The organism is Natrinema sp. SYSU A 869, assembly GCF_019879105.1.
Lineage (GTDB): Archaea > Halobacteriota > Halobacteria > Halobacteriales > Natrialbaceae > Natrinema.
Genome location: NZ_CP082248.1, coordinates 461,372 through 515,779 on the forward strand (window position 1 = coordinate 461,372; position 54,408 = coordinate 515,779).

The window sequence follows — 54,408 nt, forward strand, 5'->3', positions numbered from 1 at the left end:
ATATCGATGTTCGGGAGACAGAGGCGATAATGATTATCTCTGCGCTCCAGCCTGCACTCGCTGTTGGGAGAGAACACGACCCGTTCTTCGAGCACCTGTTTCCAGATGTCTCCGACCAGATGGACCTTCCCGATCTCGACGGAGCAGACGGTGCCCCAGCGAAGTCAGAGCCGAACGAGTGAGTACGTTCGATGGGTCACACAAATCCACTGTCCGCTGAGAACGATGTCCTTGTCGATACGAACATCTTCTTCGCAATCGGTCACCCTGCCAATCACCAATACGCACGACTCCGGAGTGCTGTCCGTAACGCTGGCATTGTGATGAAACTTTCTCAACGTGTTATCGGTGAACTCGGCGGTTCAGATACAGAGCGCGTACGGTCAGCCATCAAGGAAGGATGTGCCGAAATCATCGATGCACCGCCCCAACAGATGGTGACGCTGTCGCAGCCAGCGATATCGCTATGCGAACCATCGCGACTAAAACTGATCGACCTGAGCATGAAGTCGAAAAGACAGATATGATTCTCGCAGGGCTAGCTACCCAATACGTCAGAGACCGCTCAACAGGGGGTGTGATCGTACTCACTGATGATAAGCCAGCCAAGTTGGGGATCAAAAATGCCGTCACTGCGCAGGGCTATGCCGACGCAATCTCCGTCTATGGGTTAGCAGATATCATCGGTGACGGTTCTGGTGATTCGATGCGACTGATCTGAGTCCGGTTGAGATGATTTATAATATTTATTTTATCACTTGATCTCGGAATGCTTATCCGCAAATATACAGAAATAGTACTATGCACGATCTGACTGGTTTCCAGCGTGACCTGCTGTACACGATCGCTGGACAGGACGAGCCACACGGACTCGCAATCAAAGAGGAACTCGAGGACTATTACGAGAAAGAGATCCATCACGGGCGGCTCTATCCGAACCTGGATGAGATCGTTGACAAGGGTCTCGTCGAGAAAGGCGAACTCGACCGCCGAACGAATTACTACACGATCACCGCTCGTGGCCGCCGCGAACTCGAGGCTCGACGGGAGTGGGAAGACCAATACGTCGGCGAGTTACTCTCGGAATCAGAGTAACGGAGCGAGTAGAATCATTCGAGTGGTGTGCTGCCAGTCGTGAAGCTAATCTTCTGATTCGAGTCCAGTGTGAGATAGATAGGACAGTATACACATTGCAGACTCAGTGAAGGAGCGGGGGTAGGGGTTATCACTTCAATTCGCTCAAGCAGGCACTCTGGTTTGCTTGACTAGATTGAACTTCCTCTTTCTGAGCCAGATCGTACTGTCTTAACCAACACTCGGGAAAAGACCGTTGTTCTGTTGGTTAATCCGTATGGCGCCATAAAGGAACTACCAGTTGCGTATGCTTACGACTCGTTGTGAGTGAATAACAAACACCGTATTAATTGGATGGTCGTGATATGGACGACCTCACGGGGTTTCAACGAGACCTCTTGTACGTGATCGCTGGCGCTGACCGCCCATCCGGGCAGGATGTCAAAGACGAAATTGAGCAGTATTATACTAACGAAATCAATCACGGACGGCTGTATCCGAATCTCGATACTATTGTTACCAAAGAACTCGTTGAAAAAGGCCAACTCGATAGAAGAACCAACTATTACGCGCTTACAGAAGATGGCGAGCAAGCCATCACGGACCGACAAGAATGGAAAGCCCAGTATATTGACTAACTGTTGGAGAGGCAGTATTCCTCCGCTATCTCGAGTAGCAACCTAAACACTGGCAGGCAAACAGAGCGATGACTGTTCACACTCGACGATCGCAAGGACCGCTCGGACCGAGTGATACTGCCTTCAACTCAATCACCCAGTTGGCCGTCTTCCGTCAGGGTTGGCTGGCTGCCCGTGACGTCGACGAGAAGGGCAAGTGATGCAGCAGACGCTCGCTGGCTGTGCCTTCTGCGACGCCCCGCCCGGCACCGAGGCTGACGAGGCGCATACCTAGGGGCAAGACAACCGAGTCACCCACCCGATCTGTGTCGACTGTGCCGTCCAGACGCGGCCGGACCCGACGAGTACAACCACCACGCCTGCGACGGACGTGGACTCGTCGTCGACGCGCTCACGGCGTCACCGGCGTTTCACGCCGGCTTCCAGCGGGACCTTTGGTCCTGCCCGGCCTGCCACCTACTGGATGTGCGACCTCGAGGAATACCGCGTCTCCGACACGCGGTCTGGATAGTTGATGACCAATCAGGCTAGGAAACCCGATCCTGTATTCTAGCTCATATCTGATTCAGACGATGCATCGATGGAACTGAGACGAGGACTCATTCCGGTATTTCGTATCGGTTGGAGAGTATCCCTATCCACGATAGAGAACGTATCCAATAAGGTGCATCACATGGGCTCAACGCACAGACTCCGGTATTCCCCGCCGTCAGATCGTTGTCGAAAGACGCCCAATGCGATCATCGGTTCCTTCGACAGCGCCTTTCTCCTTGAGACGACTCAGGATATCCTGTAGTTCAGCCGTGGAGTAATCGAGTTCTTGCCGCAGGGTGGGTATCGATTTCGGTTCGTCGAGGGCGTGAAGCACTTCGAGTTCCTCGTAGACGCGCTCTGTGATCTCCGCGACGGAGTCATGTAACGGTGTCCTCACATTATGTTGTTCGGTGAGATCAGTCAACGCCTCGTTCACGTAGGTCACGAACAGCTCTTGCTCCAGTAGTTCTATCTGTGCAGCGAGTTCTGCTTCAACAATGTCGAAATCGAGGCCAGTCTGCATCAGCGAAAACATATCCTCGATATCGTCCACCCGTCCGGCGACCGCTTTGAACAGGAAGATATCTTCTGGGCTCACGAGTTCGACCACAAGATTCCCCGGGTCGAGATACCGCTCGCTCCGCTTGCGAATCCCTTCGGAGAGAACCAGTTTTCGATCACCTGCTGATTGAAGATGTCGATCCGACACCCGTCATCGTTCTTGAGGATTCGCTGGGCACCGAGTTCTTCGTATGCTTCGTCTGGTTCTCGAACGATATCGTATCCCAACTCGAGCAGTACTGCCTGGAGCTTGCCCAGATCTGCGCCGGACGCGACGATGAGATCGATATCTTTGGTCGTGTCCTTGAGCCCACGGAACGCCATCGAACCGCCGCCGATCAGGAAGACGGTAAGCGGTTCGTCTAGCTGCTGGCCGATATGTTCGAGTTCCGGCCAAATATACGAACTGTTGAACCGCGCCCTCATACTGTTACCCCGTAGTCCTCAGCCAGTTCCTGAAAGTCCTCCCACTCGGGAAGTCGAGACGTCCGCTGCTCACCGCTCGTGTCGAGATACGTACAAAGATCCTCGACGAGTTCGTTGACGTCGTACGTGACGGCCTGGGCACGTAGACAGACTTGAGCTCTCTAACTCGATTATATCACTGCTCGAATGTCGGTTCATCGAGCTCAGAACGATCATAGTCAGATGCACTGATGACCGGGATGTCGAACTCCTCTTTTCGAACGTCATCGTCGGTTACAGCAAATACGAGGTCGATACTCTCTGGCATCTCCCATCCAACCTGTGAATTCAGACTCGTCGAGGTAGCCTACGACGATTTTCTCTCAACTGCTTTCCTCCGGTACTATTGGAGTGTCCTTCGTCTGTTCGAACTCATCTCGAATGAGTTGGCGGAACTCAACTAAGTCATCCTCTTGAAGCCGGTTCGGCTATTTGTCCTCAAATTCAAACTGTCGTTAAGAGGATTAAATTTATTTATGCACATAATATAGGTAGAAGTATGGGAGAGAAAAAACGAACGGTCTCCTCAGTAGATGACCTCAACCCGGTCATAGATACCGACCTCCATCTGACGGAACAGCAGGACGACATCCTACCATATCTTGAAGAGCCGTTCAACAAGCTCCTCAACGTCAACAATCAGGGGAAACGGGGACAAGTAGAGGGCGGCTACCTAAGCCAGTTGTACCCTTCAGCAGGCCATCTCACTCCGACCGATACCGGTCGAGCCGAGACCGACGACGTTCGGGGCCCCGAGGACGTTGAACGCGCGATGGAACTCCTCAACCTCGACGACGCCATCCTCACGCCTGGCCTGAATCTCCGCCTCGGGTTGGTCCACCACGACGAACTCGCGGCAGGGTTCATGACCGCCTATAATAACTGGTTGCTCGATACTATCCTCGACGAGGGGTACCACGGCTCGATGGTCGTCACACCCCAGAAGCCCGAGAAATCAGCCGAGGAAATCGACCGACTGGGTAATGAATCCCAAATAAAGGCCATCATGATTCCCGGCGGTGGCGTCCATCCGCCGCTAGGTCGCGAGCAGTATTTCCCCATCTACGAAGCCGCCGAGGATGCCGGACTCCCGGTGATGATCCATAATGCCGCGACCGGCATCGTCGGTAACTACCCCATCCAGTGGCGCGGCACGAAACGCTACATCGAGGTCCACGTCCCCTACCACTCCGCCGAGCAGATGTGGCACTTATCAACTATGCTCACGAACGGTGTCCCGGTCCGGTTCCCTGACCTTGACTTCGTCATTCAGGAGTCGGGAATCGGCTGGATTCCGTACTTCATGCGGCGTTACGACAACGAGTACGGCAAGAAGCAGAACGACGCGCCGCTGCTAGAGAAGCGCCCAAGCGACTACATACGCGACCACTTCTTCTTTACCAGCCAACCGACCGAAGGCATCGATGATCCTGAGTATCTCTGTCACACCATTCGGATGTTCGACGGTGCTGAGAACCTCATGTTCTCGACCGACTATCCCCACTACGACTTTGACTACACCGACACACTGCTGAGTTCGCTCCGCACCGAGTTCGACGACGACGAGATACAGAACATCTACGGCCGGACCGCTTCAAATGTATTCGACCTATGAGCGGGAAACAAAAACACTTTGTTACGACCGCAGACGAACTCGACGAAGGCGAACACGTTATTGTGGACGTCAAGGAGCTCGAGATAGCGGTATTCAACCTCAACGGGGAGTACCACGGTCTCCTTAATTACTGCACTCATCAAGGCGGCCCTGCCTGCGAGGGGCGACTAACCGGAGAACTCGTTGAAGACGAAGATGGCGAACTCAGCTACGAGCGCGACGGTGAGTTCGTCTGCTGTCCGTGGCACGGCTGGGAGTTTGATATCAAGTCGGGCCATAACCTCGCACGACCCGACGAGTACCGAGTACCTACCTACGAGGTCGTTGAGGAGGGCGGCGATCTCTATGTGACTCTCTAATCGTGATAATGTCCCGAGACACGTCCATCGCCGTCGAAGCTATCGCGCACCGGAATCCCGGAGAGGACGACGACCCCTACGGTGACATCGAGATGTCCTCGCTTCCCGACTGGTGGGCGGATGCGGTCAAGGAGTTTGAGTCTCATGACCTCCGGGCTTACCGGCCGCCACGGTTCGCTGATGGGACGCTCAAGCGCGCCGTCGTTAAGAAGCTAGAGACCAAACTCGGAGTTTCCATCCGCTTCGTCGGCCGGAACGCCTCGTATCGAGACGACTGGGAGGTACAAATCGACGGCGAGAAGGTGATAACCATCGGCCGACACCGGAGTCCAGACGGCTACACAGTGTTCGAGATTGGGATCGACAAGTTCGTCGACCAAGTTACCGAGGCACTCGAAGAGTAATGATAGATGATATCCCCGGCTCTACGTTTATTGAGGGCGAGGACGTCCGACTAAAGACCGTTGAGGAGAGCGATCTCGACTTCTTGCGGGACAATATTAACGACCGCCAGATTCGACGGGCAATGCTCGGCAACGGCCCGACCAACACTGAGCAGTTGCGTGACGATCACACCGAGGAACGCGACTACCAGTTCGTTATTGCTACCTCGGACGCCCGTGTCGGGTACATCTCGCTCCATGACGTGAGTTACACGCACGGCACGGCCGCCATCAGCTACTGGATCGACCCTGACCAGCGGGGAAGGGCCACGCGACCGAGGGTATCCGGCTACTGGTTCAGTACGCATTCGAGCAGTTACGACTCCATAAGGTCCGGGCCGATGTGCGGGAGTTCAACGATCCCTCGCGTCGCGTCCTCGAAAAATTGGATTCGAGCACGAGGGGGTGCTCCGGGAGAGTCGGTTCGTGGACGGTGAGTATTGGCACCGCCACCGATACGGCTTCCTCAGCCACGAATGGGACGCCTCTCTGGTCGAGCGCCGAGACGTTTCGACTACCGAGGACTGAGGTGACTCACCTGATTAGCCCAGCACCCAACTTATCGTTCTGAACGATGCCGCCGTCGCGCTGGAGGGACTTCTTCGCGTTAGTGAGTTTCGAGACGTTCCGGAGGTTATCCTTGGCGAAGTTCGCGAACGCGTCGTTGTACTCCACGTTGTCTGCGAGCAGTATCGCGTTGGGTTCCATCCCTTCGGCGGCAGCATCGAATTCAAACGCCATGTGGTCGGCGTCGTGGTTCGAGTCATGGAGGAACAGATCTATCGTGGTCTCGGCTGCGACTTCGGGTAGAATTTCGCGGGCGTCGCCAATTCTGAGGTCCCAGTACGATTGTAAGTCATCGGGCACCGTCCAGCCTGGGGTAGGGTCCTCGACGTCACTCGGCAGAATTTCGGGGTCCTTAATGTCGATGGAGACCAGCGTCCCCTCCCCGTTCACGTTGAGTGCTCGAAGCAAGTACGCTGAACTCAGGCCGTCGAAGACACCGGTTTCAACCACTGTCTCAGGCGTCCGGAGGCGGACGAGAACGTAGAGCACGTCCCGCCAGTTAGGTCCGAGTTCGTCGGGTCTGACATTAGTCTCAGTCAATCCAGCCTCGATGGCGTCGTGGAACGTCTCGTCGGTTCGAATCTCACTATACAGCCTCCGAATACGGTCGGAATCGGCATCGAGCAACGACGTGACAAACTTGGTGCACTCCTCTTCGTCTATCTCGCGCTCGAAATTGTAGAAACAGTCCGAGTATGGACTATCGTTATCCATGGTATTTAATCGTTCATAGAATGTCTTAATCTTTTGCAATGAAGATGTGTGAGATAGTCCGGAGCTATCGGTCGATTCGGTACTCTTCGACGTTGGACTCGTCGACGGTTACACCGAGGCCCGGCTTCTCAGGCACTGGTAGCGTCCCATCCGACAAGTCGAACGGCTCTTCAATAATATGCTCGTCCCAAGCGTAGTAGACACTGTCCGGCGGCAGGTTAATAGCTGGCGTAGTGGCGACGAGATGGGCCAGCGCTGCGGACTTTATGCCGAGGTCGAACGCGCAGTGGTGAGACAGAGAAATTCCGGCGTCGTCGGCGATGCCCGCAAGTCGCTTGGCGGCCTGCAGTCCGCCCGCGGGAACCATATCGATGACGCCCGCGTCGATGGCGTCTTGCTTAATGAGTTCGAGCAGATTGTGTCGGAAGTACATGTCCTCGTTGGCGGCGATAGGTGTCCGGAGCCGCTCACGCAAGCGCTTGAATGACCCGAAGTTGTCGATACGAATCGGCTGTTCGAGGTACTGGAGGTAGATACCCTCGTCTTCGAGCGAGGCAGCGACCCTGACGGCCTCCTCGGTGGTCCATCCCTCGTTGGGGTCAAGTCGGAACTCTAGTTGGCCGTTGACCTCGTCGTGCATAGCCACGATGCGCTCGACGTCCTGTCGCCAGTCGCGGCCTGCCTTGGTCTTGAGCACGTCGAACCCGTGTTCGAGAGCCTTACGGGCGTGATCGCGGGACTCCTCGGGTTCAAGTACGCCGAGACAAAACGAGACATCGACCTCCTCGCGGACCTTCCCACCGAGGAGCCTATAGAGGGCTGTTCGAGGTACTGGCCCCACGCATCCCACATCGCCATCTCGACACCACCGAGAAAGGGATCGATGTCGAAGTACTGGAACGAGTCGAACCGCTCGGGGAGCGACTCGACAGCTGAGACGGGCTCACCGGCGAGTTTGTCCGCAATATCAGTCTCGATGACTGCCTTTGTAGAGTTGGTCGAGAGGGTCGAGCGCATCTCACCCCACCCGGTGATGTCGCCATCGGTGTCAAGTCGGATGAGTACTCGCTCCATGTCGTAGAACTCGGTGTACGTCGTCACGTAGGGTGCGATGCCGAGGGGTTCCGAGAGGGGGCGTATGTCCAGCCTAACCGGTATCGCTTCGATTTCCGTTATTGTGAGCATTCTTTTCCTAATATTTCCTGGAATTGCTTTAATTTATTGGTGTATAATTAAATGACACTGCCGGTGTGTATTTAGCAGTTGTCTCCGCCGGCTTTGCTCCTCCAACCCTGGCTGCCGTTTCGCTCGCGAGTTCACTGCTGGTCTCGACGATGAGATTTTATAGAGACCCCTATAACATACTTCTGGACAGTAGAACGGCCGCAACACCACAGACGAGTGCAACAAGCACGTTCTCAGTTCGCCACATCACTAGAAGCACGACGGCAGCAGCACCCCATTCCGCAGGACCAGCACTAGTCAATTCAGGGCCAAGAATGGAGATGATAATCGTACCGGGTAACACCTCAAGTCCAGCTTCAGTCCGGTCTGAGACATTAATACGGCCCAGAAGCCATAGTCCACCTGCCTTTGTCGCATAGGTAGCTACACTCATCCCGATGATAACAGCAATAACTAACGGGTCAAGTTGGAGTCTACCCATCAAAGCGAATCACCTCAACGAGACTACCGGCCACTCCTCCAAAAAGAATGTACCAACGTCCTGGTAAAAACTGCGCACTGAGAACAGCAATACCGAAGGAGGCTATCCAGGGCAGCAAACTCGACTTTCCCTCCCAGAGCCCAACGGCAATTGCAATAAAGACCGCTGTAAGAATGAAATCAAGTCCGTACTGTGACGGTTCCCCTATCACACCTCCGGCTATCGCTCCGATAACTGTCGCGATGATCCAGAACGACCAGATGGCGAGCCCGCTGCCAAGGAGATATGCACCCTGATGACTCCCAGATTTGAGCTTTCCCATGGTAAGCGCCCAATTCTCGTCTGCCGTGAAGAAGACACTTCCATACGCTTTCGCCGGAGAGAGCTGGCTGAACCAGGGACGTAACGCTGCACCCATTAGCACGTAACGTAGATTGACGATGAACGTCGTACCAATAACGGCAAGTATTGGAATTGGAGTTTCCCATAGCTCAATTGCGATTAACTGAGCTGCTCCTGCGAGAACGGTTGCGCTCATGAACGCTGCTTCGGCAACACTTAATCCGGCTTGGTGAGCAAGCACTCCAAAGACAATGCCATATCCAGCCACGCCGAGGGCAATTGGCACACACCCGATAAAACCATCTCGCACACCACCAAGTGAAAATTCCACAGTAGGTCCTTCTGATTCCTCTGAGCGGTGTGCTGGATCAGCATCTTCAGCGCTCATTCTTTCCCTCCCATAACGTATTCAACTGGTCTTTAGTCGAAACCAACACAGTTACAGCTCAGGTACGAGACCACCTAATGGTTCGGAGAAATTCATTTCTCCTCAACAGGCACTTCCTCGTGGTCGAAGATCAAATCTTCAGATAGAACCCTCTGTATGAATGTTTCACCACGATTCGTCAGCGTGTATTCTCCATCCTGGGTACAAATGAGGTGGTCTAGCTTGCGGAGGTGATAGTTGAATTGACCCTTATCGTCGACTGATATCGATTCTTGAAGTCCTGTATAAGAGATTGGTTCGGATTGCCCATGGAGTGAGACGAGAATTTCCAGCCGGGTCGTATTCGATAGGATTTCAAATACGCTGGTTGCGTGCTTAATCTCTGAGGTCTCGAGAGATTTACGAGGACGCTGAGTCTCATCTCTGTAACGATCATCAGGCCAGAGCCAACCAGGTATCGCCATCATTGGATTGTTCTGTGCAACCCTTATAAATTATACTCACAGTTTAATAGATTAGAGTACTGCATTAGCTAACGGACCAGTTCCCAAATCTATGCGCTGACCCCAGGGTGTATTCAGCAGGTAGTTAGTGATGAGACAGCCGCTAAGTTAGCAACCGACTGAACGGCTACTTTACGTCTGAGAGAATGACTAATGAGTGCTCAACAGATCCGAACGGGGTTCGGTAAGTTAATTTGACCCCACAAGCAAGCGAACCGAGTTCGTGAACGTTTCGTGTCGTTCGCAACTCCTCATGGGGACTCTTAGACGTTGCCGAGATGTAATAAAGTAGGCACCCGCTCGGTCTACTCACCGATCGCCAACAGCGAAGTGTATGAACACACCGACCGCGCCAGCAATGAACAACGCGACGAGCCCCTCGTCAAACTCGTACGGTCGGCGGCGATTCCCGTAGCCTATTAAGAATTGGGGGAGTATTCCTAGGTCGTGTTTAGTTTGTAGCATTCTGCCAGACAGCGAAGGCTTGGAGCCACGATTCTGCGGTTGATGGTCTAACGTGACTAAAGCAGTTTGAGAACGAAGAGGTACGTCGTTTTATCTCTCTAAAGATACGTTCGACAGTGTTCCGATTTCCATGTTTTTCGTATCGAAATCTTCTGTACCCAATCATGAATAGCCTTACGTGATCGCTCGACACTAAACTTCTCGAGTTCTCGAACGATATTTGAAAGCGATAATTCGACAAGGTGGAGTCGAATATCGAGCTCCATCAGCTGACGCGGTGTCCGTTCTCGCTCCACAAAACTCAAATCGATCCAGTCGCTACAACCGTTGAGGCGGTCGGTTTTTGCCATAGACCAGCACAAAATCGTCCCGCCTCACTTTTCACGCTTAACTAAACACAGCCCTCAAGTCTTACCAAACATCCATGGTCTATCTGGACCGATTGTTTAGTAAGGTCGATGACATCTCAACCAGAACCACCGGATTCGCTTCCGAAATATATCGCAGATAGTGTCCCAAAGCAAAACGACGCAACTCTTCGCGCACTCGGGAATTGGGTCGACGAACTGCTCGCATATCGGCAAGACGTTGACGCTGAAGAGATCATAACAGGGGGCAGTAAATCGATCGAAACTATAGAAGAATCAAGTGATGGAACGGTTGTGATCAAGAAAGTGAGTTGCGGGAAAGAGAACTGTAAGTGTCAACGCGGACAGTTGCATGGCCCATACAAATATATCGTTCGTCGAAAGGGTGAAAAACTCGATTGGGACTACAGAGGACCAGTTAACGAATGAGAGAAGGAAAGACACCCACCCCACGTTTCCGTCGTAACTGGAGGTCAGTGAAGGGGGTGAGACTGAGATCGAGGGGGCCACACCCCCCCCGCGTTTCCGTCGTTTCTCCACGACGGCGTAGGGGGAGACTAAGGCTAGCAGCGCACACCTACCAATAATATTGGATTATAAACTATCTAGGGGTGAACTGATCTCTGCTACACATATATTAAAGTAGTATAGGTGAGAAACTCTCATTAAGTATACTTCGTCCAAGGAGGGGGCGAAGTACTTCGCCCCCTCAAGTGAAACGAACCTCTCCAGCCAATCCTTTAGACGGCTATCTATGGGCGGTTATGCCATTCTCGTCTTGGTTCTCTTGTCGTGGACATCTTCTTCAACTCCCCTTCCCTATTGATCTGTGAGTACGACGGAAACGTGGGGTGTGGGTACGGAATTCGAGATCGTGGCCACGCCGCCGTCTCCGGCTTTCTTGGCTCACGTCGGAAACGTGGGGTGGTGGGTCAGTCCGCTACGACAGTTCACTGGTGGGCCCGAATGAACTCAACGTGGTGTCTTCCAGCGCTGCGAGTTCTCGCCGAATCTCTGTTCGGTCCCATCCAAGCGGTGACAGTACACTCTTGACAGCTCGTCAGAGCTGTGTCTTGTAGTATAAGGCGTCGTAGGTCTCGAAATCTTCGTGGGCGAGAGCGACGAGGTCCCGCGAGGATTTCTCGTCGTCGACGACCACATACTCGATATCCTATCCAGGGTGGACAGCGAGGTCCTGGTCGCGAGCCCGTTCAAGCACCGCCACGTTCTGCGTGTTCTGGCTGTAGCCTTCAAGTGGCTTGGACACGCGATTCCGTTCGACGAGCCACTCTACAGCAATGTCTCCAGCATGAAGTGCTTCGGCCGCTCTCTCGAGGCGACCGAGCACCGCGTCTAGGGACTGCGTTGCATCGAGGCAGTCCAGACACTTCTGCTGAACGTCCTTAATGAATGGTAGGGTTGACCGCTGGCGAGGTTCGATGCCTCTGACTTTGAACTCGTTGTCGCCAGCCGCTTTGCCAAAGGGCACTGTCTAGTTACGCAATTCTGGCATAGAACGGCGTTTCAGCGGCTGTTATGGCTTCAGTGCTGATCCCAGTGATTGTTTCACCTCGTGAGATATGTGCTGAGGTAGCCGAATTTCTGCCGTTTGTAGAATAGAGTCCCGTTATATCAGATTCTCCATGTGGTTTTACAGTCGACATCGCAACGCCACCGTCTTCGAGTCTTGCGGTTTTTCGTATCTAGACAGTGCCAGTTCGAGCATGGAATTTAAAGATGATTAGGCCTCTGATGGAAGTCTATCGTTGATTGCGTCCACGATGAGCTCTAAGTCGAGGTCAGCACCGTGAACCCCCTTATCCCAGATGGTCTCGCCGTCGGCGGTCACAATGAATACACCTCCATGGCCGGGGATCAGGGTGACGCTGTCCAGCTCTTGTCCAAATTCGTTCAGGAGTCGGGTCTGCGTTTCAATTGCGGGGTCAAGTAATCCACAGGGTACGCAGTATTCGATTTCAACTGAGGTCATGCCTATGCTCTTCTCAGGGCGGAATCACCGTAAAGTTAAGACAAGGGTTTGCTGACCAGGTTAACGTAGGCTAACCGATTTCTCATCAGTCAGCGGTTGTGGGTGATTCTCCGCTCGTCGACGATAGTTCACGATTCAGCACCCAGCCGAGCACGCCACCGTAGACGAGGTGTAGAACGAACGTGGCAACGGCTATCTCCGGCGTGATCGCCGTCCCGAATAGTCCCCAACCGAGGAACGGCAGGAACGTGACTTGCATCAACGCCCAAAGGCCGATACCGAGAGCGAGTCCATTCCGGATTGTCACGGGGCGAGCAATCCGTGCGAGGACAGCGCCGAATACGCCCCCATAGCCGAGATGGAGTCCGATCGCGAGTGCCATCAGCATCGGCTTCGGAAGATCGCTGCCGAAGAGTTGTGCGACCACCGCTTTCGGAATCGGCTGTGACATCGGGGATTTCCCCGAAACTACTGCGAGGAACATGAGAATGGACATCGCAATCGTCGCGACGACACCGTAGCCGAATCCCGCTCTCAGTTTGTGTTGTGCCACACCCGAAGAGACCGTGAGCAACTAAATAAGGCTAAGACAAGGTCGGACTGACGGAGTCAACTATCCAGACTACGTGAGGAGGACCTAACCGAGTAGTCGATCAGCAGGCTGCCAGACGGCGCCCACATCAGTCTTCAGGACGAGGAATGCGAGCGCTCCGAACAGCACGCTGAGGTTCTTCCAGTCCGGTCCGACGTACAGTATCGCGACGAGCATCACCGGAATGAGTGACACAGCCGCGAGACGCTTACCGACGCCAGCCAGCAGCAGGAAAACCGCTCCGACTTCGATGATGCCTGCAATGATGACCATCAGTTGAGGGGCGGGTATCCCGACCGCATCGAAGAATGAAACCGAATTCTCGTGGGTGACGAACTTGCTCAGCGCTGGTTTCGCGACGAGTGCGACAAGAACGAGACGAAGACCGATGTGAACCCACTCCGGGATTGACTGCTGCAGTGACTGAATACGATCGACAGAGGCGTCTTCCATACTGAGAGGTATCCAAGACCTCGGATAAGTGTAAGCGAAGCTGATACTGATGTAGTACTGTTAGCTAAGTGGCTGTGGATCACCTACCGACTCAGGAACGCTGACTTAGTAGCGGTATACTAATAGCTCCACATCCAGTACCGCTAGCAACGAATGAGCAGAGCAACCGAAGAAGAGGAGTGCGTTGCATCCTGGTGTGCTGACGACGACTGGTGTACGGTGACGTGTACAGCCCATCTCATCGGGAAGAAATGGCATCCGGTTATTGTGCACCGACTACTCGAACATGGCCCGCTCGGGTTCAATGCGCTCAAAGACGAAATCGAGTCGATATCCAGTACCGTCCTCTCGAACAGCCTCGAGGATTTGGAAGACAACGGACTCGTGAACCGAGCGATCGTGAGCGAAAAGCCGTTCCGGGTCGAGTACTCCCTGACTGAACAGGGTTCCTCACTCGAACCCGTAATCAACGCGATGGACGCCTGGGGAGAGGAGCATCTCCAAGAGACATCTTGTAACTGAAATCGATTCTCCCCCTGTAGTGTGTCCGGCGGAGGACCGCTCCGGGAAGCGAAATCCTATGAGTTGTATGAGAGAGCGCTTGCTGCTCGAGCGGTGGGCCCATCTGCACCGCCCGGTTGTTCCCGGTAGATCCTGCTGCTGTGAGCGCAGCTGCTAGTCGCAGCCACGATCCAACTCGGTGGTGACTGAGTAATCGCTGGGGGTCCGGCGGCCAGAACAGTACGCTGCCAAGTGGGTCGTCGGGATCACCGTATCGCTCTGGCGGGAGGATTGTCTCGAGAAATGCGTCGGCGTCGCCGCTCTCTCCCCGGCCCCGCCGGTCAGGAACGATAAGTGTGAAGTCGTCGGTGAGGTGCGGGCGGAGGGTATCCCAAGTCCGGCGAGTCCCCGATCCACCGTGGAGGAGTATCAGTGGCGGACCCGACCCCTCTCGTTCGTAGGCGATCTTTGTTCCGTCTGTGTCGGTGACTGTTTGCGTGGGCTACGGCGCTAAAACGTGGCATCCACTAAACAGTTCCGAACGCCCATTCGATCGCGACGGCGGCGACCTCGCCAGGCACGTGGAAACTGGCACTAGTAACGACTTCGACGCTGGACTTCCTGTCACGGATTGTGGCACAATTTCGGAAGATGATTTTGATGCGTGCCTTTCTTCCGCGTCATATTGGATTGGCTTGTTGTGCGTCATTCAGAGGGTCACCAAAACTGCTCACAGACGTAGAGTTTCAACGGGGCCGTCTGTTTCTGATGATTTGTCTGATAAGCCGTGCTTCTGCCTTCTGCAGATGGTTCGAGGCAGTGCTCGTTGCACAGTCGAGAATCTCGGCTACGTCTGCGACACTCCCGGTCCGGGGATATTCATAGTACCCGACCTCCACCGCCTCACGCTGCCGGGCCGTGAGATCGACAGCAGGGACGCCTGGGCGAGCATCGTACTCGCCGACCTCAGACACCTCTGCAGTGATTTCGTCAGGCAACCTGTCGAGAATTCCTGCTAGATCTTCAGGCTCGCCGACGACGTCGAAGTCTACCCTCCCGTTGGGCCGATAGGCGAGTGGGGGCACAACAACCACTGACGGCTGTTGAAAGGCTGTCCGGAAGCGCTTGAAGATTTCCTTCTCACGCTCCCGACCGTATGCGTAGAACGAGCTGTCGTCAACGGATGTAATATCGAAGTCGATCGCCCCCTCGGCACCAGCAATGTGCTGTTCGTATCGTTCTCGATCGCCGATAAGATAAAATAGCGTATAGATGATGTCGCCCTCGCCCAGCAAGTTCCACGTGACGAGCCAACTGCGCTCGAGAGTCTCAGAATCCGTCAGGAGCCGCTGCATCGGATGCTGGACCTCCCGCTCGTACTGCAGCGACAGATGGAGGTATTTCATGGCTAGTGCAGCGGCCGCCTTGCTTTTAAATACACTAGGACATCCGACAACGATTGAATACGATTTGAGCCACAAACCGCTACTGATGGCAGTCACAGAAACGCTCACGGACACAGATGCATCGTTACTTGGTTCGCACGGGCTCGAATCCTCCTACCGCGAAATTAACGACTTGCAGTTACACGTCGTGGCCGCCGGCGACCCTGACGATCCATTGGTCGTCCTCCTGCATGGCCATCCCGATTTCTGGTACGGCTGGCGCAATCAGATCGGGCCGCTCGTCGACGCCGGCTTCCGTGTGGCCGTCCCGGACCAGCGGGGCTGTAATCTGAGCGACGCCCCCGATGGTATTGATGCCTATCGGCTCTCGAATCTCGCAGCTGACGTCTGCGAACTGATCCTCAGTGAGGGTCAGAAGTCGGCCCACATCGTTGGGCACGACTTTGGTGGCTTTGTCGCTTGGAACGTCGCCCTCCGACACTCATCGATGGTCGATCGCCTCGGGCACGTCCGCGACCGAGGCCGCGTCCACGCACGAACACAAGTGTTCCTCTCGCTGTGTCTTAGACTCGTCGTCGCAATCACCAATTATGAGCGAGGAGATAACTCAGGACGGGAGATGCTCAAGGTATGAGGAGAATTCTATGACACGCTCCTAATACAAATATTGAGCCGTTAGCAGTGAGTTCTTAGACGACTCTCGAAACGAGACGGATGGTTAGCATCCGTCTCCGAACGTCCCATTGAGAGCCATTGAGTGATTGGCATAGTAGGAGTAGAGATTTTGCGGTGCTACGTATCTGCCGCCGTAGTACCCAGCAGGGCCGTTCGATTCGATAAGATTGGTTTCGTGATCCGTTGTGAATCTCAAATCTCGTCGATCATAGATGAGATCGCCATCGAGCCAGTACTGGATGACGCCATCGGGATTTGCCACGCCATCGTCGACCGTGTTCACACAGATGTAATACTCGAATTCATACCACCGGCCTGGAACGATCTCTGGTTGTCGTACGGTGTAGGGATTACTATCGATTAGAAAGTCGTGATCTTGGTTTTGATCCATGTGGTAGGTATATGAGAGCAGATGGAACGGACCATCCGGATCAGCTTCTCGAGTACTGACATAGAGTCGATTACTCCACCCATTAGTACCATCAGGGACCCCACCACCGGCGCTCCCCTCACCGAGGGCCATTGCGCAGTTCCAGATCCGACTTTGTGTTCGGTCTTCCATCGCCCAGTTCGTGTTCAAAGCGAGACTGACACGGCCGTTGAGTTCGATTAATCCATCACCGAAATCGTAGTGCGTACTCAGCCCCCAATGCTGGTCTTCACGAGTTCGTAGCTGGAGAGCGGTATCTCCGTTGTATGTTGGACTAGAAACGATTTCGAGGTTGTCGCGCTCACCGTTCGACATCCAATACATATCCTCCCAGTTGTCGTACTCGCCGTAATCGAGATGAACGACGTCGTCCGGCCGGTTACAGCCTCCTCCAGATGCACTGTCTACTTCTGGCGCTGCCGTCCCCTTTCCTATTCCTGCCACTCCAATCAAACTACTCATGCCCAAGAGACTGCCTGTACGTATCACCCGACGTCGAGACATACCAGCATCACGTGTCTTCTCAGCTACATCAGTTCTATGACCTTTCGGGACTGTCCCAGTAGCATGGTTCTCTTTCATTCGCGTTGGTGGTGAGAGGATCTCATGTGATAGTATTATACTAACTATAGAAAATAATGGTGTTTCTTACTAGGAGTATCCTTAATTATCCTGTTCATATGACTGTCACGCGAAAACGTGCGTCACAGTCCTTGTTGCGGCCAGCAACAAGACCGTCCAGGGCATCTCGAACCTCGTTCTCCCGGCCAAAAGCGAGCGTGTCTTGAACAAGTTCCTCACCGAGTACGACTGGGACAAAGACCAGCTCAACAAATAACGTCTTGAGCTTCTCCAGCAGGCGAACGACACGAAGTGGAGTCGTGATGGTGTCGTCACGCACAAAACCAGCGAGAAGATACCTAATGCCGGGAAATTCTACGGCCACACTGTTCCTGGCTATCTCTGGGGCCAGAATTTGATTTACGCCCTCTACGCCGACGAGCTAGCGGGCGAGGTAAGTGTAGTTCGGCGATTTCGCACTGTCTTCAACCATGCCCGAACGGTCATCTCGAACGCCGAAAATCACCTTCAGCTTGCCGCGACGTACACTCAGGTCGAGTGTCTCCGTTCCATACTTCGAGCGGCCTACGAGCGCGGCGTCCGAATCCATTTGTCCCTGTTCGTTCCTCCTGATGAGACACCGCCAGCTTCCGAGAAGCTTCAGGGGATCTGTCACGAGGTTCGACGACGGACGCTCCCAGGCCCATTTCTCCTATTGGCGGACCGGCAGCAAGCGTGTTACGCGACTCGCGGCCGCCAGACGAACGAATACGGTGTCATCGTCGACGACTACGCGACAGCCTACGCGTTCCACTGGTACTTCCTCACTCGACTACGCGAGGTCTATGACATCATCCACGATGCTCGCAGTTCTGACGCCCCGTTCACGTTCGTCGAAATAACCGACTGCGTGCGCGGCATCGAATCCCCGCTCGATGCCGGCACGACGGTCCGGGGCCACGTAATCGGGACGTCGAGAGCGGACGGACGGCGGGTCTCACTCTCTGGTGAGTTCGTCGCCGTCGAGTACACAGGTGCACGCGACGAGACACCGCCGACGTTCCTTGAACTCGCAGCGAAGGCCACCGCCGTCTTCGAAGCCAATGACACCCAATACACCGTCGGAGGGCCTGGTGCGGCCATCGAGGATATCAGGGCTGACCCATCATCATCGAAGAACTCTCCGAGCTGATGGATATCCGTCCCGCCTAGTCTGAGCCTACTGCTGGGGATGTTCTCCCTCTTATGGGGAGCATGAACGTAAGTGTCGCGATGACGGCGGCAACGCCGATCGCCGGGAGGAAGGCGATTCGGAGTGAGGTGGCATCCGCTAGTAGCCCGATTGCGACTGGGCCGGCCGCGAAGCCAGCGTAACTCGAGGTCGAGACGGCAGCGATGGCTGATTCCGACGACCGTTCGAGGTCGGCTTGGCCGACGAGACTGAGATTGACTGGGGCAACGCCGCCGATCCCGAAGCCGAGGATCCCGAAGCCGAGAAGCGCGACGGGTGGGATCGGGACGAGCGTAACGATGACTCCGAGGGCGGCGATAGCTACCGTCAGCCGAATGAATCGCCGAGGACCGATCATATCGACGGCGCGGTCAGCGGCGAACCGACCGAGCGTCATCGTCAGCGCGAATGCGGCGAATCCGAGTGCTGCGACCGCCGGGCGTGCACCAGCCGCCCCCTTCAAGAAGACGGCACTCCAGTCGTTCGCGATCCCCTCGATCAGCAGGGCGCAGAACCCGATGAGGCAGAAGCCGAGTATCTCTCTGGAGGGGAGTGCGAGTTCGGTATTCGTGTCATCGGTGTCGGTTTCTTCCGGAGGGAGGAGCCACACGCTCGCGGTGAGACCGATACCGAGGAAGGCCGCAGCGAGGATGAGGAAGTGAATATCTGCTGATAATCCGAGGCTGGTAAAGAGGGCACCGACGAGCGAACCGAGGAGTGCACCGGCGCTGTAGAGCGCATGGAAGCCGCCCATAATCTGCCGGGGATATATCTGTTCGATGTGAAGGGCTTGCGTGTTTGCGGCGACGTCGAGGAGACCCTTTCCGAATCCGAAACCGACCAGAATGACGAATAGAGAGTACAGGCCCCTGAGAGGGAGATGACTGGGAGGAAGAGGCAGTAGGTGATGATCGCGAGGCGGATAACCACCTTGGCACTGTAGCGGGCGACGAGAACACCACTGGTGATGAGCCCCAGAACACTTCCAACAGCGAGTCCAAGGAGCGCGATACCGATGTCTGTCTTACTGAGGTGGAGGAGCGTCTCGATTGCTGGAATTCGGACTGCCCACGTCGCGAAGACCGCACCGAGGATGACGAACGCGATACCGTTCGCGACCCGTGCTGTCCGGACTGTACGTGGGACGTCTTCAGAGGATTGAAAGATATTCGACAGTCGATTGTTCACAGCAAGTACGGAATGATCTACTCCCATATAACAGTCTTTTGATATTGTTGCAACGGGTGTTGTAACAATCATGGACTCCAATCATAGATCCGGATGTCGCGCCACTTAGCGTGATAACTCCCGGGAGTACAGACTCGATACCCGTCGGCGCTATTTTCCATCATCATCACATATAGACGATGTACGTCGCACTGAGAACTAACAGATGATGGAACGGTACGCACTGTAGTCAGCACGACTTCATCAATATTTTGGAATCTGGTATATGTGGCAGCGGTAGGTCCGTACTTATAGTAAGTAGTATTTTCACGAGGTTAGCCATCTAAAGAAAGGATTTCAACAGAGCCGTCTACACTGGTATCAACCTGACCAGAGACGGATTAGGGCTCCTTAAATGATGTTCATATCCTAACTATGACTGTAGTACAAAAGGAGAGACTTTTGGATACCTCCGCGCCATCGTCACTATCTCGACTATCCCTTGTTAGCCCTTATATCCGCCAATATCGGGATTATAATCGGATTTGTTCAGGGGAAATCAAGCGTTCAAGTCAGTCATCTGGAAGATGTTCAGGGGAAAACTGCAGTACGGAAGCAGTGTTCAGGGCAAATCTAAGCTCAAAACCAACTAGTATAGAACGGGTTGCACCCGTTGGACAGGGTAGCGAACAGCCTACCGAGTTATGGCAGCACTGTCTAGATAAGAGAAACCGCGATATGGGAAGGTGATGAAGTGACGGTATCGGCTGTAAAATCACCATATTGGATCTGATATAGGGGACCTTGTTCCACGAGGAGCGACAATTCGGCTGCTTCAGCAAATTTCTCATAAGCAGTGACAGTCTCAGATCTCACCGGTAATGCTGTAGCAGGATCTGAAACACTTCTATACGTCGGGATCGAGTAACTAGACAGTGCCGTTATGGCGTATTTATCAATATCGTGATAATGAGTGCACGATGTCTAGATGGATGCTCATTACGAGAGGAATCGATGATGTCTAAGATTGTTGCTTCGGTGCTTCCCGAGAATTTATGTGAGCGTGACCAGTGGGTGTGCTGGAAAGAAGAATCTCGAGATGGGAAACCGACGAAGATACCGGTGATACCGGGCAGTGGTGAGTTCGCGTCATCGACGGACTCAGAGACATGGGCTTCGTTCGAGACAGCACTCGAGTACACCGACACGGGGAACGCCGATGGCGTGGGCTTCGTCTTTACTGACGACGATCCCATCGTCGGCGTGGATCTGGATGATTGTCGAGACCCAGAAAGCGGCGACGTCGACGATGTAGCGTTGGATATCATCGAGCGACTTGACTCCTATACGGAGATCTCTCCGTCGGGCACTGGTTTTCATGTGCTCATCGAAGGAGAACTCTCAAATGGGCGGAACCGCCGTGGCAGTATCGAACTATACGACACTGCTCGGTTTTCACCGTTACCGGCGACCACCTCGAGGACACCCCACTTCGTGTTGCACGTCGGCAGGATGCTCTGGTAGCGATCCATCGTGAGTATGTCCAAGACTCTGTCGCTGACTCCGACTCCGGACCCAAATCTGGTGGGGGCCAGAATACCGGTGAGAAGCAGGCAACGACAGTCAGTGCAGTCGACACTGACGTCGACCTCGAGGACGAGGACCTGCTCAAGCGAGCGCGAAACGCATCGAACGGCGAGAAGTTCGAGCGGTTGTGGCGTGGCTCGACTGCTGGCTACGAGAGTCAGTCAGAAGCGGACATGGCGCTGTGCTGTCTACTGGCGTTCTGGACTGGTGGAGACCAGCAGCAGATGGATCGGCTCTTCCCCAATCGGGGCTGCTCCGCGACAAGTGGGATGAAGTCCACTACGCCGATGGCTCTATGTATGGTGAAAAGACCATCGAGCGAGCGATTGTGAACACCTCTGAGTTCTACGACCCAGACACTCGAGATACATCGACCGAACCCGCACCTACAAGGAGCGAGTCGTCGACCGCCGCCAGCCGTGACGAATCAGAGCAGAATCGGAATCATGCGTATCTGGCTGAGAAGAATCGACTGTTGACTGACCGTGTCGACGAACTTGAGGACACGCTTGAGCAGAAGAACGAGCGTATCGATCACCTCGAGGCAACGGTCGAGGACCTCGAAACCGAACTTGCGGAGTGTGATCGAGAGATAGAGCAAACTGGGATGACGTCTGAGTGTAAGACCGACTCGGAGACAACCTCCTTGTGGAGGCGGTTATTTGGAAATAGCTCCGAGTAACAGTAGTGAGGAAGCCATTTTCATCATCTAGCCTAAATTATGAAATTGAGGTACTCAATTCGATAAGTACGTGTGCGAACTGAACATACAAACCAGTTCATTCATTCAGATCTTTGATTATCAGAGACAATCGTTTCACACCGTACCAACCGTTATCTAGCCACGGACTGTAAGTCTCTTCCTTCCCCTTCGCGGGAGTCCCATGAACATTCATACCAACGAACTGACCGTAGAGGTGTACGTCCGTCCGGACGGACTGGTTGAGCCGATCGACACCAAATCGACACGTTACACCGGCTCGACTCTGCGGATCATATTGACAACCTGGTGATGCACGCGTGGCCGGCGGCAATCACGCTCACAGACCAAACACCCTACAGCGACGCGATCGATGCGTTTGAACAGATGGAAATGTGGGCTGGTGAACACGGGGGCAGCATCCAACCGCCGTTCAGCGTTCGGACTTCCACGTCCGCCTTTACGAACGAAACACAGACCATGCTCCGGACTCCGATGATGTGTCTTGCTGTATACGTTGGAGAGCAATTGGCAAACGTCTTCCCACACTCATGGGGTGACGATCACCACGGAGTAATGGACGCGATTGCAGCCCTCAGAACGGACGACCTTGAGCTGTTCCCGTACGTCCCTGATTCGGCTGCACCACCCCCGAGCCACTGTCCAGAATGCAATACCCAACTGATGAACGTACAGGGAATCGGTGTATGTCAGTGTTGTGACCGAGTCGAAGTCGGCACCATGCCTCATCACGAGCGAAGTCAGCGGTCGCAGCTTACGCTCTGACCGTGAGCTAAGAACACTCCTTCCCCAGTGACAATCTCCGTAATTTGGTGCTCAATAGATGCCCTGTACTTAGCACGGTTTTACGAATACTTCGTAATAAAGAAACTGTGCTACATATTCTGGTAACGTCGTGACTGTGATGTGATGTTTTTAGCCTGCGATAGGGGTGAGGCATCCGAGTTGCCCTGATATAGAGCAACAATATCCACAAGACCGTGATATCGATCGAACACCAATTCATCGACAGACCTCTACCCTAGTCTCTCCTCGAGTTGCGAGTTCCGAACGATCAGAGTCACAAGTCGATCGTCACTCTCGTCAGGCTGATACACGAGCCCGTGGGAGCAGTATTTGTCCTGCGGCACTTCGACGACCAGTTGGGCTGGCACGAGACCATGCGCCCCGACAGACAGTTCGAGACGAACTCATCACCCGGCTCACTCGGTCAACATCCCCGATGACGGAGCCGAAGTGTGATGCGTTAGCCAGCGATCCAGACACGTTCGCCGTCAAGCCAGTTCGAGAACTCCAGGTTCCGTAGCGCAAACTCTTAACCAACACTTCGGACCATTCTCTCCACAGTGTTGGTTAACACTGTCCTGGCTGAATTCATCTCACCTCGACTCTCGCCCGCCATCCAATCCCTCGAGTCAGAGTGTCCTAGCGCCCAGTCGCCACGAACTCCGGTCGCGACGGGTTTATGGCCCTCTATGAGTCGAGTGGTCGTCATCGAGCACGTCACCCGATTGAGCGAGCGGCGCACACAAACCAAGTCCGCAGCGTTTCCGGATACTACGCTGGCGTCGATTCGGTCGGCCGTCGAGGCCGTCCCGGCAAGCGTCTTCAACGACTCGACGAAACACAGAGAGATCAGTGGGTTCGATGCCGCGATCGCGACGGTCTCCTCCAGTACGAATACGAAGGGGATGCCACCGGCGGATACAACCCGAACTGCAAGCTCTGGTCGCATCTCGAGTTCGACTACAGCGTCGACCTCTACGACGCCGCCGACCGCATCGCTATCGAGGTCGAGAAGAGCAAACGGAAGAACGTCAGTGACGACCTGCTCAAGTTCCAGAAAGGGCACCGCACCCAGAAAGACGGCCGGCCGAAGATCGAGTTCGGGTGCTTGGTCGTGCCGATGAACTATCTCGGACGACATAATCTGTACCAGCATAGTCTGACGAAACTCGACTTCATGAAGGGCGTCCTGTTCATCGACGACGTCGCCGTCATCGGATATCGCGACCCGAGGACGGACTGACGCTGCACTACACGGACTGTTTTTTCGCGCCGAGAGGCGTGCAGCGCGCAACAGCGTGCGCGGTGTAATTCACCATGCATGGCTGATCCAGATCCTCACGACGACACGAGTGCCGACTACGAACAGTTCGAGCAAGGGCTGCTAGTTCAGGACCGCGACGTCGCCGGCGTCGACACGGCGGACGTCGACGACGCGACGGCCCTCAGTGGCCGGCCGAGACCCTCCGTGAGTGACTACTTGGCAGACAGCCGCCGCACCACAATGACCACACGAGCGTGTCATACAATGGTTCTCAACAGGAATCATTCGCGGTCTCAGTCCCGATTAAACCCCATGACTGACGAAATTCATAGGGTTACACTCGAATTGGGAGTTGTATAATCACCAGGTAGAGGGTATAAGACGTATTCTATGACACGTTGTTCTCACCAGCAGTGACGTAGACCTCGTCAGCTTCGCACACGTCATAGAGGTCGAACTCGTCGATATCACCGCTCACGTCCTAGACTTTGTGGACGAAGTTGAGGACGGCTTTGTAATCCCGGTCAAGGTCCCGAGCGATCTGAGCGGTCAGCTCAGATCACATCTCCTTGACGATGTAGAACATCTCTTCGAGACCGAAACGGTGCTGGCCGAAGATCGTCTTTGTGAGGTCGTTGAAGTAGGTCTCGGAGTGCTTGCACCAGTACTGTTGAGCGTCTTTACCGGTCATCCCGCGTTTGACAACGTCGTCGCTCTTGCAATGGACACACGTCACCGTCTCGCCGAACCGGGCGAGACGGAGACGCTCAAAGCATCGCTCACGCGGTGAGAGGAAGACCTGTGTTGACTCCTCGTCCATCGTTGACAGCTACGCAATTCGCCAGCGGAATTGATGTTACGATCTATCGAGATGAGCGCACATCGATAGGACGTTCGATCCGCCTGCCACGGTTGCGCGGCGCATCATCCGACCAGCCCGTCGTCAACCCGGTAGACCGCACCGTTGACGTAGGCCGCCCTCTCGCCCGCGAGGAAGGCGATCACGTCTGCAACCTCTCTGGGGTCGGCGGCCCGCCCGCTGACCGTCTGGTCGGTCACCTCGCCGTCGCCGACGTGTTTCTCATTGAGTCGAGTGTCGACGTAGCCTGGCGCGACAGCGTTGACTCGAATCGATCGATCGCCGAGTTCGCGGGCGACCGCACGGGTAAAGCCGATCAACCCGGCCTTGCTTGCCGCGTAATTGGCCTGTCCGGCCCACCCGCGTAGTCCAGCGACGCTAGCGACGTTGACGATCCGTCCTCCCTCGCCACGGAGCATCTGCCGGGCAGCTTCGCGGGTGCAGTAGAACGCGCCTGTTAGGTTGGTTTCGAGGACCGAAGCCCACTGCTCGGGATCCATGCGAACCACCAGCCCATTATCCATCCGCCCGGCGTTGTTCACGAGGATCGTGGGGCGACCGTGCTCGTCAGCGATTCGCCTGAACGCGTTAGCGACCGCGTCGAACTCGCCCACATCAAATTGCTTGACCGCCGTCAAAGCGTCGTAGTCTCCCAGCTTTACTGCGGCCTCTGCGGCGGCTTCCTCATCCGAGCAGTAGGTGGCCACAGTAGTTGCGCCGCCGGCCGCGAATCGCTCGGCGGTCGCCAGACCGATTCCTCGGGTGCCACCGGTGACGACCGCGACCTCGGCGGCAAACCGGTTGTTACCCTCATCAGACACCCCTTCGGGAGATCTCACGGCGCAACCGAGCGCCGCCGCGTCCGCGGGCACTTCGAGCGCAACAACCTCCGCATTCGGGATGATACGCTCGATCAACCCGGCGAGCGTTCCTGCAGGCGGGATGACTACGTATCGATCGACACCCGCCTCCTGCAGGCGCTCGACAACGCCGTGCCAGTCCACCGGTGCGGTGACCTGCTCGGAGAGGTCTCGTCGCGCGACTACTGGGTCGGTGTAGATGCGACAGGAGACATCCGAGACGACCGGGATTGCGGCGGGCTCGAGATCCACTTCGGCCATCGTCCGGTCGACCGCGTCCGCGGCAGGTTCCATGACCGGCGAGTGGAAGGCCGCGGCCACGTCGAGTTCGCGGAAGCGAGCACGCGTACGCTCTGCGAGTCGCTTCCTGATAGCCGCGATGCCTTCCTGAGCGCCGCTGATCACCGTCTGCCGGGGGCCGTTGTACAGTCCGACGCTGACGTCCTCCCGGTCGGCACACGCTGCTGCGACCTCCTGCGGATCGGCGAGTAACACCGCGAGCATCGTCCCTGGGCTGTCCTCACCGGCAGCCGCTTCGAGTAGTTCGCCACGCTTTCGTACGAGTGTAACTCCATCCTCGGAATCAAGCGCTCCTCCAGCCGCAAGCGCGGTGAAGTGGCCGAGGCTATGTCCGGCGACATAATCTGGATCGAGGCTATAGCGGGCGACCAACCCCTCGTAGATCGCCACGCCGAGGCCGAACAGTGCGGGCTGGGTGTTCCGGGTCATCCGGAGTTCCTTCACGTCTCCCGCGAAGCACAGCGCGGCGAGGTCCTCGCCGAGCGTTGCTGACAGTGCCTCTAACCGGTTACGGGTTGTGGGCCACGCCCGGTAGAACGCCTCGCCCATCCCCGGTTGCTGACTTCCCTGCCCGGGGAAGACGACCGCAGTGGTCACGGCCGGCAACCTCCCCCAGGGTGGTTGTTACCTGTGGCAATCACGACGATCTGCGCCATCGCGGCGTCGGTCTCGCGATCGTGGCTCAGGCTCACCGAGCGGTCGGCCTGCCGGGCGTCAACCCCGATCTGAGACAGGCGGGCCGAGAGCGCCTCGCGAGCGGACGGTCCGAGCGACAGCCGCGGTCCCGAGGGATCGCGGATGACCTCGATCTCGCGGGTCGGAACGGACGGCGACGGCTCGCCGAGAACTTTCAGGAACGCTTCTTTTGCCGCCCACCGCGCTGCGTAGTGCTGTGATGGGGAGCGCTGTCGATCGCAGTAGCGCCGTTCCGCGACGGTGAAGGCGCGGCCGGGGAATGAGTCGCTGAACTCTTCGAGGAGGTCGGCAATCCGCCGGATTGAGACGATGTCGATGCCGCTGTAGATAGTCGGCGTCGCGTTGTCAGCATCTGCGGAGGGAATGGGTCGAGAATCGTCGGTGTGTCCGCTCATGGTGTCTCCAGGACGAGTGCTCCGTTCGCGCCACCGAACCCCGCGGAGGTGGAGACGACTGTCCTAACCTCGTCGTCGACCCGTTCGGTTACGATCGGGAGATCGCAATCCGGGTCAGATGTCTCGTGGTTCGCCGTCGGGGGAGGGTCCCCGATTCGATCGTCCGTGCAGCCACGACGGCTTCGATCGCGCCCGCGGCACCGAGTGCGTGTCCCAGCGCTCCCTTTACACTCGTCGTCGGCGGGACGGTTTCAAAGATCTCCGACAGCGCAGCTGCTTCTGCGGAATCTCCAGCCGGTGTGCCCGTCCCGTGGGCATTGACATGGTCGATCGCTCCAGACGGGAGACCAGCATCCGCGAGCGCGCGTTCGACGCTTCGTGCGAGTCCGGTCCCGTTCTCAGCCGGCCGCGTGGGATGGTGAGCATCAGCGGTTATCCCGCTCCCGGAGAGGATCGCATAGATCGGCGCGTCCCGCTCCTGAGCGTGGGAAACTGACTCCAGCACTAGAACGGCGCTACCCTCTCCGAGCACGAAGCCATCGCGGTCGGCGTCGAAGGGGCGGCACGCAGCCGCAGGATCGTCGTTGCGCTTGCTCAGTGCCCTCATCGACTCGAAGCTTCCCACCCCAACAGGGGAGATCGCCGACTCTGCGCCGCCTGCAAGGACGATGTCGGCCCGTCCTCGGCGAACGTCCTCAGCGGCGTCAGCAAGTGAGTGCGTGCCAGCAGCGCACGCCGTCGATTGGGTTCTGCTCGGGCCGCGGGCGTTGACGGCCATACTCAGGTGGCCTCCGACAAGGTTCGGCAGGTACGTTAGAAGGAACCACGGCGACGGACGGCTGCTGTCCTGTATTACCTCTTCTAGCTCGGGTACCCCGCCGAGCGCGCAGGCGATGCTAGTACCAGCGCGATCGGGCTCCCAAGCTGGGTCCTCGGGATCGTAACCGGCATCAACGAGCGCCTCGCGAGCGGCCGCGAGTCCATAGCGCGCGGCCCGGCTGGCCGTCTGCTCATTAACTTCCCACGGGACCGGCGGCACCTCATCGACCTCGCAAGCTACCGTGGTCCGTAATCCCGCCTCATCGGGCTCGAACCGTTGGATTCGGTCGCCGCTACGTTCCCCAGCACATAATGCGTCCCAAGTTTCGGTAGCTGTAGTCCCGAGGGGCGTTACCGCACCGAGACCAGTGATCGCGACCGCTCGGTTCATCAGTCGGCCCGTTCGGCGACGTAGGCCTTGAGGTCGCCGACGGTCGCCAGATCCTCGAGGTCGTCGTCGGGAACGTGGACCCCAACAGTTGCCTCGATGGCCTCGGCGACCTCTACGATATCCAATGACTCTGCGTCGAGGTCTTCCTTAAAGCGCGTCCCATCATCGAAGGCATCCTCATTGAGTGAGAGCCGGTCTGTAACTATCTCGTCAACTGTGGATTCAGCCTTGGTTGACATACCCGTATGGTAATACCGAGTAATCAAAAGCTTGCTTTCAGGGTCCGGCGGCTGAGTTAGGGAACGAGAACAAGCTTACCGCAACTCTCCCGTTCCTGGAGTTGCCGATGTGCCTCGGCAGCGGCTGTGAGGGGAAAGGTGTCCCCCACGACAACCTCGACGGCTTCCCTAGAGAAATGCTTGACTAGTTCCGGAACCGCTGAGAGCACTCGCACCGGTACGTGATCGAGTGCCTTTTCGAGGTGATACCCGAGTACCGACTTATTCTCGAAGAAGAGCCGTGGCGTAGCGATAGTCGGAACGCGACCGCTTGCCATCCCGTAGGTCACGATGCGCCCGCCCGAGGCGAGCGCCTCGATAGCATCGGTGAAGGTCCCGCCGCCGACGCCATCCAATGCGAGGTCGATCGTCAGGTCTTCAATCGCTCCATACTCGACGGCCTGCTCCGCGCCGATCCCGCGGACCAGTTCGCGTTTTTCCTCAGTGCTCGCCGCCCCGATAACCACCGCATCGGCTGCGACCGCAAGTTGGACTGCCGCCGTTCCGACTCCGCCCGCAGCAGCGGTTACCAGCACCCGCTCATCGGACTCCAGCCCACCCCACTCGAATAGCGCGTTGTGCGCTGTCAGCCATTGGACTGAGAGCGCTGTTCCTTCAATGAAGGAGCACCCTTCGGGTAGCCCGACGACCGTGTCGACCGGTGCAACTGCGTGTTCGGCGTATCCGCTACCTGTCGTAAGGGCGGCAACGCGGTCCCCAACCGCAAGGTCGACATTCTTGCCGATCGCCTCAACGATACCGGCGACTTCCAATCCTGGGTGGTACGGCGGCTCCGGCCCGTCAGGGTAGTTCCCGCGACGCTTTTCGACGTCCGCGAAGTTGACACCCGCAGCGCGGACATCAATCTGAACTTCCCCTGTGTCAGGTGCTGGGACTGCGGTGTCGACGACCTCCAGCACATCTGGACGACCGTATTCGGGAACACAAACCGTCTCCATGCTATGTCTTCGCCGGTGCGTTTTCATTTCCTAACGGGGCAATCCCCACTCCTTCGAGCCGTCTGTCTTGCGCCGCCGCGACTCGGGTAAGCAGTTCCTCGCGGTCCACGTTCGGTCCGCTGTCTCGAACCATCCGGCCGATTATCGTTTCCAAAAGGGGGACCAACTCCGAGAGTGTCCCGACAATCACCTCAGGAGTAACATCCTCGTGTTCGAGGAGTTCGAGAACCTTTATCTCACCAAAGCTTACGTGTCGTCCTTCGTCACGGCGGAGATATTTGAACCCCTCAACTAGCCCTGGAAGTGCAGCGATGTCATCGACCTGTCCACTGTATCTCATCTCGACCCACTCGTAGGCGGTTACTGCCAGGATGCCCTCGACTGTGAGATGATAGTGACAGAATGCCGGGCACGAGTCTCCGGATCATCACGCTCCAGCAGCCGGGCCATCGCGTCGGCCGTCCGGTCGAACAGCTCCTGGTAGTCGTCGTGCCTCCAGCGATCATCAGCGGGACTCGTGAGTTTCAGATCGCGGACTTCTTCCTCAGGGCGTACGACGGCTTTCCAGTACCGTTCAAACAACTCTGCGTGGCGGGCCTCGTCGTACAGTTGGGTGGCGATGTAACGCTGGTCATAGGGAGCGTCAAGGACGACGGATAGAGGTGCGAGGTCCTTGGTCACAGCCTGTTCCCCAGCCCCGAACTGCGCAAGCAGTCCCCGTAGGCGGGTAAACTCGGACCGAGACAGCTCGCTGACAGCTTCGCGATCTGCTGAGAGGTCGATTGCTGCCGGGTCCCAGTGACGCTTAATTGCCGCCTTGGCTAGTCGCTCCGCGTGATCACCGGGATCAATCCCCTTCGTTGACATACGGAATGGATCTTGGTCCATGGATCGAAGATCAGCAACCGCCGTAAAGTAGTCTTCGCCTGTCGGTTGACGAGATCGCTCGTCAGGCGAATAACTCCATTCTGGTGCGAACAAATCTGAGGTTCATCTCGATACTGAAGAAGGTGTAGTTCCATTACTTACGGAAGAAGACTCTCAATTTCGTCCAATATTACATAACGATAGAGTGTATCTACATACGAATCATAACGCGTCTAATTACAACTTGTATCACAAGATATCTCTCACGTGTTAGCAGACGAAGGTCACGGATATGGGGTTTCAAGACTGTTATACCAGAAAAGACGGGATTCTGAAGTGTGTTCGATTATTAGACGAGACGTTCGTAACACATTACCACCGGAATGCGTGCTCCGAAATCCGGCTATATGACTGCAACGGAACTGAACACAAACCATCCCAGTGGCGGCGAATAGTGCAATCATCCCCGACACGCTCCAGGTCAACAAACGTGGAAACGAATTTCTGTTCGCCGTCGAATCGTTCGACAGATAATTTATAACTCATACGATATGGCACTGTCTAGATACAGAAAACCGAAAGGTGTGGGTCCGATAGCGCTGCAAGACCAGCCGTGAAACTGTAATCTCAGTACTTCACAAAGCTGGTTAGTTGAAAAGTCTGCTTGCATGAAGTGTGCCTAGTACCCAGCAAGCAGACAATTCAATCCACGAGGACCAACTCCTTAACTTCCTCGTCAACACGATTGACGAGGAAGTCGATTTGACTTCGCTCCAAACGCCGAAGCGACGTCTGAAGACATTTACGAGGTCCTCAGTCTCGACACTCTGCGAGAAGAGCGAAGATTCACTTCACCAAAACACAGTTCTGTACCACCTCCGCAAGAAGTTCGATCTAGAATCAGTTGAACAAACCGGCAACACGCTGCTTCAGAAGGACATTCTCGACATTCTGCCTGAGCAGGTGGAGGTCGTGGCTGACCTCCACCTGCGGCCCTACTATGGTGACGAAGACGAGACGAACGGCCTCTATCACTCGGAAGCAAAACGTGGAACTACTGCCTTCCACGCCTATGCCACACTCTACGCGCGTGTGAAAAACAAGCGGTTCACGCTGGCAGTGCGCCGTCTCGAAGACGGCAACACTGCCAGCAGCGTCCTTGCAGCGTTTCTTGGTGTTCTCGACGGCCTTGACTTCAGCGTCAAGGCTGTCTATCTTGACCGCGAATTCTACGACAGCAAGTGTCTCAGGTTGCTTCAGGCACACAATCACGCCTACATAATGCCGATCGTCCGGTGGGGAAAGACGATCAAGCAGGAACTCTCGACTGGATGGAGCCGAATAATCCAGCACGATCTGACGGGGAAACTCGACGGTCACAGCTGGACCGTCGAGTTTCCCGTCTACATCGACTGTACCTACCAGAACGGACGATACGACGAACATGGAGTGGCGCGTCACGGCTACGCCGCTGACGCGCCGTTCATTGAGACGCCACGAGACGCTCGATACCACTACGCGAAACGCTTCGGTATCGAGACCAGCTACCGCCTCTCTGAACAGAGTATTGCGACAACGTCGACACAAGATCCGATGGTTCGGCTGTTGTACGTCGTGGTGAGTCTGCTGGCGGTATCTGCACTGGGAATATGTGGCGACGCCCCGCCGTGGCGGGCGTCGCCTCTGGTTATGGTCGTTCAAGGAATTCATTAACATGATTCGACGGGCAGCGTGGACGGCCCTCGCGGTGCGTCGGGCCGTCTCCGCAAATCGGCCACCGGACGATCGGTTCCACCGCTAACCACTGACCGAGTACGCCCTATCTCAAGTGGCAACGTTGTCACGTCGGCGGCTGATCGCCGCCGACAGCGACAGCTCCTCACCGATCGTCAAGGAGAATCAAACTGATCACTGAGATCGACAACGGAACTCAGGCTTCAGACCGGCTCAGCGGAGGATACCTTGTGAGGTACTGAGACTGGCCAGATTGCTACGCCATCATCAATCGTCGGCAGTGTAGGCTCCGCTTCGGTGCTCAATCCGATGGACTTCAAGGACTGACTCATCGGAATCAAGGGTGCAAGCGAGACGATATTGACCGACACGGAGTTTGGAAAACGGTCCGCCGGTCAACGGTTCAAGGACATCTTCTGGATCTCGCCACTCTGAGTTCACAACCTCATCGAGCTTTGAGATGATACGATCTTGGATGTGTGGATCGAGCCCATCGAACTGGTCCACAGCGCGTGGTGTGAACTTCCAGGTCCAGTCCTCGTCACTCGTCATCCTCGTCTCGGTCCATCATCTCGACCACGTCCTCTCGTGAGACTAACTCTGCGCTGCCGGACCGTAAGTCATGTTCGCTCGCTGCAATCTGTTTCCATCCCTCTCGGGAGAATTCAGGATGCTTCACTGCGTCACGGGCCGCATACCGAAGGAATTCGCTTCGGGAATTGAACCCTTGCTCTTCCCAGGTTATATCAATGTCCTCAAGGAAGGCTTTGCTCAATCGAAGATTGATCTGAACCATCTCTGGCCCGTTGTCGTTAACCCCGGTATCAGCATCAGACATATACATATGCTTTACGCACGCATATAGATAAACCTTTCAGGTGATCACATCGCTGTAGAGCTCGGTTCACACTCTCAATGATTGCTATCGATCCAACAGTGAAGATGAAATAGATGAACCACAGCATCCGATTCACCAAAAATGACGAGCTGTCGTGGCACGAGCCTATTAATACACTTGGAGAACCAAAAACGAAATACGCGATGTATCGAAATGAGATCCTCCCTTGCCCGACTGGATTCTCGAGGTCTACCGGCAACTCAAATCCCGTATCTGTCGCGGCGACAATGGGCTGACGAAGGAGAAGGCGACAGCACTCATCGTCACAGAGGAGATTAGGGAAGCCGACGCGGAGTACGCGCTCCAACGGCTGATCGATCGTGGATATCTCTATCTGGTCGACGACGAGCTGTACGTTACTGATTCAGGTTCAGATGACGCTGAGGAATAGAAGATCCACGGCCTGGTCCGCGCGCTTACGTGGATTTCGAAGGCGTTCGACTCCGGTTTTCCTCAGATGACAGGGCAGGGAGTCTCAAGTCTTGCTGATCCCACATGAGAAATGACGACACCACACGGTGGTGTTGATATGCCCCTGAGAGGGGTGAGGCGCTTTCGAACAGGCGAGAGCGTCAACACGAGTGATTCCAATGGCAGTGACCACAGAGCGAGCAGCCTCGTTCACCGACACCGAGACGCGGAGCGACGAGATGAACAGTACGATCGAAACGTGGGTTGACGACCTTGTTGACCTCGTCGACTACGCTGCGGCCAGTGAGGAGTTCAAAGCCTGGCTCGACGTACAGAGCCGATTCCACGACTACTCGTACCGAAATACGCTCCTGATCAAACAGCAGTGTCCCCACGCAACCCGGGTTGCAGGGTACAACACGCGGGCAAACGAGCTCGAGCGTCTCCCGAAGGCGGAATCAAACGCGGATAAGGGAAACAACCAGGATGAAGGATAACCAGTACCAGACAATGACTGATTAGTCGAGTGCTAGACTCAGTGTCGATCCAGAAACCTGTCCGGACTGCTCTGTTGAATAGAGGTACGGCGTCGGGGGAGGTGTGCTACAGCCACGAACGAGAGGCCGAAGGACACTATCTCAGAAATCACTCTTCATTCTTGTCCCCAAGCCAGATAGGTACGCTATCCACAGCTGCTAAATGAACCGGCCTCCGCTACACCTTCCACTGTTTGGTTGAGTGTAAAACATGCCTAACAGGGCACAACATTTCACTTTCACAGTGCGAAAACATACAATTCTCTGTGGAAAGAAGTCAAATGCAGCATCGTTGAATACTCTCGTAATATGGATGACCTCACCGGCTTCCAACGAGACCTCCTGTACGTGATCGCAGGCGCCGACCGTCCATCCGGCCAAGATGTCAAGGAGGAGATAGAGGAGTCCTATGAGAGCGAAATCAATCACGGCCGGCTGTACCCAAACCTCGACACGCTTGTCAACAAGGAGTTGGTCGAGAAGGGCGAACTCGATCGACGGACGAACTATTACGCGATCAGCGACGCAGGAGAGCAAGCGATCCAGGATAGACGAGAGTGGGAAGATCAGTACGTCGAGTTGTAGTGCATCCCATATTCATTTGTTCGATACCGTTGAAAATTCCGACCGTTTTGCCAACGAGAAGGCTTATACTGGCAAAGTTGAGTCTACCACTGTATGCCAAGTGAGAGAACGATGACAAATATCGTTACAGTAATCGGTCGTGGAGTGCCATCCAACTACGAAATTAGCGTCGATGGTGATATCGAACCAATTGAGGCTGACTCGCTTGAGAAACCCACAGTGGTCTCGGAACATGCTGTCGAGGGGACGATCGAAACCGGAGTCCAGCGGTTCCGGTTTTCTGGAGAACTGGCGAACGTGCATGTTCTCGATTGGAACGGAACCGCTGCATCCGAATCACCGAGCACACCGGAAGTCCACATCGATTACAACGTCTCCGGCCGGAAGAACAACAGCTAGGGGAGAGCCGACGAGACGGTATTCGCACGAACATGGAGGAAGATTCGATGTTTAAATGAGTGCAATCAATGCCACTTGACGAGACGTTCGAGCACTAATTCCAGGACAAAGGGAATGATTGCAGCGGCGAGGGAGGAGACTACCGACGGAACGCCGCGCGCGAACTCCATTACTGCCCCCAAACGCCTTAGCTAACCGCTCGCGTATGTGATTGATCCGACACTCCCACCGTTCGCCTTCCAAGAGGTAGTTTTTCAATACGACATTTGCGTTTGAACTCCCCTGATCTTCAACGATCTCATCCAGATTCTCGAGTAACTGTGTTTGCGAGCCGAGATACGTCGTGTACCAGAACCGCCGGCCCATTTTTGAGGTCGGCGTCTCGCCGCGCACCCGAACGCCCGCACGGTTGGCGATGCACTGAACGCGTGCTTGTATCGTCTCACCGACGACGTGGTCTATTCCTCGCCGACCGACAGGCCGCCATCGCATTCGGCATGACTGTCGACTACGACTCGCTCCAGGACGAGGGTTACGGCCTCGTATAGCACCTGGTCGAGGCCGGCATCGACGTCAAGTACAGCAACTACGAGTCGATGATACACGGGTTCTTCAACGTGGAGGCCATCATCAACCGAACCTACGACGCCGTCGAAGAACTCGCCAAATAGATACGGAAGACCTGACCGGCCGAATCCCCGGCTGGGGTACCGCGACCATCCGGACACCGAACCGGTTGGGGTCTCGATACGCGGTTTCTACTTACTTGTCTGGTTCCCGCTCGGCGTTTCGGACGGCACCTCAGTCGATGTGCCGGTCTGCTCGCCACCGCCGTCGCCGTAGCCGTTCAACTGGAACTCCGCCTGTGCGACGTAGCCGGTGACGCCCGCAGGGTGGGGAACCTCGTCCATCGAGGCCTCCATGATGAGCCAGAAGGTGACGCGCTTGTCCTGTATCTGCTCGCCGTCGACGTACTGGGCGGGGTGGTAGAACTCGCTTTCGACCTCCCTGTCATCTGTCCGAGTCACCTGGTCCTGGGCCGGCCCGATTTCGTCGGAGTTGGGTCGGACGACGACGACCTCGAGGCCGCGGTTCAGCGGCACGTCGATCTGCTCGCTCCCGTCGGGGTTGGAGAACCGGACCTTCTGGCCGGATTCGCCGACGAGGTAGAACTCGCTCTCGGGGGTGAGCCACTCCTCCCCGTCGAAGACTTGCGTCTGGACGCCGCCCTCGGTCGTTCCGGGCGTCGGCTCTAGGGCCGTGAAGTGGAGGTACTGCTGGACGACGGTCTCCTCGCCCTCCCAGTCCTCGGGGACGCCGTAGTTGCGAAGCGCTTCCACCACGTAGCCTGGCCCGTGCCGGCGCCAGATGGGAACGACGCGGCCGTCCTCGAAGAACTCGTAGGAAATGTTGTAGTTGTACGGCCCGAACTGCGCGCCGGAGTGGAAGTCGACGCTCCCGCGGCCCTGTGCCCCGGTGTGGTAATGGGTCCGGAACTGGAAGCCCGAGGGATGCCCGCGGCGTGCGGGGTAGTCTATCTTCCCGAGTTGGCCGGGACCGCCGAAGGGGATGCTGTGGACGTCCCAGAAGATGTGGTGGCCATTGATGACCGGTTCGTTGTCCGGGAAGTACCACTCTCGGGTGTTGCGACCCTCGCGCGGCGGGAGGCCATACGCCGTCGGGGTCGCCATCGCGTTCATCGTGCTGAACACGGGCTTGCCATTGTACTCGCCCCAGAAGGTCACGCCCTGGGTCTCGGGCGGTTCCCACCTGATGTTCCAGTTGTCCTGCTGGAACTGCTGTTCGGGTACCGTCTCGAACCGATGGTACCCGTTGTTGGCGGTCTTCATCGGCCGTTTCTCAACGGGGACGTTCGGGGCTTGTCCGAGGACCGATTCGTCGTTCGTGGCGGTCTCCCGCGCCATCTGCTGGACCGGATACCGGATGAAGTCGTCGATGATGTACGCCTTCAGGAACTCGGGGTTGCCCTCCTCCCGGACGTCAAGGAATCCGGAGACGACGCTGACACTGTCCTCGTCTACCACGTAGAGGACGATAGTCGACATCTCGTAGTGCGCGAGGCCGCGGCCGCTCGTGATGCTCTCGGCCACCTTGAACATCGGCCAGAACTCATTCCCCTGCACGTACTGCTGGATCTCCTCCTGCTCGAGCATGAGCCGGCCGCGCTGGACTTCCTCCTCCGTGTACTCCTCGGTCCACTGGGCGTCGGTGGGATCGCTGATCTGCAGCGCGACGATCTCGTTCCGGCGTCGGTCGATTAAGCCGTAGATCGTCTGCCGGTCGACCGCTGTGACGTTGAACGTCCCCGATTCGAGGCTGCCGTCGACGGTGTAGTCTGTCGGCCCTTGGATGCTGACTGCGTCAAGGTGGTTCGTCAGTGCCTCATAGCTGATGAAGTGTGCGATCCAGTTGCTCGCGACGCGGTTGACCTCTGGATCGCGCAACAGCGTCTGTATCGCCTCTTTCCGGCGGTGGACGTTGATTATCTCATAGTTCTCCTCGTGGAAGTCTCGTGGGCCGACCCGTTCGGCTGTGTCGATACGCTGCTGTGCGTCCGGTAGTTGCGGTTGCTCATCGGTGGTGATGACCTTGTCGTCGCCCTGACCGTTCTCCTGTGCCGTCACTGTCGGCAACACGCTCGCCGCGCCGGTGGCCGCCACTCCCTTGAGTACGCTTCGTCTGAACCATTCCGGCCATTGTGGATTGCTATCATCCGACATGCCCAGAAAAATACACACTAGCGTACAACAAATAGCTATCTATTGCGATGGATAATTAATAAATCATTAATTAATGGAATGGTTTTCAATCTATATGGCCGAGTAATCCAATAGATTGTTACTTCTCAAACCGACTCAACCAGACAGTGTCCTTTTATCGAATACTGAATAGCACCTTCTGAGCGGGGATGAAGCAACGCCGATTCTGCAGTCACTCGCGTCAGCAGTTCACAGGCATCTTCAGCTGTGGCACCTCACCAAACCACTGCTATTCAACAGAGCACTTATAACTGAAACCGAATCTCCCCCTGTAGTGTGTCCGGCGGAGGATTGCTCCAGGGAGCTAAATCCTACGTTGTTCTATGAGAAAGTATCTGCTGCTCGAGCGGTGGGCCCATCTGCACCGCCCGGTTGTTTCTGGCAGATCCTATCGCTGTGAGCGCAGCTGCTAGTCGTAGCCACGGACCAACTCGGTGGTGATCGAGTAATCCTTGGGGGTCCGGCGGCCAGAACAGCACACCACCGAGTGGATCGTCAGGATCACCGTATCGCTCTGGCGGGAGGATTGTCTCGAGAAATGCGTCGGCGGCGTCGAGGAGCGTCTGATTCTCCTCGAGGACAGTTGGAACAACGGGATCGCGGCGTTCGGAAGTAGTCTGGAACGATAGAGCTAGGCGGTATCCAGTCTCGTCAACCCGGATGAGATCGAACGCCTCGAGCCGGTTGCGATAGTTCCGGATGGTCCGTGCTGAGACGCCCGCTCGGTCGGCGAGGTCACGCTGTGACAGGCGGTTTTCGGCTGTGAGAAGCGTCTGAACGATTCGGCCAACTGTCGGTGGCAGATCGGCGAGCAACTGCTTAGGGTCGAGCGTTCCCAACGCATAGCGGAGTTCGTCTGGCCGGAGCTCTCGGCTCTCGTCTTCGGTGGCGAGTTGGTACAGTGCTCGAGCAGCAGCGTACGGCGAGCTGACTAACGCCTGTAGTAACGAGATACTGTCTCGAGTCGGTCGGAGGTTCTTGGCCTGCAGGATCCGCGTCGCAGCCATCGCGTAACCCGTTCGATCGACCGTCGAGAGAAGAGACATGGACAGCGAATTCGGGAGCGTCATCAGCGACCGCTGCTGGCCTCTCGAGTGCTTCCTCAAGGTATGGGTGAAGACGATGGACATCCTCACCGCGAACGACGACAGAGCCAATGAGCGTCCCCAGCGGGTTATCTGCATCAACAGTCGGTGTGAGTGCGGTGCGACGCTTTTCCTCGCGAGACTCGAACAGCTGTCGGTACGCGGCAAACACACCGTATTTCCCCTGAATCGCGACCGAAATACTGATCGAGGTTGCGAGCTCGTCTAGCGCATCGGTTTCGAGTCCCGACGGGACGCAAAGCTCTCGAACGATATCGATTTCGAGGGCATCGAATAGATGGATGATCGAGCCAGCAAGCCCGTGAGCGGAGCGAATAATCTCGCTGCGGAAGCGGTTGCGATCCTCGTACTCACCGGCTGCGAGTTTTGCGGTAAGATCCTCGAGGCTGGTGCCCCACTCGATGAACGCCTCACGAAGCATCTCGGAATCCTCGAGTGCTTCATCGGAAAGTGCACCGATACAACGAGCGTCCCGCAAGATTGCCGGCGGATCTTCTAATGACTCGAGACGGTTGTCGGTGAGCACTCGGTTGAGCAACCGCGGCGAGGCTAACGCTGTTGCGAGACTCACCACATACTGGAGGGGCCCACTTGCCCGAACGGCAACGACGGTTTCCTTGCAATCAGCGTTGAAGCTGACGTATCGAGTATGGTCAGGACCGTCCGTACGGTCCTCGAACGGGGCCTCAACAAGGGTGATCCCGCCGTCCTCTCCACAGCCAGCGGCGGCGGCATGCCCTGGACGGTCGAGGTAGGCTGTCCGGTAGGGGTCACTGTCCCCGCCGCCGTCATCCCCCTCCCCTCTAACCGGTCATCTCTCCTGGACGCTGCAAAGGCCATGTAACATGACCGGCGGACTTTCAGTGAAGGCTCTCCAAAGTTTTTAACTCTATACTATCAGAGACTGCCGGTTAGTTTCTGCCGCTCCGGGCGGGAACGCCGTAGTCGATGTGGACTTCGGCGTGTTCGGCGACTCCGGCGCGGCAACACTATTCCAATCAACAACATTGACGTTCGCCATTTCGCCGGAGAACCGGAACCGCATCACGCCGGTTTCGACGGCACCTTCGGCGGAGTGATCTGTGACAACGGTTGCTTCCTCGAGCGCGACGACCTCACGCTCGAGCAGCGCCGGGAGATTGCCGAGACGCTTTCGACTCGAGCAGGGCTTTCGAAGTCACTACTGAGACAGCCGTTGAGACCGACTAATAAGAGATCGAATTTTAGCTCCAGGGCTCAAAGCGGGTCACACTGCGGTTTTCTCAGGGTCGAGGGTTGCTACACGATTCTCGATATCCACGTCGCCTGTACTATCGACAGTCACCGTGTAGCCTTTGTAGACGAATTCTACTTTGGATGGATTCCTATCGGAGTTGCTTGCTTCATAGAGTGAGTCAAGTGCGTCCGTGTTGATCGCGTAGTGGATCGGTGGGTTGAGCTCTTCGGGTTGGACTCCTTCACGTTCGGCGACTTTGTCTACAATCTTCAGACTGAGTGATTGATTGGGTTGCACAATCTCCGATGTCAGGAACTAACACATAAAACCAGACGTTCCTCTAATGACGTGCGTCAGACATCGGCCTCTGAACAGTTTCCTGACATATTCTGAGGAGGAGAGAAATGAGTGATTAGGGTCGAAGAGAATCACTTATTCAGAAGATAGTGTCAATCGAGATTTTCGCTTGCTCGGTTCCACGGCGATCACCGCTACCGTACCACCGGAGCAGTGGTAACTCGCTCGAATAGACCATTTTGTCAGGTAGGATTGTGCAGTCCGGTCGTCCATGTGACCGGTAGACGACGAAACAGTACCAGCCGTCGTGCCGCCGGAGTTTCTCGTGGCACTCGCGGTAGACCTTCTAGTTACCGGGCTGTCGTTGGAATGCTCGTGCATTGTTGATTTGATCTCGACGGCGAATACCTCAAGCACCGCCATATCGAAAACAAGCAGGCGGTGACGGTTCGCGACAACTGGCCCGACTAACGTGCGACCATTGTGATACAGTAGCACTCCTTGAAGATGTATCGCTCTTAGAGAGTGGAGGACGCTCAGAATCCACAGGGTCCAGCACGGCCGGATAATTGGCTAGCCAAGCAATTGCCTCCGCCCGATATCCTTTCGAATATGGATATGATATGAATACGTATGGGCGAGATAAAGAAACGACGTGTTGGCGACCGCGGGCAGATCACTCTTCCAAAGGAACTGCGCGAAGAATTTGACATTAGCGGCGGTGGCGAGATAGAAATCCGCAAAGAGTCGGGGAAAATCGTTATCGAGAAACCGATCACTCAAGACGATCTAGCGGCCGGGTATCGTGCGCGAGCCGATCAGCTTCGAGACCTCCATGAGGAGATGGATAGCGTTTCGCAAGAGGCCGACGAGTATCTCGGTGACGTCCCGAAGTGGGAATAGATGGAGGTGCGCCGGGAAGACATTGTGATCGTTGAGCTTGACTTGACGAAAGGATCGGAGCAGCGGGGGACGCGACCATGTCTCGTCGTCCAGAATAACGTCGGGAACGAAAACGCACCCACAACGATCATCGTCCCGTTCACGACGTCGGTTGATGACGATTTGTATCCGTTGAAGTGCTCATAACGGCCGATGAAAGCCACCTTCGCGAGGACTCCGTCGCGATGTGCAGTCAGATCCGAACTGTGTCGATCGAACACCGGATCAAAAACGTCGTCGGATCTATCCCCGATGAGCGGATGAATGAGGTTGATAGCGCACTCGAGTATAGCCTTGGGTTGCGCGGCTCGTGGTAGTTTCCCGGACAAGTAAACTACTCCGCCCTACTCGTCGTCTTTGGCGGCTCCTGAGAGTGGGACTTCCTGACTAACGCAACCGAGCAGGCCCTTCATTCTCGTCTTTTGCGTGGGTGGCTGTTCTGGTGCGTCGTTTCCAGCCCACTCCACCGCTTCCCACCCACCTCCAGGTCCCAGGCTGCTCACTGCGCTTACCTTGCTCCCATCGGTCGCTGCGTTCGCTCGTTGTGCTGCCAGGCTTTCCTTGTTGGTTCTCGTTCACGCTTTGGACGTCCGTTCTCTGAATAGCCGGTGGCGTTGTTCGCTCCCCGAAAGGGGTAGAGGAATCAAAGACGATGCAAACTGCCAGCCGGATCACGAACCCACTCGCCGTTGAGTTCACTACCGAGTCCGATTCGACCGTTGAGCATTCCCGCTTAGACGTATTCGACGCGCCTGAGCACACTAACACGAGCTGTAACTACTGCGGAAAGTTCGGGCTCGTTCCGACCCAGAGCTGTGAAACTGTCTGTGATCTTGGCGTTCAACTGATCTGCTCCGACTGCGAGAGCGCGTAACTCGACACGATCGACCAGTCTAACGGTAGTTACACCTGCCCTATGTCAATATCATCATCAGCACATCCGCTTGAGCGACTTGAACCGACCCAGCGGACGCTCCGACGCGCCCAGTACGAAGCCTTCGAGTTCGAACTTGTCGCGCAGGGCGTCCTTGTTCGCAACGCCAGCCATGCAAAGCCCGAGGACCACGAGTATCTGGTCACGATCAAGGACGGCTTGCCGCACAGCTGTCCGTGTCCAGCAGACGAACACTACCAAGGTGCATGCAAACATCGGGTTGCAGTCGCGATCCGAACGTCCGTTCTCGAGGCTGCACGCAACGCACAGCGGATTCGCGAACTCGAGGCCTGTGGGTTGCAGGCCACAGCGAATCCACCAGCGCCGTGAGTTACCCCACGGGCAGAGATGACTCTAAATCGTGGGGTAACTCTGTCAGAGTCGACCAGCATCCGCACGAACGTATCGCACGTGGTGTTGTTGCACCCTCGAGAGGGATGGAGGGTATCACAGATGTCACGAGCAGACGAGACGGCAGCACAGCCAACGGAAACACCCGATGAAGCGCAGTCAACCGACTGCACGACGCCGCTTCCACGACGGTTCCTCGCGACTGCCAGTGGGCCGGTCACTCGGATCACTGACCATAGTGACAAGACGACTGAGCGTGTTCGCGCCGACATCTCAATCGAGTACTCGATCGAGACGCTCGAAGAGTTCGCCACGTTCTGGGGCTTCCGCGATTACCGCAGCTGGAAGCGAGCGGCTCTCGAGGCTCTCCTCGAGAGACAGGAACCCGACGCTGTGACGTACGCCGTCGACGAGGATGACCTCGAAGAATGGGACATCACGGTCGACGGACGTGTCGAGGCATTTGCGGGACTCGTCGAGACGATGGCCGACTACACAGGACGAGATCCTTCTTGGCGAGATGCAATCCCTCATCAGATTGCAGCTCGGATCAACGGTCTCACCGATGGTCGCCAGACGACTGACGACGTTCTCACGGAGTTTGCTGACGAGCTGCACCGTGCAGAGCTGTGGGGGCTTGGAGCACACCTTGCGCTCCTGAACGTCAGACACGCCCACCACGAGCCGATTGAACAGCAGGCCGCAACGCTTGCTCGCACTCTCAGTGACGACGAGGTGAGCCGATGAGCGAACAGTCGATCAAACTTGGTGACGTCTGCTTGGATCTCGCACAGGGGCGGCCAGTCCACGTGGTTGCAGATACTGGCCAGACAGTCGCCGAGTGGTCTGAAGCAAACAACTACGATCTGCTCGATAATTACGGGAACTCACGATTCGACACAACCAACGACGATCGTGTGTTCGATGTCGTCTACTGTTCAAATCTGAAGTCCAGGCCCTCGAAAACCTACGCGTATCCCGAGTCACGGCTTGGTCGCATCGAAAGTGAAGCAGCTGATGCCGGTCGCCAGGTCGCCGATCGTGTGGTCGTCACTGTTCTTGAAGAGCTGTTCGAACGAGCAGCCACGGACGACGATGGAGCCGTGGCTGTCCTCGAGCGCTATGCCACCGACGTCGGATATGCGGACGAGGCTGCTGAAGCGCGCGAACTGGCTGAGATCGACCGGATCATCGGAGGTGAGGTCTGATGGTGGCCGATCTGCTGACGTACGTCGACGAGATTGACGCACCCGAGGACACGCTCACCGACTCGCAAGTGTGGGCGCTTCGCCAGGGCGTTCAGGCAGCGATCGATCGCGGTGACGAGAGTGTCTCACTTCCATCGAGAGCACTCTCACCAGGCCGATGGCATCATTGGGGGATTGGCGTCTCCGTCTGGCTCCACGACAGCGGTGTCGTCGTCCTCCAGAAGGACGGGAACACGATCGTGACCGATATCTCGATGCTCGAGCACGTTTCGCTGGTACTGGCTGGCGCCCACGCCAGGATCGGTCACGTGACACGGATCGGTCCAGAGAGAGGTGACGAGTGATGGCGATCGTCGACACTGAAGAGCGGTATGCTGGTGCGTTCGACACGGTGAAGTGTCCTGTCTGTGGCTCCGACGAATGGACACACCTTGTCTATCAGGGTGTTTTTTGTGCGACCTGCAACACTCGGTGTACGCTGCGTGAACCGTCTGGCGACCAGGGCTTCATCGCCGAGTTCGACAGCCAGTACACGTGGTCCATCGAAGAGGCTGAGCCGATTCCCGAGACTGACGAGTACGGCGCGCTCGCGTCGGGCAAGTGGCTTGGGACCGAGTCTCGTGGCTACAATCGCTACTGGTTTTCGGCGTATGCAGACCACGTTGACGGACACGAGAACGAATGGGAGCCAGCGTGGGATCGAGAGACAGTGACCGCAGAAGCTAACGAGAGTTGAATCAGACACGAAGACACCCAGCGACAGCACTGGACGCCCAGCTCCCCGCTCGGTGGTGTTGTTCTCCCCTCGAGAGGGGTGAGGGTTTGACAGATGAGCCGATTCAGAGAGCTGAAACAGATTGTACAGCGAGCAGAACACTACGAAACCGACACGGGCCGAAAACTGCGCCTGCGTGCGGAAGCCGAGGTAACTGCTCGTAGTGGTTGGTTTCCGACGGTGGGACCGTAGCCGCTGAGGCTACTCAGAGTGAGTCTGAGAAACCGACGTACATGCGGCATGTCGAACCGCCGGAACAGGGCGGGAAGGCGTACGTCCGGTGTACATACTGCGAACGCGAGCTGCTAGTCAAACTCGGTGGACAGGACAACCTGTCGCATGCGCCTGGCTGCCCGGAGCGTGAGTCGTGATGAGCGAGTCCACCGACAGCTGGTCTGACGAACGAGTGCAGGCCGAACTCGAAGCAGTGCTAGCCGATCTGCAAACGCTCGAGGATCACTTGGCCGAGCCGTTGACCCTCTCAGGTGCGATCACTGAGCTCGAGACGACGCGTGCCATGTACGAACATTCGGTTGTGGAGGTGTGACGATGCCCAACTGTTCAAACTGTGGCGCACACGTCACAGAACAGTACAAGCGGGTATTTTCGGATAACACCGGAACGCTCCACGCCTGTCCGAACTGCCGATCCCAGCACGAGCGATTTTCAGGAGCAGGGGCTGGGCTAGCGGAGGGGGTGAATCATGGTAACTAAGCAAGTCGAATACGAGTAGGCGGAAACGCCGCTGAGCACCGCAATTCTCGAAGCGATCCGAGTCTCGAAAACTGCCCATCAACCGAGCTGGGACCAACCCACGGGATCGTCTTGTCCGACACAATCGACACTGAGGCGCTTGATCGGCTCGTCACAACCGGCGAATCGGTGTCGGTCGCGTTCTCGGTTGGTGAGTATGACGTCAAACTCACCGAGAAGATACTGCTCGTTCGTGCCACCTGAACCACGAACGCTCGATCAGCAGTGAGTCATGCGAACTGTAGACTCTGTCTTAGTCTCAATTGGCTCTGTTGAAATCCTATTCTTCAGATGTATTTTAGCGTGAAACGCATGCTCACTACACGTGCTTATTGACCGCGACGTCCGGTTCAAAACTACCCTCAAATAAAGACAGATGGTCGATTAATAGAGTTACGTCAGGAGTCGGTGAGGTGTGTAGGGTGACTGAGCGCGAGAACGCATTTAATCGATAGCGACGGGTTGCACGTATCCGTCGATACGTGCTGTGTCAGCGAGGAACTGGTCAATCCCATCCGTATCTCTCAGTTCAACGAGTTCCCTGTCCAATCGGAAAGAAACAATGCCCATGTCGGCAAGTTTTGGGAGGTGCGTGTGACGAAGGGCGGTCTCGACGGCTTTCCTGTCTGCGCTTCGGCCCTCCCCCATCTGATCCCCGGCCCATTCAGTAATTGCGGTCGTGAGGGTGTCAACGCTGATCTCCTCCGATTCATATGTCAGATAATACAACATGTAGCGACGGTACGGATGAGTCAAGAGGTCAAGTGTTTCAGTAAGTCGTGACGTATCTGGTTCTCCCATCATGTATCGATTGGTCGTGAGCCTCTTAACCGCTTTTTTGCGATAACTCTACGTATTTTACAATCTCATGCAGAGACGAACTGCGGGTTGACTTTTCCAAGCAAAATGTGTGTCATCCGGGCCGCTGTTGGCAAAAGTTTAATAATTCAATGTTCATAATCGTTCTGGGAGTCACTATTCCTCTGAGGAACCAATTTCAGAGGGTGTTTCGGCATCCTCGCCCGCAAACTCTTGGTGGAAGTGATTCCACGGTTGGATATGTTCCTCCGCCAGAATATTGCTACTGATGATCCGCAGGCCCAGTTCGTCTAACTGTTCGGTACTTTCTTTAACGTCAGATGTTGCCTCGGCCACGACTTCAACATGGAGGTTCTCCTCACCGGCCAACATCTCCCGAACGTTGACAACTCCCCGTACCTCAAGTGCTTTCTCGGCCATTTCCGACCGTCGAGAGAGATTGATCGAACAGATGAACAAGACGCGCATCGGATAGCCTGCCTGCTCGTAATTGATCTCCGGATTATATCCGATAATAACCCCTTCCTCCTCCAGTTGTTTGATTCGGTTATTGATCGTTGTCCCAGTGACATCAGTCTCATCGGCAATGGCCGTATCGCTGGCACCACGGGCGTCTATCTGTAATAAGTGTAGGATACGGCGATCGAGATTGTTGAGCGGATCATCGACCATGGCAGTAATTCACTGTCAAGCCAGTTGAATCGAGTGCCTGAACCAGAATACGGAGGGTGAGGATGAAAACTGTTGATGGCACATCCATACACGTACCGAGCGGCAACTACTTCATCTGTACTTACCGCAGAGGGTGCCAAACCTATCATGTTCTAAGGATTTCAACAGAGCCTCTCGATTGTATCACTTGGGTTCTCTGTAGCCCTCTGTGCTTCCGACGCGATCGACCGTGGTGTTGCTCACCCCCTCAGAGGGGTGAAGGGAGCGTGTACAAGCAATACGCGCTTTCCAAGACTGATCATCATGCCACTCCTAGACGTATACGAACACACGTTCGACGAAGACGTCCCCCTTTCTCGACAGCCGCCCGTCGGAGACGGGGACAGCGAGGAACAGCTACTGCCCTACGACGGACTCAGCGCAGACAGCAACACCGAGGAGGATTGATCCTCACCATGACGATCGAGATCCAGAACACGATGGCGTGGGTGGTGGCGAGCGTGGGGTCGAAGATGGTTGGGGTGCATGGCGAGTGACTATGACTTTGAGCGATATATTTTGTCCGGAGGAAGAAATATATGTGTTACTCCCGTTGGTAGGAGTATGACAGACGATGGCCGTCACGACGGCCCGCCCCCGTTCGATAGACCGTTCGAAGGCGAGGACACGAAGCAGCGCGTGTACGGTGCGGTGTTACACGCTCGAGAGCCGATGACGGCCGCCGAGATTGCCGAGCGGGCAGACTGCTCGGGGGAGTCGGCACGGACACACCTGTCCTTCTACGCCGACCTCGGCATCGTCATTCGGCATGAGGGCCGGCCGGTTAGGTACGAGCGCAACGACGACTATTTCGAGTGGCGGCGGGTCAACAAGCTGGCGCGGGAGAACACTGTCGACGAGTTGCAGGCCCGCGTGTCGGAGTTGACCGACCGGATCGAGGAGTACCGCGGCGAATATGGGGTCGACTCGCCCGCCGAGGTTGATGTCCTCGAGTTCGACGCGGAGCGGATTGACGACGTGTACGTGGAACTCGGTAATTGGGCCACCCTCATTGAGGAGCGTCGCCTACACGAACGCGCCAGGAGAAAGGCCGCCGGCTCGACGGCCCCGTCGCACAGCTGAGATGGTGCCGACGGATGACGGTGCGAGTCCCGCACCGATAGACCGGTCAATGTTGGAGCGAATGCGTTCCCGATTCGTTGGGCGTCGCATGTTCGAATCGGCGGAGATCGTCAAGGAGGGGAAGCTGCACCTCCGCGTCGAGCTGTCAGGCAACTACTATCCGAACGAGGCGTCTGCTCGCTTTGAGATTCGCTGGTATCGCAACGACGACTTCAACTTCCACTACCAGGAGGTGCGACGGGACAGGGCGTGGAAGTGTCGGTGGGATCGGCATCCAAACGCACACAACTCACGAGATCACTTCCATCCACCGCCGGCCGCTAGCCGCACCGACGCGGAGAACGCTCAGTGGCCGGACGACCACCGCGACGTGAGCCGCCTCGTCCTTGATCACATCGAGGAACACATCGAGATGCTGTGGGAGCAGCAGTAGGCGGAGGCATTGCCGAACGTGTTGAGGGGATCCGTTCGAGAAGTGCGACTGTTACTTCTGTCAGGAAGAGACGCTGAGATTCGACTGACTCGATTTCCGGAGTGAACAGACACTTCGAAAGAGCGCTGTTCGACCCTCATAGAGGGATATAGGGACTGTTGAGTTGGAGACGAGCGATCGCCGGCCAAGACGAGCCACATGGCCTTGCAATCAAGGACGAACTTGAGAAGTATTACGAGACAGAGATCCACCACGGCACTCCACCCCTCGCTGTCGTCGTAATGACAAGCTCGAAACCACAAATGCAGTCCGAGAATGCACCGGTATCACAGGCAGACCAGATAATCGAGAAGCCAACAGATGCCGAGATGTACGTTGAACTGCTCCGACCATACCTCACCGCTTAATAAGCATAGATAGTTGCCGTTCAGTACAGGAGAAAGAATAATCGAAAGTCGGCCGGCCGGGGTAGTTATCTTCCTCTCTGGACACAATCCGGATGATATACACCAAGGCCGCTATTGCTTCCCACGCTCGCTTTGTACAGTCGTCTCCCCTCAATCTCCTGACCACACACGTTACACATCATTAGCACTTCTACCTGATTACGCTATTAAGCGCTATTGTGACTACAGGAGTAGTTACAGCAGTGTTGTTATCCGTGGACAGCACTTCTGCTCAGTACGCACACGTAGTTATCGCGGTGTTCAGCTAACCTCCGAGTGAATAGAAGATTATGAAGCACCCTTTCAACTCAACTGCCCTGGGGTTTCCCGTCGACAAATCCCATTCCCCGAATATGCACACGAGCCGCGACTCGTCGTGTGCATATATCGAGTCGATCCGTTGTTCGAGCCGCCGTTCGTATCTGGATAGCCGATACGTTCCGACGTTTGGACCGAAATAGGTTGTTCAGTGAGCCGAAAAGCTAGGATTTCGGGGGTCGTGTGTACGAGTATGCGAATCAGGACTGGGACTACGCATATCAACGAGACGCGATCGAACGTGCAGCTGACTTCTACGACTGCAACAAGTCGAAAGCGGTGGTGAGTGCCTGCGACGACATTCCGAGGTTCGTCCAAGCGTCCCGCCAAGTCCTTGAGCGCGACGACCTCACACTCGAGCAACGCCGGGAGATCACCGAGACACTGTCAACGCGAGCGGTGACCTTCGAGGCCAGTACCGAGATCGTCACCGAAACCGCGTGAGTGTTCCCTTCAGTACTGGTTGCTGACTGTGAGTAAGCGTACCGCTGGGGTTCGATGTCTCGAGAAACGCCGGTCAGAGACCAGTGTTAGAGCCCCCATCTCTCAAGTGGTGTGTCGATTGGGAGAAGCTACCTGAAATTTGGCACCGATACCACGGACCCTTCTACTGGACTCTGGAATCAGCTAGTGGTGTTTATCGCCCCAGTAGCGGTGAAGGGGCTGATCAGTTGTCCTCTTCGGAGTTATCGATGGCAACGAGAGACATCTACACGACTACGTTTGGCGAAGGCGTTCAGACGACTACAACTACCTGTCCAGACTGTGATGGCAGCGTTCGAACGACTGACCGCGAGACGATCTGTGAGGACTGTGGACTGATCCTTGAGGATACCCAACTAGACCGAGGGCCAGACTGGGGTCGACATGACGAGCAGGGATCCAAGAGACGGACCGGCGCCCCGCTGACACCGACACGCCACGACCGAGGCCTCTCCACCGAGATCGGGTACAAGCAAGACGGACATGGAACACCCTCTCGAGCACGAAACGCCGACAATTGAATCGGTTGCGTCGCGAACAGTCCCGTGCCCAATGGCAGTCGAAAGCTGAACGGAACCTCGCCTATGGACTCGGTGAAATCCGGCGAATCGTCGCAAGTCTCGGCCTCGCACAGAGTATCCGAGATCAGGCGTGTTCGCTGTTCCGAACTGCACAGTCTGAACAGCTCTGTCGCGGACGATCGCTCGAGGCGGTGGCTGCAGCCAGCGTCTACGCAACAGCTCGGTGTAACGGACTCGGACGATCACGAGCAGAAGTCGCAGCCTGTGCGCGCTGTGATCAGCAGAGACTCACCAACGCCTACACCGCGATGAACGTCGAACTCGAGTTACCGACACAGCCGATTGCAGCAACAGATCGGATTCCACGGCTTGCGACGGAACTCGAAGTCCCAGATCAGGTTCGTCGACAAGCACTCGAGCTCGCACAGAAGGCACGCGAACGCGGACTGACGATCGGCCGCCGGCCGAGTGGCGTCGCAGCGGGCTGTCTCTATCTCGCTGCCCAGCGAGTCGGATTCTGTCTCTCCCAACAGCGGATCGCCGATATCGCAGGAACATCACCGAACACGCTCCGCAGTCGGCGAGACGACTTACTCGAGATCGATACCTGAGCCTGATCGTCGCAACCCAGATGAGACGGGTGTAGCGGAGCCGTTCGAGCGCTCCCTCGAGTGTGTTTTTCTCCCCAAAGGGGTGAGGGGCGTTCCAGAACGGAGCGTCCGTCGTCACAAACGATGACTACGAGCGACTGTTCGCAGGTGTCCTTCGATAATTCGGACACCAGACGTGACGAGATGCACAGCACGATGGAAACCTGGGTCGAAGACCTCGTCGACAAGGTTGATGACGCAGTCTCGAGTGATCAGTTCCAGGAGTGGCTCGATGTGCAGAGTCACTTCCATGACTACTCCTACCGAAACACGCTGCTAATCACTCGACAGTGTCCGCACGCAACTCGCGTCGCCGGCTATCGAACGTGGCAAAACGAATTCAACCGGCATGTGAAAGAGGGCGAGAGTGCAATCTGGATCTGGGCACCGATCATCGCAAAGCAGTGCCCCGAGTGTGAGAACTCACCGTCGTACCACGATCGAAGCGACTGTGAATACGATGAAACACTGCCCAACGAGTGGTCAAAAGGACTCGTGGGCTTCCGGCCAGCGCCCGTCTTCGATATTTCCCAAACTGAGGGAGACCCACTCCCCGAACTCGAGACCGATGCGAGTGGAGATGCCAGCGAACTGTTCCCAGTGCTTCTCGAGGTGGCCTCATCACTCGACGTAGATGTAGAGGTCGTCTCCCCAACGGAGTGGACTCATGGCGACGCCAAAGGCATCTGTCAGTATCGCTCTCCTGCAGAACGATCACTGGTCAAGGTCCGTAATCGTGAGAACGACGCTGCTCTCGCTGTGACGCTCGTCCACGAATACGCCCACGCACGCTTACGTACTGTTCGATGTTCTCCAGTACATGACACTCAGATTACTCCGTCACCATAACTGCTTATGGAGCGAGGAGACGTCTCTCCTGTATGACCGATTCGAGTAGCGACGAGTTCGACCCAACAGCACCAGACCAACGGGAGATCGGCCGCGAAATGGTTGACGACAGTACGGGACTCGGTTCGGTGATGGCCCACGCCTATCGCGGGGAGATAGACCGAGTGGGGACGTGGCGGCAGCGCCTCGACGAGACGACGAAGTGGGCGGTGACGCTGATGGCAGCAATCTTGACGTGGGCGTTTTCGAGTACCGATCACCCACACTATATCTTGCTGATCGGGATCGTTGTCGTCACTATCTTTGTGGGTATCGAAGCACGACGGTACCGGGACTACGATGTCTTTCGCTCTCGTACTCGAGTCATCCAAGAGAACCTGCTCGCAAACGCCCTCGATCCGTCCCAAGGCACTGAAAATCACGACTGGCGAGCGGAACTGAGCAGAGACTATCGCAGGCCGACGCTGAAAGTCTCGTTACACGAAGCACTCGCAAACCGGCTCCAGCGTGTGTACCTTGCTCTGCTCAGTGTCCTATTGGTCGCGTGGATCTTCAGGATTACAGCGTTCGCGCCGCGCCAAGACTGGCTGACAACCGCTGGAATCGACCATATCCCCGGGATTGCTGTGGTTACCGTTGTGGGTGTGTTCTACATCGTACTGCTAGGCGTCACCTTCTGGCCCCACGAGCGCCATGCCAAGGGTGAATTTCGTGAAGGGGACCCGGACGACTAGAAAGAGACAGACCGATAAATCCGTTCTCTGTACTGAACGGTAGTTCTCATCAGAATAGTATTATGTGAGCTATTCTCTGACAATTAAGATTGGTTTCTCTGATTAGTCTCACTCTCTACTTGGCGCTCCAATCTCGAGTTCGTCGACAGCCCTAGCGGGCCGCCTATCGTGATCGACAAGACGGGTGGCAGCCAGTTGCCATGCATGCTCAGCAAGTTCAGGATCGGCCTGCTCGTACTGGACGCTGAACTCAGTCAGTGCGACAGCGATGAGACGGTCATCTTTGTATTCGAATTCAGACATCGCCGGCAGTAGCTGATCGTATATAAATCAGAGCACAACGGCCAGAATACCGGCAAAGAGTCACCGAGCAAGATGGGTACCAAACTATTTCTCTCGAGTTGTAATCCCAATGTTATAAGTGACTAGATATCATTAATCAAGATGGAAGCCGCGCTCCACCTTGTCGCGGGGGCATGCGTTGAAATGTCCCGGGTGGTGATGCACCCGAGACGTGGCTTCCAAACACGAGCGGTTTGCAAGCCATGTTTCGCTTACTTCTAACGGGATATAAACGTCCCGCACGAGAGTCGTATCGCACTCGAGTAGCCGTCGGTCGCGACAGTCGCCGCTCGAGGTGGCTATGAGCGAGAAGACACAATCAGAAGAGGAGGAAGACTGGTCGCTGCCGTCGTGTCCGCATTGCGGGAAAGCGGTGATTCTGGTACACACACGCGGTCCGATGGAGCATGTCGCGGCGCCGTGTGGCTGTCGAGTCGCGTCGCCAGACCTCTGAGGAATACTCAATCATCGACGCAATTGAGACTACCGCTGCCACATATTTTGGATCGGCGTGATCAACGCGAAGACGAGCAGTTTCTATTGATCCAGCGGATATCGGTGGAGGAACGATCACGGAAACCGATACTCGGTTACACTATAAAGCCAGTATTGCGCTTCGAAAAGCGTGAGTTAGTCTTCTGGCGTCGTCACCCGAAGTTCGCCGTCAACCTCGTAAAAGTAGCCTCGCTCAATCAATCGGGTGAGTGCATGGGTCGCGTCCTCGGGTTCAAGGGCCAATTCATCGATATTGTAGAGAACCTCAAGCGCTTGCTCTCGAGGGATCGACTGGACGTCTTCCTTCTCAGCCGAGTTGAGACTGTGCGTACAAAGGACATCGTACGTGTCCAATATCCACTGCGGAAGCGGTGGCCGTGGATCAGAGAGATCGTTCATCTCAACTTCGTATACCACTCTTTGCTATCGACTCGCTTAAGAATACCCCTCAGCGGGTATAGGCCAGACTCTGGGAGGTGCCAAATGGTATCGGAGTGCTCATTCGAGCAAACTAGGACTGAGATCCCTATTCAGAATTATCTCCTCACAACCGATTCCCTGACCTGAAATCTGAGGTGTTTTTTCGCGCCTGACGGGTGAGGCGCGACGATGTGTGCCTCGAAAGTACCCATGAGTAGAGATCAACCGATCCATCGCGAGCAGCAGCAGTGCCACCATGACCGCAGTAACACAAGTGACCGAGAGCAGAGATATTCCGGAGACGTTGCTCGACTAAACGGGCATGAACTTATCGCGATCGACGAGTGGCTCCCAGGAAGGGAACCGACACCATACGAGATCGATCTCACCGATGGCTACGAGTACCGCACACGCTACTGGCGCTGTCGGAACTGTGGCCAAGAACGCAATCGTCGCAACGAGTTCAGAGACCAGTGTGAAACACCAGCACTATCAACCCCACTCGAGGAAGGTGGCTACTCGATCGACGACCCACGAACTCGCCGTGCATTGAGTGAGACATGGACGTCCGCTTTGCCACGGCGGGCGCTCGCTACGAGGTTGTGAGTGAGAGTGAACATACCTACGAGGTCGACATCGAGAAAGAGACGTGTAGCTGTCCAGATTTCGAGCAACGTCAGCCAGACGAC

Annotated in this window: 56 protein-coding genes and 23 pseudogenes (2 of these 79 only partly in view); 43 read left to right on the plus strand and 36 right to left on the minus strand. The window is 56.0% G+C overall.

Annotation, left to right across the window (positions count from 1 at the left end):
* The 5 genes and pseudogenes from K6I40_RS06015 to K6I40_RS28915 all read left to right on the plus strand — a co-directional run.
* A pseudogene (locus K6I40_RS06015) lies at nt 1–182 on the plus strand (hypothetical protein) (its annotated part extends 263 nt beyond the left edge of the window); the annotation flags it as partial.
* A gap of 9 nt (nt 183–191) precedes the next feature.
* Nucleotides 192–721, plus strand: a pseudogene (locus K6I40_RS06020) (hypothetical protein).
* An 80-nt stretch (nt 722–801) separates the two neighbouring features.
* The gene (locus K6I40_RS06025) at nt 802–1,095 is read left to right on the plus strand and encodes a PadR family transcriptional regulator (protein ID WP_222913692.1); all 294 of its coding nucleotides are present in this window, start codon (nt 802–804) and stop codon (nt 1,093–1,095) included.
* Nucleotides 1,096–1,439: 344 nt separating this feature from the next.
* A complete protein-coding gene (locus K6I40_RS06030; protein ID WP_222913694.1) occupies nt 1,440–1,712 on the plus strand; it encodes a helix-turn-helix transcriptional regulator in 273 nt (90 codons plus the stop codon).
* 199 nt (nt 1,713–1,911) lie between these two features.
* Nucleotides 1,912–2,223 (plus strand): annotated as a pseudogene (locus tag K6I40_RS28915) (hypothetical protein).
* Nucleotides 2,224–2,421: 198 nt separating this feature from the next.
* Here K6I40_RS28915 and K6I40_RS06035 read toward each other — a convergent pair.
* Nucleotides 2,422–3,233, minus strand: a pseudogene (locus K6I40_RS06035) (DUF6036 family nucleotidyltransferase).
* Nucleotides 3,230–3,379 (minus strand): annotated as a pseudogene (locus K6I40_RS28920) (transcriptional regulator TrmB); the annotation flags it as partial. The pseudogenes K6I40_RS28920 and K6I40_RS06035, both read right to left, overlap by 4 nt.
* 392 nt (nt 3,380–3,771) lie before the next feature.
* Between K6I40_RS28920 and K6I40_RS06040 the strand changes: the two are divergent.
* The 4 genes from K6I40_RS06040 to K6I40_RS06055 are packed head-to-tail and all read left to right on the plus strand — an operon-like array spanning nt 3,772 to nt 6,126.
* Entirely contained in the window at nt 3,772–4,887 is a 1,116-nt protein-coding gene (locus tag K6I40_RS06040; protein WP_222913696.1) for an amidohydrolase family protein, read from the plus strand.
* A complete protein-coding gene (locus K6I40_RS06045; protein WP_222913698.1) occupies nt 4,884–5,246 on the plus strand; it encodes a Rieske 2Fe-2S domain-containing protein in 363 nt (120 codons plus the stop codon). Before K6I40_RS06040 ends, K6I40_RS06045 begins: the two co-directional genes overlap by 4 nt.
* 8 nt (nt 5,247–5,254) lie before the next feature.
* Nucleotides 5,255–5,650, plus strand: a complete 396-nt coding sequence (locus K6I40_RS06050; protein WP_222913700.1) for a hypothetical protein — start codon at nt 5,255–5,257, stop codon at nt 5,648–5,650.
* Nucleotides 5,650–6,126, plus strand: coding sequence for a GNAT family N-acetyltransferase (locus tag K6I40_RS06055; protein ID WP_222913702.1), 477 nt, complete (start codon nt 5,650–5,652; stop codon nt 6,124–6,126). Before K6I40_RS06050 ends, K6I40_RS06055 begins: the two co-directional genes overlap by 1 nt.
* Before the next feature lie 97 nt (nt 6,127–6,223).
* Here the strand turns inward: K6I40_RS06055 and K6I40_RS06060 are convergent, their stop codons facing one another.
* From K6I40_RS06060 to K6I40_RS06080, 5 genes and pseudogenes are all read right to left on the minus strand, one after another.
* Nucleotides 6,224–6,970: a class I SAM-dependent methyltransferase gene (locus tag K6I40_RS06060; protein ID WP_222913703.1), complete on the minus strand. Its 747-nt coding sequence runs from the start codon at nt 6,968–6,970 to the stop codon at nt 6,224–6,226.
* A gap of 64 nt (nt 6,971–7,034) precedes the next feature.
* A pseudogene (locus K6I40_RS06065) lies at nt 7,035–8,155 on the minus strand (mandelate racemase/muconate lactonizing enzyme family protein).
* Nucleotides 8,156–8,324: 169 nt separating this feature from the next.
* Complete coding sequence (locus K6I40_RS06070) at nt 8,325–8,636, minus strand: AzlD domain-containing protein (RefSeq protein WP_222913705.1); 312 nt, start codon at nt 8,634–8,636, stop codon at nt 8,325–8,327.
* Nucleotides 8,629–9,366, minus strand: a complete 738-nt coding sequence (locus tag K6I40_RS06075; RefSeq protein ID WP_222913707.1) for an AzlC family ABC transporter permease — start codon at nt 9,364–9,366, stop codon at nt 8,629–8,631. Before K6I40_RS06075 ends, K6I40_RS06070 begins: the two co-directional genes overlap by 8 nt.
* A gap of 954 nt (nt 9,367–10,320) precedes the next feature.
* Nucleotides 10,321–10,684, minus strand: a pseudogene (locus K6I40_RS06080) (hypothetical protein).
* 108 nt (nt 10,685–10,792) lie between these two features.
* Between K6I40_RS06080 and K6I40_RS28925 the strand changes: the two are divergent.
* Nucleotides 10,793–11,131 (plus strand): DUF6788 family protein, encoded by a 339-nt coding sequence (locus K6I40_RS28925; RefSeq protein ID WP_345779374.1) that lies wholly within the window; start codon nt 10,793–10,795, stop codon nt 11,129–11,131.
* A 511-nt stretch (nt 11,132–11,642) separates the two neighbouring features.
* Here the strand turns inward: K6I40_RS28925 and K6I40_RS28125 are convergent.
* The 4 genes and pseudogenes from K6I40_RS28125 to K6I40_RS06100 all read right to left on the minus strand — a co-directional run.
* Nucleotides 11,643–12,185: pseudogene (locus tag K6I40_RS28125) on the minus strand (DNA polymerase domain-containing protein); the annotation flags it as partial.
* A 258-nt stretch (nt 12,186–12,443) separates the two neighbouring features.
* Nucleotides 12,444–12,692: an Rdx family protein gene (locus tag K6I40_RS06090; protein WP_222913711.1), complete on the minus strand. Its 249-nt coding sequence runs from the start codon at nt 12,690–12,692 to the stop codon at nt 12,444–12,446.
* Nucleotides 12,693–12,777: 85 nt separating this feature from the next.
* Nucleotides 12,778–13,245 (minus strand): DUF6789 family protein, encoded by a 468-nt coding sequence (locus K6I40_RS06095; RefSeq protein ID WP_255681468.1) that lies wholly within the window; start codon nt 13,243–13,245, stop codon nt 12,778–12,780.
* A gap of 84 nt (nt 13,246–13,329) precedes the next feature.
* Entirely contained in the window at nt 13,330–13,737 is a 408-nt protein-coding gene (locus tag K6I40_RS06100; protein ID WP_222913713.1) for a DoxX family protein, read from the minus strand.
* Nucleotides 13,738–13,890: 153 nt separating this feature from the next.
* On the opposite strand from K6I40_RS06100, the gene K6I40_RS06105 reads away from it, so the two are divergent.
* Nucleotides 13,891–14,259, plus strand: a complete 369-nt coding sequence (locus tag K6I40_RS06105; RefSeq protein ID WP_222913715.1) for a helix-turn-helix domain-containing protein — start codon at nt 13,891–13,893, stop codon at nt 14,257–14,259.
* On the opposite strand, the gene K6I40_RS28930 is transcribed toward K6I40_RS06105, so the two are convergent.
* Both K6I40_RS28930 and K6I40_RS06110 read right to left on the minus strand, forming a co-directional pair.
* Complete coding sequence (locus K6I40_RS28930) at nt 14,204–14,704, minus strand: alpha/beta fold hydrolase (RefSeq protein ID WP_345779398.1); 501 nt, start codon at nt 14,702–14,704, stop codon at nt 14,204–14,206. The genes K6I40_RS06105 and K6I40_RS28930 overlap by 56 nt on opposite strands.
* Before the next feature lie 280 nt (nt 14,705–14,984).
* Nucleotides 14,985–15,644 carry a helix-turn-helix domain-containing protein gene (locus tag K6I40_RS06110; protein WP_255681469.1) on the minus strand — a complete coding sequence of 220 codons (660 nt, stop codon included), beginning with the start codon at nt 15,642–15,644 and terminating at the stop codon, nt 14,985–14,987.
* An 85-nt stretch (nt 15,645–15,729) separates the two neighbouring features.
* Here K6I40_RS06110 and K6I40_RS06115 point away from each other — a divergent pair.
* Together K6I40_RS06115 and K6I40_RS06120 are read left to right on the plus strand one after the other, a co-directional pair.
* Nucleotides 15,730–16,086, plus strand: a pseudogene (locus tag K6I40_RS06115) (alpha/beta fold hydrolase); the annotation flags it as partial.
* Between the two features lie 57 nt (nt 16,087–16,143).
* Nucleotides 16,144–16,278 (plus strand): annotated as a pseudogene (locus tag K6I40_RS06120) (IS5/IS1182 family transposase); the annotation flags it as partial.
* Nucleotides 16,279–16,362: 84 nt separating this feature from the next.
* Here K6I40_RS06120 and K6I40_RS06125 read toward each other — a convergent pair.
* Together K6I40_RS06125 and K6I40_RS06130 are read right to left on the minus strand one after the other, a co-directional pair.
* Nucleotides 16,363–17,217 (minus strand): hypothetical protein, encoded by an 855-nt coding sequence (locus K6I40_RS06125; RefSeq protein ID WP_222914941.1) that lies wholly within the window; start codon nt 17,215–17,217, stop codon nt 16,363–16,365.
* Between the two features lie 208 nt (nt 17,218–17,425).
* Nucleotides 17,426–17,695: a hypothetical protein gene (locus tag K6I40_RS06130; RefSeq protein ID WP_222913717.1), complete on the minus strand. Its 270-nt coding sequence runs from the start codon at nt 17,693–17,695 to the stop codon at nt 17,426–17,428.
* A 30-nt stretch (nt 17,696–17,725) separates the two neighbouring features.
* Here K6I40_RS06130 and K6I40_RS06135 point away from each other — a divergent pair, with 30 nt between their 5' ends.
* On the plus strand, nt 17,726–18,502 hold the full coding sequence (locus K6I40_RS06135; RefSeq protein WP_222913719.1) for a TrmB family transcriptional regulator sugar-binding domain-containing protein: 777 nt from the start codon (nt 17,726–17,728) through the stop codon (nt 18,500–18,502).
* 16 nt (nt 18,503–18,518) lie between these two features.
* On the opposite strand, the gene K6I40_RS06140 is transcribed toward K6I40_RS06135, so the two are convergent.
* Entirely contained in the window at nt 18,519–19,295 is a 777-nt protein-coding gene (locus K6I40_RS06140; protein WP_255681470.1) for an MFS transporter, read from the minus strand.
* Nucleotides 19,296–20,722: 1,427 nt separating this feature from the next.
* Here K6I40_RS06140 and K6I40_RS06145 point away from each other — a divergent pair.
* From K6I40_RS06145 to K6I40_RS06150, 4 genes and pseudogenes are all read left to right on the plus strand, one after another.
* Nucleotides 20,723–21,977, plus strand: a pseudogene (locus tag K6I40_RS06145) (hypothetical protein).
* A gap of 330 nt (nt 21,978–22,307) precedes the next feature.
* A complete protein-coding gene (locus K6I40_RS28935; RefSeq protein WP_345779375.1) occupies nt 22,308–22,781 on the plus strand; it encodes an HTH domain-containing protein in 474 nt (157 codons plus the stop codon).
* A 272-nt stretch (nt 22,782–23,053) separates the two neighbouring features.
* A pseudogene (locus K6I40_RS28130) lies at nt 23,054–23,322 on the plus strand (hypothetical protein).
* A 178-nt stretch (nt 23,323–23,500) separates the two neighbouring features.
* Nucleotides 23,501–24,045 (plus strand): annotated as a pseudogene (locus K6I40_RS06150) (hypothetical protein).
* A 424-nt stretch (nt 24,046–24,469) separates the two neighbouring features.
* On the opposite strand, the pseudogene K6I40_RS06155 reads toward K6I40_RS06150, so the two are convergent.
* The 8 genes and pseudogenes from K6I40_RS06155 to K6I40_RS06195 all read right to left on the minus strand — a co-directional run.
* Nucleotides 24,470–24,886 (minus strand): annotated as a pseudogene (locus K6I40_RS06155) (IS1595 family transposase); the annotation flags it as partial.
* A gap of 104 nt (nt 24,887–24,990) precedes the next feature.
* Nucleotides 24,991–26,682 (minus strand): 3-oxoacyl-ACP reductase FabG, encoded by a 1,692-nt coding sequence (gene fabG, locus K6I40_RS28135; protein WP_255681471.1) that lies wholly within the window; start codon nt 26,680–26,682, stop codon nt 24,991–24,993.
* Complete coding sequence (locus tag K6I40_RS06170) at nt 26,679–27,176, minus strand: holo-ACP synthase (protein WP_222913721.1); 498 nt, start codon at nt 27,174–27,176, stop codon at nt 26,679–26,681. Before K6I40_RS06170 ends, fabG begins: the two co-directional genes overlap by 4 nt.
* An 88-nt stretch (nt 27,177–27,264) precedes the next feature.
* Entirely contained in the window at nt 27,265–28,386 is a 1,122-nt protein-coding gene (locus K6I40_RS06175) for a beta-ketoacyl-[acyl-carrier-protein] synthase family protein (RefSeq protein ID WP_255681472.1), read from the minus strand.
* On the minus strand, nt 28,386–28,625 hold the full coding sequence (locus K6I40_RS06180) for an acyl carrier protein (RefSeq protein WP_222913723.1): 240 nt from the start codon (nt 28,623–28,625) through the stop codon (nt 28,386–28,388). The genes K6I40_RS06175 and K6I40_RS06180 overlap by 1 nt, the downstream gene beginning before the upstream one ends.
* A 56-nt stretch (nt 28,626–28,681) precedes the next feature.
* The gene (locus tag K6I40_RS06185; RefSeq protein ID WP_222913725.1) at nt 28,682–29,623 is read right to left on the minus strand and encodes a zinc-binding dehydrogenase; all 942 of its coding nucleotides are present in this window, start codon (nt 29,621–29,623) and stop codon (nt 28,682–28,684) included.
* A gap of 1 nt (nt 29,624) precedes the next feature.
* Entirely contained in the window at nt 29,625–29,963 is a 339-nt protein-coding gene (locus K6I40_RS06190) for a hypothetical protein (protein WP_222913727.1), read from the minus strand.
* Nucleotides 29,964–29,983: 20 nt separating this feature from the next.
* The gene (locus K6I40_RS06195; protein WP_222913729.1) at nt 29,984–30,511 is read right to left on the minus strand and encodes a hypothetical protein; all 528 of its coding nucleotides are present in this window, start codon (nt 30,509–30,511) and stop codon (nt 29,984–29,986) included.
* 654 nt (nt 30,512–31,165) lie between these two features.
* Here K6I40_RS06195 and K6I40_RS06200 point away from each other — a divergent pair.
* Nucleotides 31,166–32,291 (plus strand): annotated as a pseudogene (locus K6I40_RS06200) (ISH3 family transposase).
* Between the two features lie 200 nt (nt 32,292–32,491).
* Here the strand turns inward: K6I40_RS06200 and K6I40_RS06205 are convergent.
* Together K6I40_RS06205 and K6I40_RS06210 are read right to left on the minus strand one after the other, a co-directional pair.
* On the minus strand, nt 32,492–32,776 hold the full coding sequence (locus K6I40_RS06205) for a type II toxin-antitoxin system RelE/ParE family toxin (protein ID WP_222913731.1): 285 nt from the start codon (nt 32,774–32,776) through the stop codon (nt 32,492–32,494).
* The gene (locus K6I40_RS06210; protein WP_222913733.1) at nt 32,766–33,062 is read right to left on the minus strand and encodes a ribbon-helix-helix domain-containing protein; all 297 of its coding nucleotides are present in this window, start codon (nt 33,060–33,062) and stop codon (nt 32,766–32,768) included. The genes K6I40_RS06205 and K6I40_RS06210 overlap by 11 nt, the downstream gene beginning before the upstream one ends.
* Before the next feature lie 226 nt (nt 33,063–33,288).
* On the opposite strand from K6I40_RS06210, the gene K6I40_RS06215 reads away from it, so the two are divergent.
* The 4 genes and pseudogenes from K6I40_RS06215 (at nt 33,289) to K6I40_RS06230 (ending at nt 35,053) form a co-directional block, all read left to right on the plus strand.
* Nucleotides 33,289–33,513, plus strand: a complete 225-nt coding sequence (locus K6I40_RS06215; protein ID WP_222913735.1) for a hypothetical protein — start codon at nt 33,289–33,291, stop codon at nt 33,511–33,513.
* 199 nt (nt 33,514–33,712) lie between these two features.
* Nucleotides 33,713–33,976 (plus strand): annotated as a pseudogene (locus K6I40_RS06220) (DUF955 domain-containing protein); the annotation flags it as partial.
* Between the two features lie 402 nt (nt 33,977–34,378).
* A complete protein-coding gene (locus K6I40_RS06225) occupies nt 34,379–34,654 on the plus strand; it encodes a PadR family transcriptional regulator (RefSeq protein WP_222913737.1) in 276 nt (91 codons plus the stop codon).
* Between the two features lie 93 nt (nt 34,655–34,747).
* Nucleotides 34,748–35,053 (plus strand): hypothetical protein, encoded by a 306-nt coding sequence (locus K6I40_RS06230; RefSeq protein ID WP_222913739.1) that lies wholly within the window; start codon nt 34,748–34,750, stop codon nt 35,051–35,053.
* 189 nt (nt 35,054–35,242) lie between these two features.
* On the opposite strand, the pseudogene K6I40_RS28140 reads toward K6I40_RS06230, so the two are convergent.
* The 3 genes and pseudogenes from K6I40_RS28140 to K6I40_RS06240 form a co-directional block, all read right to left on the minus strand.
* Nucleotides 35,243–35,509: pseudogene (locus tag K6I40_RS28140) on the minus strand (site-specific integrase); the annotation flags it as partial.
* A 302-nt stretch (nt 35,510–35,811) separates the two neighbouring features.
* On the minus strand, nt 35,812–37,794 hold the full coding sequence (locus K6I40_RS06235; protein WP_222913741.1) for a hypothetical protein: 1,983 nt from the start codon (nt 37,792–37,794) through the stop codon (nt 35,812–35,814).
* 350 nt (nt 37,795–38,144) lie between these two features.
* The gene (locus K6I40_RS06240; RefSeq protein WP_255681473.1) at nt 38,145–38,879 is read right to left on the minus strand and encodes an HTH domain-containing protein; all 735 of its coding nucleotides are present in this window, start codon (nt 38,877–38,879) and stop codon (nt 38,145–38,147) included.
* 337 nt (nt 38,880–39,216) lie between these two features.
* Here K6I40_RS06240 and K6I40_RS06245 point away from each other — a divergent pair, with 337 nt between their 5' ends.
* Both K6I40_RS06245 and K6I40_RS06250 read left to right on the plus strand, forming a co-directional pair.
* The gene (locus tag K6I40_RS06245; protein ID WP_222915004.1) at nt 39,217–39,438 is read left to right on the plus strand and encodes a hypothetical protein; all 222 of its coding nucleotides are present in this window, start codon (nt 39,217–39,219) and stop codon (nt 39,436–39,438) included.
* Between the two features lie 150 nt (nt 39,439–39,588).
* The gene (locus tag K6I40_RS06250; RefSeq protein ID WP_222913743.1) at nt 39,589–39,783 is read left to right on the plus strand and encodes a hypothetical protein; all 195 of its coding nucleotides are present in this window, start codon (nt 39,589–39,591) and stop codon (nt 39,781–39,783) included.
* 67 nt (nt 39,784–39,850) lie between these two features.
* Here K6I40_RS06250 and K6I40_RS28145 read toward each other — a convergent pair.
* The 3 genes and pseudogenes from K6I40_RS28145 to K6I40_RS28150 all read right to left on the minus strand — a co-directional run.
* Nucleotides 39,851–40,044: pseudogene (locus K6I40_RS28145) on the minus strand (hypothetical protein); the annotation flags it as partial.
* Nucleotides 40,045–40,185: 141 nt separating this feature from the next.
* On the minus strand, nt 40,186–40,452 hold the full coding sequence (locus K6I40_RS06255) for a HalOD1 output domain-containing protein (protein ID WP_222913745.1): 267 nt from the start codon (nt 40,450–40,452) through the stop codon (nt 40,186–40,188).
* Nucleotides 40,453–40,591: 139 nt separating this feature from the next.
* A pseudogene (locus tag K6I40_RS28150) lies at nt 40,592–40,851 on the minus strand (hypothetical protein); the annotation flags it as partial.
* A 234-nt stretch (nt 40,852–41,085) separates the two neighbouring features.
* On the opposite strand from K6I40_RS28150, the gene K6I40_RS06260 reads away from it, so the two are divergent.
* The 9 genes and pseudogenes from K6I40_RS06260 (at nt 41,086) to K6I40_RS28155 (ending at nt 45,619) form a co-directional block, all read left to right on the plus strand.
* Nucleotides 41,086–41,355, plus strand: coding sequence for an AbrB/MazE/SpoVT family DNA-binding domain-containing protein (locus K6I40_RS06260; RefSeq protein ID WP_222913747.1), 270 nt, complete (start codon nt 41,086–41,088; stop codon nt 41,353–41,355).
* A pseudogene (locus K6I40_RS06265) lies at nt 41,356–41,711 on the plus strand (type II toxin-antitoxin system PemK/MazF family toxin).
* A 599-nt stretch (nt 41,712–42,310) separates the two neighbouring features.
* Nucleotides 42,311–42,658 (plus strand): SWIM zinc finger family protein, encoded by a 348-nt coding sequence (locus K6I40_RS06270; RefSeq protein WP_222913749.1) that lies wholly within the window; start codon nt 42,311–42,313, stop codon nt 42,656–42,658.
* 123 nt (nt 42,659–42,781) lie between these two features.
* Nucleotides 42,782–43,426, plus strand: coding sequence for a hypothetical protein (locus K6I40_RS06275; protein ID WP_222913751.1), 645 nt, complete (start codon nt 42,782–42,784; stop codon nt 43,424–43,426).
* Nucleotides 43,423–43,887: a hypothetical protein gene (locus tag K6I40_RS06280; protein ID WP_222913753.1), complete on the plus strand. Its 465-nt coding sequence runs from the start codon at nt 43,423–43,425 to the stop codon at nt 43,885–43,887. The genes K6I40_RS06275 and K6I40_RS06280 overlap by 4 nt, the downstream gene beginning before the upstream one ends.
* On the plus strand, nt 43,887–44,231 hold the full coding sequence (locus K6I40_RS06285; protein ID WP_222913754.1) for a hypothetical protein: 345 nt from the start codon (nt 43,887–43,889) through the stop codon (nt 44,229–44,231). Before K6I40_RS06280 ends, K6I40_RS06285 begins: the two co-directional genes overlap by 1 nt.
* A complete protein-coding gene (locus tag K6I40_RS06290; RefSeq protein WP_222913756.1) occupies nt 44,231–44,623 on the plus strand; it encodes a hypothetical protein in 393 nt (130 codons plus the stop codon). Before K6I40_RS06285 ends, K6I40_RS06290 begins: the two co-directional genes overlap by 1 nt.
* A gap of 409 nt (nt 44,624–45,032) precedes the next feature.
* Nucleotides 45,033–45,209, plus strand: a complete 177-nt coding sequence (locus K6I40_RS06295; protein ID WP_222913758.1) for a hypothetical protein — start codon at nt 45,033–45,035, stop codon at nt 45,207–45,209.
* A gap of 278 nt (nt 45,210–45,487) precedes the next feature.
* Entirely contained in the window at nt 45,488–45,619 is a 132-nt protein-coding gene (locus tag K6I40_RS28155) for a HalOD1 output domain-containing protein (RefSeq protein ID WP_255681480.1), read from the plus strand.
* Between the two features lie 240 nt (nt 45,620–45,859).
* On the opposite strand, the gene K6I40_RS06305 is transcribed toward K6I40_RS28155, so the two are convergent.
* Nucleotides 45,860–46,216, minus strand: a complete 357-nt coding sequence (locus K6I40_RS06305; protein ID WP_222913760.1) for an ArsR family transcriptional regulator — start codon at nt 46,214–46,216, stop codon at nt 45,860–45,862.
* 174 nt (nt 46,217–46,390) lie between these two features.
* Nucleotides 46,391–46,906, minus strand: a complete 516-nt coding sequence (locus K6I40_RS06310; RefSeq protein ID WP_222913763.1) for a winged helix-turn-helix transcriptional regulator — start codon at nt 46,904–46,906, stop codon at nt 46,391–46,393.
* A 303-nt stretch (nt 46,907–47,209) separates the two neighbouring features.
* Between K6I40_RS06310 and K6I40_RS06315 the strand changes: the two genes are divergently transcribed.
* The 8 genes and pseudogenes from K6I40_RS06315 (at nt 47,210) to K6I40_RS06350 (ending at nt 52,462) form a co-directional block, all read left to right on the plus strand.
* Nucleotides 47,210–47,353: a hypothetical protein gene (locus K6I40_RS06315; protein WP_222913765.1), complete on the plus strand. Its 144-nt coding sequence runs from the start codon at nt 47,210–47,212 to the stop codon at nt 47,351–47,353.
* Between the two features lie 156 nt (nt 47,354–47,509).
* Nucleotides 47,510–48,028, plus strand: a complete 519-nt coding sequence (locus K6I40_RS06320) for a transcriptional regulator (protein ID WP_222913768.1) — start codon at nt 47,510–47,512, stop codon at nt 48,026–48,028.
* Nucleotides 48,029–48,116: 88 nt separating this feature from the next.
* Nucleotides 48,117–48,461 carry a hypothetical protein gene (locus K6I40_RS06325; RefSeq protein ID WP_222913770.1) on the plus strand — a complete coding sequence of 115 codons (345 nt, stop codon included), beginning with the start codon at nt 48,117–48,119 and terminating at the stop codon, nt 48,459–48,461.
* 158 nt (nt 48,462–48,619) lie between these two features.
* Nucleotides 48,620–48,868: a hypothetical protein gene (locus K6I40_RS06330; protein WP_222913772.1), complete on the plus strand. Its 249-nt coding sequence runs from the start codon at nt 48,620–48,622 to the stop codon at nt 48,866–48,868.
* A gap of 540 nt (nt 48,869–49,408) precedes the next feature.
* Nucleotides 49,409–49,669 carry a hypothetical protein gene (locus tag K6I40_RS06335; RefSeq protein WP_222913774.1) on the plus strand — a complete coding sequence of 87 codons (261 nt, stop codon included), beginning with the start codon at nt 49,409–49,411 and terminating at the stop codon, nt 49,667–49,669.
* 248 nt (nt 49,670–49,917) lie between these two features.
* Nucleotides 49,918–50,840, plus strand: a pseudogene (locus tag K6I40_RS06340) (transcription initiation factor IIB family protein).
* 123 nt (nt 50,841–50,963) lie between these two features.
* A pseudogene (locus tag K6I40_RS06345) lies at nt 50,964–51,674 on the plus strand (DUF955 domain-containing protein); the annotation flags it as partial.
* An 86-nt stretch (nt 51,675–51,760) separates the two neighbouring features.
* On the plus strand, nt 51,761–52,462 hold the full coding sequence (locus K6I40_RS06350) for a DUF2270 domain-containing protein (protein WP_222913779.1): 702 nt from the start codon (nt 51,761–51,763) through the stop codon (nt 52,460–52,462).
* Nucleotides 52,463–52,570: 108 nt separating this feature from the next.
* Here K6I40_RS06350 and K6I40_RS06355 read toward each other — a convergent pair whose 3' ends face one another.
* Both K6I40_RS06355 and K6I40_RS06360 read right to left on the minus strand, forming a co-directional pair.
* The gene (locus tag K6I40_RS06355; RefSeq protein WP_222913780.1) at nt 52,571–52,765 is read right to left on the minus strand and encodes a hypothetical protein; all 195 of its coding nucleotides are present in this window, start codon (nt 52,763–52,765) and stop codon (nt 52,571–52,573) included.
* 669 nt (nt 52,766–53,434) lie between these two features.
* The gene (locus tag K6I40_RS06360) at nt 53,435–53,698 is read right to left on the minus strand and encodes a hypothetical protein (RefSeq protein ID WP_222913783.1); all 264 of its coding nucleotides are present in this window, start codon (nt 53,696–53,698) and stop codon (nt 53,435–53,437) included.
* 231 nt (nt 53,699–53,929) lie between these two features.
* Here K6I40_RS06360 and K6I40_RS06365 point away from each other — a divergent pair.
* A pseudogene (locus K6I40_RS06365) lies at nt 53,930–54,408 on the plus strand (hypothetical protein) (it continues 81 nt past the right edge of the window).

Excerpts from the sequence above, each read along its gene's own strand:
- K6I40_RS06105 (WP_222913715.1), top strand. The coding sequence starts at position 13,891 with ATGAGCAGAGCAACCGAAGAAGAGGAGTGCGTTGCATCCTGGTGTGCT.
- K6I40_RS06260 (WP_222913747.1), top strand. The coding sequence starts at position 41,086 with ATGGGCGAGATAAAGAAACGACGTGTTGGCGACCGCGGGCAGATCACT.
- K6I40_RS06280 (WP_222913753.1), top strand. The coding sequence starts at position 43,423 with ATGAGCGAACAGTCGATCAAACTTGGTGACGTCTGCTTGGATCTCGCA.
- K6I40_RS06315 (WP_222913765.1), top strand. The coding sequence starts at position 47,210 with ATGCCACTCCTAGACGTATACGAACACACGTTCGACGAAGACGTCCCC.
- K6I40_RS06185 (WP_222913725.1), bottom strand. The coding sequence starts at position 29,623 with ATGGAGACGGTTTGTGTTCCCGAATACGGTCGTCCAGATGTGCTGGAG.
- K6I40_RS06320 (WP_222913768.1), top strand. The coding sequence starts at position 47,510 with ATGACAGACGATGGCCGTCACGACGGCCCGCCCCCGTTCGATAGACCG.
- K6I40_RS06040 (WP_222913696.1), top strand. The coding sequence starts at position 3,772 with ATGGGAGAGAAAAAACGAACGGTCTCCTCAGTAGATGACCTCAACCCG.
- K6I40_RS06070 (WP_222913705.1), bottom strand. The coding sequence starts at position 8,636 with ATGGGTAGACTCCAACTTGACCCGTTAGTTATTGCTGTTATCATCGGG.
- K6I40_RS06285 (WP_222913754.1), top strand. The coding sequence starts at position 43,887 with ATGGTGGCCGATCTGCTGACGTACGTCGACGAGATTGACGCACCCGAG.
- K6I40_RS06025 (WP_222913692.1), top strand. The coding sequence starts at position 802 with ATGCACGATCTGACTGGTTTCCAGCGTGACCTGCTGTACACGATCGCT.
- K6I40_RS06350 (WP_222913779.1), top strand. The coding sequence starts at position 51,761 with ATGACCGATTCGAGTAGCGACGAGTTCGACCCAACAGCACCAGACCAA.
- K6I40_RS06310 (WP_222913763.1), bottom strand. The coding sequence starts at position 46,906 with ATGGTCGATGATCCGCTCAACAATCTCGATCGCCGTATCCTACACTTA.
- K6I40_RS06100 (WP_222913713.1), bottom strand. The coding sequence starts at position 13,737 with ATGGAAGACGCCTCTGTCGATCGTATTCAGTCACTGCAGCAGTCAATC.
- K6I40_RS06305 (WP_222913760.1), bottom strand. The coding sequence starts at position 46,216 with ATGGGAGAACCAGATACGTCACGACTTACTGAAACACTTGACCTCTTG.
- K6I40_RS06205 (WP_222913731.1), bottom strand. The coding sequence starts at position 32,776 with ATGACGAGTGACGAGGACTGGACCTGGAAGTTCACACCACGCGCTGTG.
- K6I40_RS28925 (WP_345779374.1), top strand. The coding sequence starts at position 10,793 with ATGACATCTCAACCAGAACCACCGGATTCGCTTCCGAAATATATCGCA.
- K6I40_RS06250 (WP_222913743.1), top strand. The coding sequence starts at position 39,589 with ATGGTCAGGACCGTCCGTACGGTCCTCGAACGGGGCCTCAACAAGGGT.
- K6I40_RS06275 (WP_222913751.1), top strand. The coding sequence starts at position 42,782 with ATGTCACGAGCAGACGAGACGGCAGCACAGCCAACGGAAACACCCGAT.
- K6I40_RS06055 (WP_222913702.1), top strand. The coding sequence starts at position 5,650 with ATGATAGATGATATCCCCGGCTCTACGTTTATTGAGGGCGAGGACGTC.
- K6I40_RS06190 (WP_222913727.1), bottom strand. The coding sequence starts at position 29,963 with ATGAGATACAGTGGACAGGTCGATGACATCGCTGCACTTCCAGGGCTA.
- K6I40_RS06090 (WP_222913711.1), bottom strand. The coding sequence starts at position 12,692 with ATGACCTCAGTTGAAATCGAATACTGCGTACCCTGTGGATTACTTGAC.
- K6I40_RS06195 (WP_222913729.1), bottom strand. The coding sequence starts at position 30,511 with ATGGACCAAGATCCATTCCGTATGTCAACGAAGGGGATTGATCCCGGT.
- K6I40_RS06210 (WP_222913733.1), bottom strand. The coding sequence starts at position 33,062 with ATGTCTGATGCTGATACCGGGGTTAACGACAACGGGCCAGAGATGGTT.
- K6I40_RS06060 (WP_222913703.1), bottom strand. The coding sequence starts at position 6,970 with ATGGATAACGATAGTCCATACTCGGACTGTTTCTACAATTTCGAGCGC.
- K6I40_RS06245 (WP_222915004.1), top strand. The coding sequence starts at position 39,217 with ATGGATGATCGAGCCAGCAAGCCCGTGAGCGGAGCGAATAATCTCGCT.
- K6I40_RS06030 (WP_222913694.1), top strand. The coding sequence starts at position 1,440 with ATGGACGACCTCACGGGGTTTCAACGAGACCTCTTGTACGTGATCGCT.
- K6I40_RS06360 (WP_222913783.1), bottom strand. The coding sequence starts at position 53,698 with ATGAACGATCTCTCTGATCCACGGCCACCGCTTCCGCAGTGGATATTG.
- K6I40_RS06325 (WP_222913770.1), top strand. The coding sequence starts at position 48,117 with ATGTTCGAATCGGCGGAGATCGTCAAGGAGGGGAAGCTGCACCTCCGC.
- K6I40_RS06170 (WP_222913721.1), bottom strand. The coding sequence starts at position 27,176 with ATGAGCGGACACACCGACGATTCTCGACCCATTCCCTCCGCAGATGCT.
- K6I40_RS06110 (WP_255681469.1), bottom strand. The coding sequence starts at position 15,644 with ATGAAATACCTCCATCTGTCGCTGCAGTACGAGCGGGAGGTCCAGCAT.
- K6I40_RS06270 (WP_222913749.1), top strand. The coding sequence starts at position 42,311 with ATGTCAATATCATCATCAGCACATCCGCTTGAGCGACTTGAACCGACC.
- K6I40_RS06050 (WP_222913700.1), top strand. The coding sequence starts at position 5,255 with ATGTCCCGAGACACGTCCATCGCCGTCGAAGCTATCGCGCACCGGAAT.
- K6I40_RS06290 (WP_222913756.1), top strand. The coding sequence starts at position 44,231 with ATGGCGATCGTCGACACTGAAGAGCGGTATGCTGGTGCGTTCGACACG.
- K6I40_RS28935 (WP_345779375.1), top strand. The coding sequence starts at position 22,308 with ATGCACGCGTGGCCGGCGGCAATCACGCTCACAGACCAAACACCCTAC.
- K6I40_RS06235 (WP_222913741.1), bottom strand. The coding sequence starts at position 37,794 with ATGTCGGATGATAGCAATCCACAATGGCCGGAATGGTTCAGACGAAGC.
- K6I40_RS06295 (WP_222913758.1), top strand. The coding sequence starts at position 45,033 with ATGAGCGAGTCCACCGACAGCTGGTCTGACGAACGAGTGCAGGCCGAA.
- K6I40_RS06225 (WP_222913737.1), top strand. The coding sequence starts at position 34,379 with ATGGATGACCTCACCGGCTTCCAACGAGACCTCCTGTACGTGATCGCA.
- K6I40_RS06075 (WP_222913707.1), bottom strand. The coding sequence starts at position 9,366 with ATGAGCGCTGAAGATGCTGATCCAGCACACCGCTCAGAGGAATCAGAA.
- K6I40_RS06240 (WP_255681473.1), bottom strand. The coding sequence starts at position 38,879 with ATGTCTCTTCTCTCGACGGTCGATCGAACGGGTTACGCGATGGCTGCG.
- K6I40_RS06355 (WP_222913780.1), bottom strand. The coding sequence starts at position 52,765 with ATGTCTGAATTCGAATACAAAGATGACCGTCTCATCGCTGTCGCACTG.
- K6I40_RS06230 (WP_222913739.1), top strand. The coding sequence starts at position 34,748 with ATGCCAAGTGAGAGAACGATGACAAATATCGTTACAGTAATCGGTCGT.
- K6I40_RS06180 (WP_222913723.1), bottom strand. The coding sequence starts at position 28,625 with ATGTCAACCAAGGCTGAATCCACAGTTGACGAGATAGTTACAGACCGG.
- K6I40_RS06140 (WP_255681470.1), bottom strand. The coding sequence starts at position 19,295 with ATGGGCGGCTTCCATGCGCTCTACAGCGCCGGTGCACTCCTCGGTTCG.
- K6I40_RS06175 (WP_255681472.1), bottom strand. The coding sequence starts at position 28,386 with ATGAACCGAGCGGTCGCGATCACTGGTCTCGGTGCGGTAACGCCCCTC.
- K6I40_RS06045 (WP_222913698.1), top strand. The coding sequence starts at position 4,884 with ATGAGCGGGAAACAAAAACACTTTGTTACGACCGCAGACGAACTCGAC.